At 41.1% G+C, this 56,687-nt stretch carries 56 protein-coding genes and 3 pseudogenes; 42 read left to right on the plus strand and 17 right to left on the minus strand.

Annotated features, from left to right (window positions below; genetic code table 11):
* Nucleotides 1-392: 392 nt before the first annotated feature.
* A pseudogene (locus HMPREF9965_RS0102440) lies at nucleotides 393-1,290 on the plus strand (FtsK/SpoIIIE domain-containing protein); the annotation flags it as partial.
* Between the two features lie 79 nt (nucleotides 1,291-1,369).
* On the opposite strand, the gene HMPREF9965_RS07385 reads toward HMPREF9965_RS0102440, so the two are convergent.
* The 3 genes from HMPREF9965_RS07385 to HMPREF9965_RS07395 form a co-directional block, all read right to left on the minus strand.
* On the minus strand, nucleotides 1,370-2,443 hold the full coding sequence (locus HMPREF9965_RS07385; protein WP_001273852.1) for a DUF2974 domain-containing protein: 1,074 nt from the start codon (nucleotides 2,441-2,443) through the stop codon (nucleotides 1,370-1,372).
* Nucleotides 2,444-2,554: 111 nt separating this feature from the next.
* Entirely contained in the window at nucleotides 2,555-3,331 is a 777-nt protein-coding gene (locus HMPREF9965_RS07390; RefSeq protein WP_000820260.1) for a hypothetical protein, read from the minus strand.
* Between the two features lie 85 nt (nucleotides 3,332-3,416).
* The gene (locus tag HMPREF9965_RS07395; RefSeq protein ID WP_100199094.1) at nucleotides 3,417-3,986 is read right to left on the minus strand and encodes a TetR/AcrR family transcriptional regulator; all 570 of its coding nucleotides are present in this window, start codon (nucleotides 3,984-3,986) and stop codon (nucleotides 3,417-3,419) included.
* Between the two features lie 323 nt (nucleotides 3,987-4,309).
* Here HMPREF9965_RS07395 and HMPREF9965_RS07400 point away from each other — a divergent pair, with 323 nt between their 5' ends.
* Nucleotides 4,310-4,987 carry a response regulator transcription factor gene (locus tag HMPREF9965_RS07400; protein ID WP_000548979.1) on the plus strand — a complete coding sequence of 226 codons (678 nt, stop codon included), beginning with the start codon at nucleotides 4,310-4,312 and terminating at the stop codon, nucleotides 4,985-4,987.
* A complete protein-coding gene (locus tag HMPREF9965_RS07405; protein ID WP_000887986.1) occupies nucleotides 4,980-5,954 on the plus strand; it encodes a sensor histidine kinase in 975 nt (324 codons plus the stop codon). The genes HMPREF9965_RS07400 and HMPREF9965_RS07405 overlap by 8 nt, the downstream gene beginning before the upstream one ends.
* Nucleotides 5,955-6,002: 48 nt before the next feature.
* On the opposite strand, the gene thrS is transcribed toward HMPREF9965_RS07405, so the two are convergent.
* From thrS to HMPREF9965_RS13185, 3 genes are all read right to left on the minus strand, one after another.
* Entirely contained in the window at nucleotides 6,003-7,946 is a 1,944-nt protein-coding gene (gene thrS, locus HMPREF9965_RS07410) for a threonine--tRNA ligase (protein ID WP_000591039.1), read from the minus strand.
* Between the two features lie 10 nt (nucleotides 7,947-7,956).
* Nucleotides 7,957-8,583 carry a hypothetical protein gene (locus HMPREF9965_RS07415; protein WP_000979745.1) on the minus strand — a complete coding sequence of 209 codons (627 nt, stop codon included), beginning with the start codon at nucleotides 8,581-8,583 and terminating at the stop codon, nucleotides 7,957-7,959.
* Between the two features lie 257 nt (nucleotides 8,584-8,840).
* Nucleotides 8,841-9,215 carry a hypothetical protein gene (locus HMPREF9965_RS13185; protein WP_001246983.1) on the minus strand — a complete coding sequence of 125 codons (375 nt, stop codon included), beginning with the start codon at nucleotides 9,213-9,215 and terminating at the stop codon, nucleotides 8,841-8,843.
* A gap of 198 nt (nucleotides 9,216-9,413) precedes the next feature.
* Here HMPREF9965_RS13185 and HMPREF9965_RS07425 point away from each other — a divergent pair, with 198 nt between their 5' ends.
* From HMPREF9965_RS07425 to HMPREF9965_RS07435, 3 genes are all read left to right on the plus strand, one after another.
* Nucleotides 9,414-10,256 (plus strand): metallophosphoesterase family protein, encoded by an 843-nt coding sequence (locus HMPREF9965_RS07425; protein WP_000161096.1) that lies wholly within the window; start codon nucleotides 9,414-9,416, stop codon nucleotides 10,254-10,256.
* A gap of 56 nt (nucleotides 10,257-10,312) precedes the next feature.
* Entirely contained in the window at nucleotides 10,313-10,750 is a 438-nt protein-coding gene (locus HMPREF9965_RS07430) for an Rrf2 family transcriptional regulator (RefSeq protein ID WP_001167385.1), read from the plus strand.
* 67 nt (nucleotides 10,751-10,817) lie between these two features.
* Entirely contained in the window at nucleotides 10,818-11,840 is a 1,023-nt protein-coding gene (locus HMPREF9965_RS07435) for a YdcF family protein (RefSeq protein ID WP_000273629.1), read from the plus strand.
* Nucleotides 11,841-11,908: 68 nt separating this feature from the next.
* Here the strand turns inward: HMPREF9965_RS07435 and HMPREF9965_RS07440 are convergent, their stop codons facing one another.
* The 5 genes from HMPREF9965_RS07440 to HMPREF9965_RS07460 all read right to left on the minus strand — a co-directional run bounded on the left by HMPREF9965_RS07440 (nucleotide 11,909) and on the right by HMPREF9965_RS07460 (nucleotide 15,745).
* Nucleotides 11,909-12,691: a DUF4037 domain-containing protein gene (locus tag HMPREF9965_RS07440; RefSeq protein ID WP_000613846.1), complete on the minus strand. Its 783-nt coding sequence runs from the start codon at nucleotides 12,689-12,691 to the stop codon at nucleotides 11,909-11,911.
* Between the two features lie 131 nt (nucleotides 12,692-12,822).
* Entirely contained in the window at nucleotides 12,823-13,482 is a 660-nt protein-coding gene (locus HMPREF9965_RS07445) for an amino acid ABC transporter permease (RefSeq protein ID WP_000443885.1), read from the minus strand.
* A gap of 9 nt (nucleotides 13,483-13,491) precedes the next feature.
* Nucleotides 13,492-14,169, minus strand: a complete 678-nt coding sequence (locus HMPREF9965_RS07450; protein ID WP_000131149.1) for an amino acid ABC transporter permease — start codon at nucleotides 14,167-14,169, stop codon at nucleotides 13,492-13,494.
* 12 nt (nucleotides 14,170-14,181) lie between these two features.
* The gene (locus HMPREF9965_RS07455; RefSeq protein ID WP_000726194.1) at nucleotides 14,182-14,976 is read right to left on the minus strand and encodes a transporter substrate-binding domain-containing protein; all 795 of its coding nucleotides are present in this window, start codon (nucleotides 14,974-14,976) and stop codon (nucleotides 14,182-14,184) included.
* Nucleotides 14,977-14,986: 10 nt separating this feature from the next.
* A complete protein-coding gene (locus tag HMPREF9965_RS07460; protein WP_000177026.1) occupies nucleotides 14,987-15,745 on the minus strand; it encodes an amino acid ABC transporter ATP-binding protein in 759 nt (252 codons plus the stop codon).
* A gap of 177 nt (nucleotides 15,746-15,922) precedes the next feature.
* On the opposite strand from HMPREF9965_RS07460, the gene recJ reads away from it, so the two are divergent.
* The 17 genes and pseudogenes from recJ (at nucleotide 15,923) to brnQ (ending at nucleotide 33,169) form a co-directional block, all read left to right on the plus strand.
* Nucleotides 15,923-18,145, plus strand: a complete 2,223-nt coding sequence (recJ, locus tag HMPREF9965_RS07465; protein ID WP_004243603.1) for a single-stranded-DNA-specific exonuclease RecJ — start codon at nucleotides 15,923-15,925, stop codon at nucleotides 18,143-18,145.
* A 173-nt stretch (nucleotides 18,146-18,318) separates the two neighbouring features.
* Nucleotides 18,319-19,980, plus strand: a complete 1,662-nt coding sequence (locus HMPREF9965_RS07470) for a ribonuclease J (protein WP_000065618.1) — start codon at nucleotides 18,319-18,321, stop codon at nucleotides 19,978-19,980.
* 68 nt (nucleotides 19,981-20,048) lie between these two features.
* Complete coding sequence (locus tag HMPREF9965_RS07475; RefSeq protein ID WP_000290057.1) at nucleotides 20,049-20,828, plus strand: alpha/beta hydrolase; 780 nt, start codon at nucleotides 20,049-20,051, stop codon at nucleotides 20,826-20,828.
* 104 nt (nucleotides 20,829-20,932) lie between these two features.
* Entirely contained in the window at nucleotides 20,933-21,634 is a 702-nt protein-coding gene (locus HMPREF9965_RS07480; protein WP_000498568.1) for a M57 family metalloprotease, read from the plus strand.
* Nucleotides 21,635-21,737: 103 nt separating this feature from the next.
* Complete coding sequence (gene uvrC, locus HMPREF9965_RS07485) at nucleotides 21,738-23,585, plus strand: excinuclease ABC subunit UvrC (RefSeq protein WP_001061116.1); 1,848 nt, start codon at nucleotides 21,738-21,740, stop codon at nucleotides 23,583-23,585.
* Nucleotides 23,575-23,649, plus strand: a pseudogene (locus HMPREF9965_RS13480) (phosphoesterase); the annotation flags it as partial. The gene uvrC and the pseudogene HMPREF9965_RS13480, both read left to right, overlap by 11 nt.
* A 97-nt stretch (nucleotides 23,650-23,746) precedes the next feature.
* Entirely contained in the window at nucleotides 23,747-24,724 is a 978-nt protein-coding gene (locus HMPREF9965_RS07490) for a hypothetical protein (RefSeq protein WP_000612470.1), read from the plus strand.
* Nucleotides 24,721-25,803 carry a hypothetical protein gene (locus tag HMPREF9965_RS07495; RefSeq protein WP_004243610.1) on the plus strand — a complete coding sequence of 361 codons (1,083 nt, stop codon included), beginning with the start codon at nucleotides 24,721-24,723 and terminating at the stop codon, nucleotides 25,801-25,803. The genes HMPREF9965_RS07490 and HMPREF9965_RS07495 overlap by 4 nt, the downstream gene beginning before the upstream one ends.
* The gene (locus HMPREF9965_RS0102450) at nucleotides 25,770-26,417 is read left to right on the plus strand and encodes an AAA family ATPase (protein WP_025170841.1); all 648 of its coding nucleotides are present in this window, start codon (nucleotides 25,770-25,772) and stop codon (nucleotides 26,415-26,417) included. Before HMPREF9965_RS07495 ends, HMPREF9965_RS0102450 begins: the two co-directional genes overlap by 34 nt.
* Before the next feature lie 66 nt (nucleotides 26,418-26,483).
* A complete protein-coding gene (locus HMPREF9965_RS07500; RefSeq protein ID WP_000682725.1) occupies nucleotides 26,484-27,329 on the plus strand; it encodes a metallophosphoesterase family protein in 846 nt (281 codons plus the stop codon).
* Nucleotides 27,330-27,480: 151 nt separating this feature from the next.
* Entirely contained in the window at nucleotides 27,481-28,005 is a 525-nt protein-coding gene (locus HMPREF9965_RS07505) for a hypothetical protein (protein ID WP_000720917.1), read from the plus strand.
* A 185-nt stretch (nucleotides 28,006-28,190) separates the two neighbouring features.
* Nucleotides 28,191-28,796, plus strand: coding sequence for a nitroreductase family protein (locus HMPREF9965_RS07510; RefSeq protein WP_000670156.1), 606 nt, complete (start codon nucleotides 28,191-28,193; stop codon nucleotides 28,794-28,796).
* A gap of 12 nt (nucleotides 28,797-28,808) precedes the next feature.
* The gene (gene pepV, locus HMPREF9965_RS07515; RefSeq protein ID WP_000125070.1) at nucleotides 28,809-30,209 is read left to right on the plus strand and encodes a dipeptidase PepV; all 1,401 of its coding nucleotides are present in this window, start codon (nucleotides 28,809-28,811) and stop codon (nucleotides 30,207-30,209) included.
* Between the two features lie 53 nt (nucleotides 30,210-30,262).
* On the plus strand, nucleotides 30,263-30,847 hold the full coding sequence (locus HMPREF9965_RS07520) for a uracil-DNA glycosylase family protein (RefSeq protein WP_000078123.1): 585 nt from the start codon (nucleotides 30,263-30,265) through the stop codon (nucleotides 30,845-30,847).
* Between the two features lie 12 nt (nucleotides 30,848-30,859).
* A complete protein-coding gene (locus tag HMPREF9965_RS07525) occupies nucleotides 30,860-31,351 on the plus strand; it encodes a prolyl-tRNA synthetase associated domain-containing protein (protein WP_000340328.1) in 492 nt (163 codons plus the stop codon).
* A 20-nt stretch (nucleotides 31,352-31,371) separates the two neighbouring features.
* On the plus strand, nucleotides 31,372-31,659 hold the full coding sequence (locus HMPREF9965_RS07530) for a rhodanese-like domain-containing protein (RefSeq protein WP_000659062.1): 288 nt from the start codon (nucleotides 31,372-31,374) through the stop codon (nucleotides 31,657-31,659).
* A gap of 184 nt (nucleotides 31,660-31,843) precedes the next feature.
* On the plus strand, nucleotides 31,844-33,169 hold the full coding sequence (gene brnQ / locus HMPREF9965_RS07535) for a branched-chain amino acid transport system II carrier protein (protein WP_001074599.1): 1,326 nt from the start codon (nucleotides 31,844-31,846) through the stop codon (nucleotides 33,167-33,169).
* Nucleotides 33,170-33,220: 51 nt separating this feature from the next.
* On the opposite strand, the gene HMPREF9965_RS07540 is transcribed toward brnQ, so the two are convergent.
* The gene (locus tag HMPREF9965_RS07540; RefSeq protein WP_000844324.1) at nucleotides 33,221-33,772 is read right to left on the minus strand and encodes a DUF1307 domain-containing protein; all 552 of its coding nucleotides are present in this window, start codon (nucleotides 33,770-33,772) and stop codon (nucleotides 33,221-33,223) included.
* 136 nt (nucleotides 33,773-33,908) lie between these two features.
* On the opposite strand from HMPREF9965_RS07540, the gene HMPREF9965_RS07545 reads away from it, so the two are divergent.
* The 19 genes and pseudogenes from HMPREF9965_RS07545 (at nucleotide 33,909) to HMPREF9965_RS07635 (ending at nucleotide 50,260) form a co-directional block, all read left to right on the plus strand.
* Nucleotides 33,909-34,946 carry a M42 family metallopeptidase gene (locus HMPREF9965_RS07545; protein ID WP_025170842.1) on the plus strand — a complete coding sequence of 346 codons (1,038 nt, stop codon included), beginning with the start codon at nucleotides 33,909-33,911 and terminating at the stop codon, nucleotides 34,944-34,946.
* A 1-nt stretch (nucleotide 34,947) separates the two neighbouring features.
* Complete coding sequence (locus HMPREF9965_RS07550; protein WP_000335631.1) at nucleotides 34,948-35,409, plus strand: HIT family protein; 462 nt, start codon at nucleotides 34,948-34,950, stop codon at nucleotides 35,407-35,409.
* Between the two features lie 14 nt (nucleotides 35,410-35,423).
* Nucleotides 35,424-36,140 carry an LD-carboxypeptidase LdcB/DacB gene (ldcB, locus tag HMPREF9965_RS07555; protein ID WP_000747735.1) on the plus strand — a complete coding sequence of 239 codons (717 nt, stop codon included), beginning with the start codon at nucleotides 35,424-35,426 and terminating at the stop codon, nucleotides 36,138-36,140.
* Nucleotides 36,141-36,262: 122 nt separating this feature from the next.
* Nucleotides 36,263-36,688 (plus strand): 50S ribosomal protein L11, encoded by a 426-nt coding sequence (gene rplK / locus HMPREF9965_RS07560; protein ID WP_001085808.1) that lies wholly within the window; start codon nucleotides 36,263-36,265, stop codon nucleotides 36,686-36,688.
* 207 nt (nucleotides 36,689-36,895) lie between these two features.
* Nucleotides 36,896-37,585 carry a 50S ribosomal protein L1 gene (gene rplA, locus HMPREF9965_RS07565; RefSeq protein WP_001085675.1) on the plus strand — a complete coding sequence of 230 codons (690 nt, stop codon included), beginning with the start codon at nucleotides 36,896-36,898 and terminating at the stop codon, nucleotides 37,583-37,585.
* Nucleotides 37,586-37,658: 73 nt separating this feature from the next.
* A pseudogene (locus HMPREF9965_RS07570) lies at nucleotides 37,659-38,096 on the plus strand (GNAT family N-acetyltransferase).
* 118 nt (nucleotides 38,097-38,214) lie between these two features.
* Nucleotides 38,215-38,727, plus strand: coding sequence for an adenine phosphoribosyltransferase (locus HMPREF9965_RS07575; protein WP_001049316.1), 513 nt, complete (start codon nucleotides 38,215-38,217; stop codon nucleotides 38,725-38,727).
* Between the two features lie 186 nt (nucleotides 38,728-38,913).
* A complete protein-coding gene (gene metA / locus HMPREF9965_RS07580; protein WP_001122703.1) occupies nucleotides 38,914-39,858 on the plus strand; it encodes a homoserine O-acetyltransferase MetA in 945 nt (314 codons plus the stop codon).
* Nucleotides 39,859-39,866: 8 nt separating this feature from the next.
* Nucleotides 39,867-40,544: a DnaD domain-containing protein gene (locus tag HMPREF9965_RS07585; protein ID WP_000220738.1), complete on the plus strand. Its 678-nt coding sequence runs from the start codon at nucleotides 39,867-39,869 to the stop codon at nucleotides 40,542-40,544.
* Nucleotides 40,545-40,640: 96 nt separating this feature from the next.
* Nucleotides 40,641-41,399, plus strand: coding sequence for a triose-phosphate isomerase (tpiA, locus tag HMPREF9965_RS07590; RefSeq protein ID WP_000087899.1), 759 nt, complete (start codon nucleotides 40,641-40,643; stop codon nucleotides 41,397-41,399).
* 180 nt (nucleotides 41,400-41,579) lie between these two features.
* Nucleotides 41,580-43,316, plus strand: a complete 1,737-nt coding sequence (locus HMPREF9965_RS07595; protein ID WP_000965825.1) for an ABC transporter ATP-binding protein — start codon at nucleotides 41,580-41,582, stop codon at nucleotides 43,314-43,316.
* Nucleotides 43,317-43,324: 8 nt separating this feature from the next.
* A complete protein-coding gene (locus tag HMPREF9965_RS07600; RefSeq protein WP_000857075.1) occupies nucleotides 43,325-45,106 on the plus strand; it encodes an ABC transporter ATP-binding protein in 1,782 nt (593 codons plus the stop codon).
* A gap of 149 nt (nucleotides 45,107-45,255) precedes the next feature.
* Nucleotides 45,256-45,774, plus strand: coding sequence for a Dps family protein (locus HMPREF9965_RS07605; RefSeq protein ID WP_000229893.1), 519 nt, complete (start codon nucleotides 45,256-45,258; stop codon nucleotides 45,772-45,774).
* Between the two features lie 208 nt (nucleotides 45,775-45,982).
* On the plus strand, nucleotides 45,983-46,321 hold the full coding sequence (locus tag HMPREF9965_RS07610; RefSeq protein ID WP_001061599.1) for a zinc ribbon domain-containing protein YjdM: 339 nt from the start codon (nucleotides 45,983-45,985) through the stop codon (nucleotides 46,319-46,321).
* Nucleotides 46,322-46,323: 2 nt separating this feature from the next.
* The gene (locus HMPREF9965_RS07615) at nucleotides 46,324-46,947 is read left to right on the plus strand and encodes a Pr6Pr family membrane protein (protein WP_000775199.1); all 624 of its coding nucleotides are present in this window, start codon (nucleotides 46,324-46,326) and stop codon (nucleotides 46,945-46,947) included.
* A 112-nt stretch (nucleotides 46,948-47,059) separates the two neighbouring features.
* Entirely contained in the window at nucleotides 47,060-48,211 is a 1,152-nt protein-coding gene (locus HMPREF9965_RS07620) for an MFS transporter (protein WP_000808702.1), read from the plus strand.
* A 97-nt stretch (nucleotides 48,212-48,308) separates the two neighbouring features.
* Entirely contained in the window at nucleotides 48,309-49,058 is a 750-nt protein-coding gene (gene truA, locus HMPREF9965_RS07625; protein ID WP_000199150.1) for a tRNA pseudouridine(38-40) synthase TruA, read from the plus strand.
* On the plus strand, nucleotides 49,048-49,821 hold the full coding sequence (locus tag HMPREF9965_RS07630; RefSeq protein ID WP_000794756.1) for a bifunctional hydroxymethylpyrimidine kinase/phosphomethylpyrimidine kinase: 774 nt from the start codon (nucleotides 49,048-49,050) through the stop codon (nucleotides 49,819-49,821). Before truA ends, HMPREF9965_RS07630 begins: the two co-directional genes overlap by 11 nt.
* Nucleotides 49,799-50,260: an ECF transporter S component gene (locus HMPREF9965_RS07635; RefSeq protein WP_000814967.1), complete on the plus strand. Its 462-nt coding sequence runs from the start codon at nucleotides 49,799-49,801 to the stop codon at nucleotides 50,258-50,260. Before HMPREF9965_RS07630 ends, HMPREF9965_RS07635 begins: the two co-directional genes overlap by 23 nt.
* Nucleotides 50,261-50,362: 102 nt before the next feature.
* Here the strand turns inward: HMPREF9965_RS07635 and HMPREF9965_RS07640 are convergent, their stop codons facing one another.
* The 5 genes from HMPREF9965_RS07640 to HMPREF9965_RS07660 form a co-directional block, all read right to left on the minus strand.
* Nucleotides 50,363-51,445 (minus strand): M24 family metallopeptidase, encoded by a 1,083-nt coding sequence (locus HMPREF9965_RS07640; RefSeq protein WP_000040946.1) that lies wholly within the window; start codon nucleotides 51,443-51,445, stop codon nucleotides 50,363-50,365.
* Nucleotides 51,446-51,573: 128 nt separating this feature from the next.
* The gene (gatD, locus tag HMPREF9965_RS07645) at nucleotides 51,574-52,356 is read right to left on the minus strand and encodes a lipid II isoglutaminyl synthase subunit GatD (RefSeq protein ID WP_000263168.1); all 783 of its coding nucleotides are present in this window, start codon (nucleotides 52,354-52,356) and stop codon (nucleotides 51,574-51,576) included.
* Entirely contained in the window at nucleotides 52,356-53,699 is a 1,344-nt protein-coding gene (gene murT, locus HMPREF9965_RS07650) for a lipid II isoglutaminyl synthase subunit MurT (RefSeq protein WP_000770023.1), read from the minus strand. Before murT ends, gatD begins: the two co-directional genes overlap by 1 nt.
* A 310-nt stretch (nucleotides 53,700-54,009) precedes the next feature.
* The gene (locus HMPREF9965_RS07655; protein ID WP_001043927.1) at nucleotides 54,010-54,765 is read right to left on the minus strand and encodes a hypothetical protein; all 756 of its coding nucleotides are present in this window, start codon (nucleotides 54,763-54,765) and stop codon (nucleotides 54,010-54,012) included.
* Nucleotides 54,766-55,351: 586 nt separating this feature from the next.
* Nucleotides 55,352-56,557, minus strand: a complete 1,206-nt coding sequence (locus HMPREF9965_RS07660; protein WP_000517978.1) for a hypothetical protein — start codon at nucleotides 56,555-56,557, stop codon at nucleotides 55,352-55,354.
* Between the last annotated feature and the right edge of the window lie 130 nt (nucleotides 56,558-56,687).

Raw genomic sequence — 56,687 nt, forward strand, 5'->3', positions numbered from 1 at the left:
GTACGGGATTCGTTCTCTCTTTTTTATACTCTCAACTCTCTATTTAGTGGCTAACTTGAAAGTAGATAAAGTTTTAAAACCATTAAAAAGTGTAACAAAATTCGAATAAGCTATATTTTTAGAGATTGTTGAAAAAATCACTATGCTTTAAATAAAAATCAAAAACGAGGAGCTACTTTATCATTAAAGTAACTTCTCGTTTTTTGTCTGTTCTATGTCGTAAGATGAATTAGCGTGCTCATAAGCCTAAATTCATGATGCAAAAATATAGCTTTGTTCCTATGGGAAGAGGGCTATTTTGATATTGTGGTATAATAGAACAAGAACATTTTCTAGTACCTTGAAAATTCTATATTTTCGCTTGTTTATCTCTTCTGCTATTTTCAAAAAATATCCTGTCCCTTGCCGTCAAGTTCCACCCTCATGATGTGGCTTTCTTGTTGATTGACTACAAGGGTGGTGGAATGGCCAATCTCTTTAAGAACCTGCCCCACCTCTTGGGAACCATTACCAACTTGGATGGAGCCCAATCCATGCGGGCCTTGGCTTCGATCAATGCGGAGATCCATCGCCTCAGCCTGGTCAGGGGCGGATTACCAGCCGGACAAGGACGATATGGGGATTGAGGACCACACGATTTATCTAATCAATGAATTGGGTCAATATGAAATCTTGAATGAAGACCTATCTGGTTTAGAAGAAGCCGAAGAAATCAAGGAAGTTCCGACAGAGTTGGATGCGATTGTGCAGCATATCCAAGTTTTGTGTCAGGAGCAAGAAATTCCTCCAGTACCACAGCCATGGTTGCCTCCGCTCAAAGAGCGCATCGCGTTAGAGGAACTGGAAGAAGTGCAGCCAGCAGTTGCTTGGAAAGAAGAGAAGTCCCTTTCCTTCCTACTTGGGATGGCGGATATCCCGCAGGCCCAGAAGCAGGAAGCCGTCTCTATCAACCTCTCCAAGGATGGGCATGTCCTTCTTTACGGAAGTCCTGGTACAGGGAAGACCACCTTCCTTCAGACAGCCGGTATGGACTTGGCGAGAAAGCACAGTCCCAAGGCTCTTACCATGTACTTGCTGGACTTTGGGACCAATGGATTGGCGCCCTTGTCCAAGCTTCCGCAGGTGGCAGACACCATGCTTTTGGATCAGGCAGAGAAGATTTCTAAGTTTGTGCGGATCATGGAGCGCGAACTCAACCGTCGTAAGAAACTCCTTGCGGACTATGGTGTAGGGACCTTAGAGCTTTACCGAGAGTCTAGTGGTCAGCAAGAGCCGTCTATCGTTATCCTCTCAGTGTACCGCACCAGGCTTCAAGTCAAGCGCGATAGAGAAGCTGGTGTGGTACAGTATCAGAAAGTATTTTTCTACCTTAACGATTTTTCCAAGCTTGGTATCGGGCGTCAATCAAGAGTTGGGTTAGTCGTCCCATGGTTTCTCTTTCTTCGGGAGTGAGGGATTGAGCTTGGACAAAGAGTTGATGAATGTGTTCAATGACCTTGAAGGAAGAAAGGTCGTTGATAGAGGCGATGCCTGCATCAAGAATGATTCCAAAAAAGAGGTCAAAGTAGAGTTGCAGTTCCTCGTCAGGAACTGTTTCAACCCATTCCTTGAAGGTAGTATCGACTTGCTGGCTGTCACTATTGGTCTCGTCCAGTTGGACAAAGTGTTTGTCTTCACCCTGCCAACTAAAGGTGTCATGCTGGGCAAGACCACCTAGGGCAGTGCTTCGAACGACGATTTTTTTATCAGGAATTTCCAGCATCATCCCAATGATAGAACCTTGTGGGATAAATACTTTCGTTCTTTTCATCATGTTTTGATAGCCAGCTGTTTCGGTTAGTTCCTTGTGAAGCCCAGGGGCATCAAAAGTATAGACAGCGACAATGTTTTTTTGTAAGAGTGGATCGAGTTGACTAGCAGCATAGACGGCTAGATTGCCCCCTTTTGAGTGTCCTGCCAGAATAACTTTTTGGTTAGGATGTTGAGCAAAAAAGTCCTGTAAATACTGAAGGGCGTGTTTTTGAGCTGGGATTTCCGTCATATAGGTCATATGGAAATCTTCTTTCCAACCAATGATACTATCATCCGTCCCACGAAAAACAAGCACATAGGTATCGAGACTGATACGATAAGTCATAGCCGCAAACTGTTTTTGCAATTCAGGATCGATATCGTTGATAAAGTCTGAGAGCTTACAATTTTTAAAACGTTTGTGTTGAGAGAGTTGATCCAACAACTGGAGGCGGTTCTTATTGGTCAGCATCGTCGTTTCTCTAGGGATTTGAGGTGCAAGATCTATGAGGCGCTGGGGTTCTTGGGTGACTACACCATCAAAAGTAAGGTAGGTTAATTCGGTCAAGGCAAGAACATCTAACTCGTTCACGGGGAGGTCATAAAAGGAATCGTATGCTACATCATTCAAGTAGTCAAAAATATTGGCCATAAAAGCTCCTTTCTCTATGTTTATCCTATCACATTTACCTAGAATTAGCTAGTAGGCTTGTTTGGATGACCTAGTAGGGATTGATTCAGATATATGGAAGACAGGCTGCTCCTATTTCAAACCTCTAAACGAGCTTACTTGAATGTTTTTGCTATCGACTCCATTTTCCTTTAAAAAATTCTTCATCTCATTTACATCATCAGGCTGACCTGTGATGAGATAGCTGGCTTGATTGCCGTATTCATCAATAGCACGTTTTAAAAATGCTTGACTTTGAGAAAATTCATCGCTCGTTTTATAAGTAAAATTCGATGTCTTTTGAGACAGTTCCTTCATCTCATTATCGAAAATAGTCACTCCTTTGTCAAAATGGTTGAGAATAATCGGACATTTACCAACCCATTCTTTGATAAGGGGGCGTAGAGCAGAAATGCCGACATCAGATGCAAAACAAACTAGTGGCTTATTCGTATCTTTAACAGTCAAAGAGGAATCCAGCCAACTCATCTCAATCTCACTGCCAGCCGGTAAATGTGTCAAGGTGTTCTTAAAGTTGCTACCACTATTATGAGTCAAAATGAGAATTTCATCTTCATCAGGTGTGGAGGCAATGGTTAGCCATCGACTGGTTTGCTCTCCCTTAGCTTCATATTTACTAGCAGTAGATGAGGTATCAGGGAGTGTAAACTTAGCATAAGCCCCAGCTTTCCAGATTTGATGACTCGGTTTTGTGATATGAATTAAATATAGATCTCCGCTGGGGTTTTCGATGGATTTTATCGATAATGTCTGGCTTCGTCCAAGATAAGCGATGGCACCCCAAGTTATAATACATAGCGCTCCAAGTGTTGATAGAATGATAATAAACATTTTTTTACCTCTTTTCATTTTTTATGACTCCTGTTCTTAATTTTATGAATGAACTGTAAAATAATTCATTCATATCTTTTCAAAAAATAAAGAAATCTATTCTTTATTTTAGAACTCCTTTAATGAAGTTGGTTGCAAGTATTTCAACAGTTTTGCCAATATCTGGAAAATCTTTTTCCGTGATATGCATATCCATATAGTAAAACAGATTATAAACCTGTAAAATATCTTGAATCTTTTCTGGCGAATACCCCTCAGCCTGCATACGATTTGTAAAAGTTTTAACTAAAAACTGATGAAATGGATTTGCGACTTTGCCTTCTTCCGAGGAATAGTAGCTGTGTAACTCATCTGCTATGGCAGGATTGTACCATTCTGCAAGGATTTTATTGGAAGAAACGAGAGTTCTGGACTGAGCAAAGAGTTGACTAATGAGGTCGGTCATGTCAATTTCCCAATCCAGTTCTTCGATCATAGCTTGGCGAACACGGTTGTTTTCATCTATATAGATGTCTAGAAAAATGGCTTCTTTACTTTCGTAATAGTTATAAAAAGAGCCAACTGCCACCCCAGCTTGCCTAGCAATTTCTGAAATTCCTGTCGCCTTGTAACCTTTTTTCGAAAAAACTTCATAGGCCGCTGTCTTTAAAGCTTGTTTTTTGTCCAATCTAATTTAACCTCCTTTATTTAATGAATGAATAAATTGATTTATTCATTCACATTCTAACAAATCATGGCTAGCTTGTCAATAAGAAGGCTAAACCTATTAAATAAGTGAAAGAAACGCTAACTAAATGAACACAAAAAGGAAAATATAGGATAAGGCTGGAACTATACTTAAAAATAAGGTATGATATCAGTGGGAATGTTCTCTATATAGCATCTGTTTACTGATCTGGATTTGTGGGGAATAGGCTGCTAAACAGTATGAGACACTGATCCGTAGATCTGATATGAAGGTTTTTGATACTTTGAGAAATAGCAAAGGAGGAGCGCATGCACAAGATTTTACTAGTAGAAGATGACCAAGTTATTCGGCAACAAGTGGGGAAATTGCTCTCTGAGTGGGGGTTTGAGGTCGTTTTGGTAGAAGATTTTATGGAAGTTTTGGCTCTTTTTGTTCAGTCGGAACCTCATTTGGTCCTCATGGATATTGGCCTGCCGCTTTTCAATGGTTACCATTGGTGTCAGGAGATTCGTAAGATTTCTCAGGTACCTATCATGTTTCTGTCTTCGAGAGACCAGGCGATGGATATTGTCATGGCGATCAATATGGGAGCGGATGACTTTGTGACCAAGCCTTTTGACCAGCAGGTGCTTCTTGCAAAGGTTCAGGGCTTGTTGCGCCGTTCTTATGAATTTGGCCGAGATGAAAGTCTGCTGGAGTATGCGGGTGTGATCCTCAATACCAAGTCCATGGACCTGCACTATCAGGGGGAAGTTCTGAGTTTGACCAAGAATGAATTTCAAATTTTGCGAGTGCTGTTTGAACATGCGGGCAATATCGTGGCGCGTGATGACCTGATGCGGGAACTCTGGAATAGCGACTTTTTCATCGATGACAATACCTTGTCTGTCAATGTTGCTCGTTTGCGCAAAAAGTTGGAGGAACAAGGCTTGGCAGGTTTTATCGAAACCAAGAAAGGGATAGGATACGGACTGAAACATGCTTGATTGGAAATCATTTTTTCTAGCCTATCTGCGTTCTCGCAGTCGCGTTTTTACCTATATTTTTTCATTAGGCTTTCTCGTCCTTCTCTTTCAGTTTTTATTTGCTAGTCTAGGAACTTATTTTCTTTATTTCTTTCTGCTCAGTAGTTTTTTGACCTTCCTATTTTTGGCTTGGGACATGTTTGCAGAAGCTCAGGTTTACCGGCAGGAAATACTCTATGCTGAGAGAGACCCCAAGTCTCCTTTGGAATGTGCGCTAGCAGAAAAACTCGAAGAGCGTGAGTCTGAATTGTATCAAAAGAAGTCGGAAGCGCAGAGTAAGCTGACGGATTTGCTGGATTACTACACCTTATGGGTTCACCAGATCAAGACGCCCATTGCGGCTAGTCGCCTTTTGGTAGCAGAAGTCTCTGATCGGGAGGTCAAGCAGCAACTGGAACAGGAAATTTTCAAGATTGACTCCTATACCAACCTGGTTTTGCAGTACCTGCGTTTAGAGAGTTTTCACGATGATTTGGTCTTTGAAAAGGTTCAAGTGGAGGATCTGGTAAAGGAAGTGGTTCGTAAGTACGCACTTTTCTTTATCCAGAAGGGACTAACAGTCAATCTCCATGACCTTGACAAAATCATCGTGACCGATAAGAAGTGGCTGTTGGTCGTCATTGAACAAATCCTTTCAAACAGTCTCAAGTACACCAAGGAAGGTGGGCTAGAGATTTCTATGGAAGGTCAGGAGCTCTGTATAAAGGATACGGGGATTGGGATTAAAAACAGTGATGTGCTCCGAGTCTTTGAACGTGGGTTTTCAGGCTACAATGGTCGTTTGACCCAGCAGTCATCTGGACTTGGACTTTATCTATCTAAGAAAATTTCTGAAGAACTGGGCCACCAGATTCGTATCGAGTCTGAGGTTGGAAAAGGAACGACCGTACGGATTAAATTCACTGAAGTGAAGCTTGTTATTGAGTAAGAATAAATGAGAAAAAGCCTCCGAATGGAGGCTTTTGTTGTTAGTTTCTTATTTCTCAACTCGTGATTTGTTGGCGATATCAGTTAGGATAGCTTGAACAAAGTCATCAACTGAGACAGTTTGTGTTTCTTTTTGTCCATAGCGACGAACGTTGACAGTTCCGTCTTCCATTTCCTTATCCCCAACGATCAATTGGTAAGGAATCTTGCTAGTTTGTGAAGCACGGATCTTGAACTGCATTTTTTCATTGCGTTCATCCACATCGGCACGGACACCGCAGTCACGGAGTTTCTTAGCCACTTCCCATGCGTAGTCCACGTGTTTTTCGTTAGAAACGGGGATGAGGGTTACTTGATGTGGTGCAAGCCATGTTGGGAAGGCCCCCTTGTAGTTTTCAATCAAGATAGCTGTGAAGCGTTCCATAGTTGAGATAACCCCACGGTGGATCATAACTGGACGGTGTTCTTCACCGTCAGCACCGATGTATTTGAGGTCGAAGCGTTCTGGCAACAAGAAGTCCAGCTGGATAGTCGAAAGGGTTTCTTCTTTTCCAAGGGCAGTCTTCACTTGGATATCGAGTTTCGGACCATAGAAGGCTGCTTCACCTTCAGCTTCAAAGTAGTCCAGTTCCATATCATCCATAGCTGCTTTCAACATGCGTTGTGCATTTTCCCACATCTCATCGTTGTCAAAGTATTTGTGTTTATCTTCTGGGTCACGATAAGACAAGCGGAAACGGTAATCTGTCAAATTAAAGTCTTCATACACGTCGATAATCAATTGAAGAATTTTCTTGAATTCTTCCTCAATTTGTTCTGGAGCTACAAAAGTATGACCATCATTTAGGGACATTTCACGTACACGTTGAAGGCCTGTAAGGGCGCCAGATTTTTCATATCGGTGCATCATGCCAATCTCAGCGATACGGATTGGTAATTCACGGTATGAGTGTACATGGTGTTTATAAACTTCGATATGGTGAGGACAGTTCATTGGGCGGAGGACAAACTCTTCACCGTCCCCCATATCCATAGTTGGGAACATATCTTCACGGTAGTGATCCCAGTGACCAGAAGTTTTATAGAGTTCCACTGAGGCAATTGGTGGAGTGTAAACATGTTGGTAGCCTGCAGCGATTTCCTTGTCAACAATGTAGCGTTCCAATTCACGACGGATAGTTGCTCCGTTTGGTAACCAGAATGGTAAACCTTGTCCGACTTCTTGTGAAATCATGAAGAGATCAAGCTCTTTACCGAGTTTACGGTGGTCACGTTCCTTGGCTTCTTCACGCATTTGAAGGTAGTTCTTCAAGTCTTTCTTGTCAAACCAAGCTGTACCGTAGATTCGTTGCATCATCGCGTTGTCGCTATTTCCACGCCAGTAGGCACCAGCTACGTTGAGCAGGTGGAAGATTTGGATACGACCTGTTGATGGGACGTGAGGACCACGGCAGAGGTCCACGTATTCGCCCTGACGGTAGATAGTCAAACCGCCTTCGTCTTCTGAGTGTTCTTCGATCAATTCCAATTTATAAGGGTCGTTCTTGAAGATTTCACGGGCCTCGTCTTTCGTTACTTCCTCACGAATAGAAGGGAAGTTTTCTTTGACGATTTTTTGCATTTCTTCTTCAATACGAGGCAGGTCTTCGTTGGAGATTTGACCATCTTGATTGTCGGTATCGTAGTAGAAACCATCTTCGATAGCTGGACCAACTCCTAGATGAATGTCTGGGAAAAGGCTACGAGCTGCTTGGGCGAACAAATGAGCCGCTGAGTGGCGCAAGATTGGAAGAGCATCTTCGTGATCAGGTGTCACGATTTCGATGCTTCCATCTTCAGTGATAGCACGAGTCGTGTCGATGAGTTTGCCGTTGAATTTACCAGCCAAGGCTTTTTTAGCGAGGGAATTGCTGATAGATTGGGCAATTTCAAAAGTTGTTACGCCAGATTCGAATTCACGAACAGCGCCATCTGGGAAAGTAATCTTAATCATGGTTTTCTCCTTAAATATTTATTCTATTTTTATTGGACAATTTTAAGAGCCGAGCAACTTCTTCCGCAGTCTGATTTTCTGATTGACTACCGTCTGTTACGAGACTAGAATATCCTAATTTCATCGCTTCCTGCCGAACCATTTGAGCAAAAAGAATGTCTCGTTGCATCCAGTTTTCAAAAGCTTGCTTAGGGTTGGTTGTTCCCTCTAAAACATAAGGAACCCATTCTCTCTGTCTATAATGCTTTTTCTGAAAATCAGCTGTCGGAGTCAAGCATAGATAGGAAGACGCTGGGCATTCAAGCTCCTTTACCAAGTGAGGCAAAAGTCCTGCTCCCTCAACCAAGAGAGGTCTATCTTGATTTTTTATCAAGTAAGATTTTACATAAGGAAAAATCTCTTCATAAAAGCGCCATTCTTCATCTGCCATCTCTTCTGGATTTCTCATCCAGATTTGTTCTGGACTTCTATCCTGCCTAAGAAGGCAAATTGGCTGTGAGTCTGCACTTGCTTGACTCATCATCTCTTCTACCAAATCATCCAGTTTGATATGAAGTAGTTGATACTGTCTAGCAAGAAGTGAGGCAATTGTTGACTTTCCACTACAAGGCGATCCGCCAATCATATAAAGCATCATTCTTCCTCCTTCTGACAAAATAAAAACGACATCCTCAAAAGGACGTCGCAACGTGGTTCCACCTTCATTTATGCAGGTCAAAAAGACCTACACCTCTGATTGGCTTTAACGTGGCCACCGTTTTATGTTTTCATAAAAGTCAGTAGAGTAGTATCAGTTTAGGCTCTCTATGCGTTTCCAGCAACCACGCACTCTCTAGTAGAAAGGGACTAAGTGACTTGTCTCTATGCATTATTATAGCATGATTGCGAGATTTTTCAAGGATTTTGTGAAAGTTTTTTATTTTTTCCTCTCTGGAGCATATATTTAATACCTGAACCTGAAGCCATACCAAGTAGGGCAAAGAGTTCATAAGCTAGGAAATAAACGAGAATGAATTCATTGAAAGTGATGATGGTAAAGCAATAGAGAAGAGCAATACCGAGTAGCCACCACAGTGAGAATTGGAAACGGTAGCTATAAAGAAGGGACACGATGAAGGTTGCCAAAGGTGAAAAGAGGATAATGTTATAAATGTAAAGTCCTTTCAGCGTATAAGGGTCAGAAATCAGCAGTAACAGCAACTCATAGAGAGGCCAGTAAAAGAAGAATATGACAAGGTAGTATGGGATATACTTAAGATAGTTCCGCATGGCAATAGTCCTCCAATCTGCAAAAATTGAGAGAGGTTGAATACCATATAATCCTAAATGAAGGGGAGCTCTCTACCTATATTATAGCACGATTTGGAAGCTCTTACAAGTTGATCAGGTAAGTAGTGATAGTGATTTTTTTGCAGTGTTTTCTGCTATAATACTAACAGAAGAAGTAAGAGGAAAAGAGGAGAAAGAATGACTAAAATAGCAGTTCTTTCAGATATACATGGAAATATGACAGCTCTGGAAGCCGTACTGGCTGATGCAAGAGCGGCAGAGGTAGAAGAGTATTGGCTTTTGGGAGATATTCTCATGCCTGGAACAGGACGTAGAAGGATATTGGATCTCTTAGCTAGCTTGCCCATCACTGCAAGAGTGCTGGGAAATTGGGAGAACAGTCTCTGGCGTGGTTTGCATCGCAAGCTAGATCCAACAAAAGCGAGTCATCGCTATCTCCTACGCCAATGCCAGTATATCTTAGAAGAGATTAGCCCTGAAGAAATCGAAGACCTCCACAATCAACCCATGCAAGTTCATCGTCAGTTTGGTGATTTGACAGTAGGAATCACTCACCATCTCCCTGATAAAAACTGGGGTAGAGAGTTGATTCATACGGGAAAACAAGAAGATTTTGATAGATTGGTGACGGAGCCGCATGCTTCTATCGCAGTGTATGGCCATATTCACCAACAGTTACTTCGTTACGGAAGTGACGGACAGTTGATTCTTAATCCAGGTTCGATTGGGCAACCCTTCTTTTTAGATGCGAAGTTACGTAATGACTTGCGTGCCCAGTATATGATTTTGGAATTTGATGAAGCAGGTTTGTCTGATATTGATTTTCGTCGAGTGGATTATGACGTAGAGGCTGAATTGCAGCTGGCTAAGGATTTAAAGCTTCCTTATTTCCAGATTTATTATGAAAGTTTGGTAAATGGGATTCACCACACTCATAACCAGGAACTTCTGTATGAAATTGCCCAAGAACAAGGGCATGATGCCGAGTTGGATGCATGGCTAGATAGTGGTAATAATTGACATTACAACGTAAAAGGGTATAATGAGTATCAGATAGGATGTGAAAGGAGAAGGAGATGCAAATTTCAAGTCGATTTACGATTGCAACGCATATGTTGATTATCATCGCTCTAGAAGGGAAGAAAACAAAAGTTACCAGTGATTTTTTGGCTGCTAGTGTTGGGGTCAATCCAGTTATTATCCGTAAAACCTTGTCCCAACTCAAAAATGCAGAGCTGATATCGGTTGCGCGTGGAACGGGCGGTACCGAGATTCTCAAAGACTTACAAGATATTAGTCTTTTTGATGTTTATCAGGCAGTTGAATGTTTAGGAAAATCTGGTAAACTCTTTAGTTTCCATGATAATCCCAACCCCAACTGTCCAGTAGGGGCCAATATTCATGAAGTTTTGGATCAAAAACTACTAGATATCCAAGAAGCGATGGAAAACCAACTCCGTCAGACGAGTCTGGCTCAGGTTGTGGCAGATGCAGAAGCAAGAATAGCAAAATAAGAGGACTAGGCTCCTCTTTTTCTATTACCATAATTATGGTACAATGTAGTCATCAAAGGAGGAGACTATGTACTTTATTACAGGATTTTTCGTCCTACTTTTTTTGATTTCATTTTTTAGGGACAATCGCAGTCTCTGGAATCCAGCTCTCTTGCTTTTATCTCTGCTCTTTTCTTACCTGTCTATTGCCAATCTTTTTTATGAAGCTGGACAGGAAGAAGTGCACATGATTTTCTTTGCAGTGATTTTTCTCTTGCTCCCTTTTTTAGTTTTTCTAAGTGGCTTTTTCCTGATTTATAATGGATTTGTGTTATTGAGAAAAGAAGGGAAATCCAAGGCAAATTATTTGTCTCTGGGGCTAGGGTGCGTGATTCTGTTCTTTTTTGTGATCATGGCGATTCGAATGAGCGATACCAATGGCTTGTTCTACACCAATCATCTAGTGAATATTTTCTTTTTCTTTCTGATCTACTCGTATTTGATTTTCGGCTTTGCCTTTGCAGGATTTCTACTTTATTCTATTCTGTATCTTTTTATTCCTAAGAAAAAACATTATGATTTTATTATTATTCACGGTGCAGGCTTATTGAATGGAGAAAAAGTAACTCCCTTACTTAAGAACCGTATTGACAAAGCCGTAGAGGCTTATCGTCAGTCGTCCAATCCCAACGTTAAACTCATTGCCAGTGGAGGTCGAGGTGGGGACGAGAAAATTTCTGAAGCTCAGGCAATTTGTAATTATTTGATGGAAGAGACGGATGTTCCGAGAGAAGCGATTCTCCTAGAGGAAGACTCAACGACGACTTATGAGAATCTTCTCTTCTCAAAAGAAATAGGAGAGAAACTGGTAGCAAATCCACGTTTTCTCTTTGTAACCAATGACTATCATGTTTTTCGGACCAGTACCTATGCTAGACAACTCCGTATGAAAGGAGATGGCTTGGCTTGTCGGACAGCTGGTTATTATATTCCCTCAGCCTTTATTCGTGAGTATGTAGCTCTTTGTGTAAAAATGAAATGGCTCTTTGTTGCCTTTTATATTTTATTAATTTTAGCTCTGATTTTCTCTTATAGAGGTGTTCTATGGTAATATGTGAAAAAAATCTCCGTTAGGAGATTTTTCGTAAAATTCATGTAGTCATTATTGTTCGATTTTGCTTATGGCAAAATGGCTTTTAGTTGTTTTAGAATAGTTTGTAAGGTTACGACCGCTTGCTTTTCTTGTTGTGGTTGGTAGAGTAGTTGGAAATACTTGCGAATAGTTTCTTCAAATTGCTTAGGGAGGAGTGTACAATTGGTCTTTGCGTACTCCAACATTCGTTTTTCACCAGGATGGGTTTGCTCATTGAGCGCAAATAACAAGTCAAAGTAGGAAGCAAAAAACTCACTCGTACGATGATTCATACTGAGAAGATCTTGGCGTTTGATAGCTTTTTCTATTTGGTGAGAGAAGGCAGGCATGGCTTGTTCTAGCAAAAGGAGTTGCCTTTCGATGATCTGTTTTTTGAGTTCCTGTGGATAGGGAATCTGGTAGGTTCTTTGGAGCGAAGCATAGTGTCCATTTGGGTCGTATAGAATCTTGCTGTGGAGTAGATTATGCCACATGCAAGTTGTATAGGCATTTTGAGCTTTGTGCTGAAAAACGGTTGAGTTCAATTCCTGTTCAAACGACTCCAGCGAACGATAAATCAACTCGATTTCGATACCGTTGTTTAGTACGCAGTCATCTTCTAATTCCCAAAACTGGTTTCCAATTTCCATATAGGAGCAATAGTTGCTAAGAATGATTTGACGAGTTTTTTCATCAATAGGTGAGTTAAGATAGACATAGACATCATAGTCAGAATTTTGATCATAGTTTTGTCCTGCACGAGAACCACCAAGAGCGATAGCTTCTACTTGTTCCAGTTGAGAGAATTCTTTGTAAAGGTCTTGGATCATTGTTTTTCTCCTTGCTTTATGGTTTTAAAGTCATTTTATCAAAAAGTAAAACGTTTGCATAGCATTAAGTTGCTGCTTTTTCATTTATAGCAAAAAATGTGAACCCTTGTTTTGAGTTCACATTTCTTTTTTTATTCTGCTGCTTGTTGCCAACGTTTGGCTAGCATGCGAGACAGGCTAGAGATTGATAGGTTAAAGCTGAAGTAGATGAGGGCAATCAGGATGTAAAGGCTAAAGACCTGCTCTGGTTCGAAATAACGACCCATGAGAATTTGGCTGGCGCCAAAGAGTTCTTGTAGGGCGATAACAGAGTAGAGAAGACTGGTATCCTTAATCACAGTTACAAATTGAGAAATGATGGCTGGCAGCATTTTGCGGATCGCTTGTGGGAGAATGATGTAGTAGAGGATTTGCGCTGAAGTGAATCCTTGCGACATTCCTGCTTCGTACTGGCCCTTGTCCACGGCATTGAGGCCACCTCGGATAATCTCAGCCAGGGCTGCTGAGGTAAATAGGGTAAAGGCAGTAATACCAGCTGGTGTGGACTTCATCTTAAACACCAAAAAGATGGTGAAAATCCAGAGGAGGTTGGGAACGTTACGTACAAACTCGATATAAATGTTGGAGATGATCCGTAAGACAGGATTTTTCCCATTTCTCATGACGGCTAGCACTGTTCCGATAAGGGTCGAGAGGACGATAGCAATCAGAGAAATGTAGAGGGTCAAGCCAAATCCTTTAAAGATAAAGACTAGGTTATCTGGGGTCAAAACTTCTAAAATAGATTCCATAGTAACCTCCTAAAGTGAATAGGCTTTTTTGTTGGCTTGCTCCATCTTGCGACCAAACTGGGCAACAGGGAAGCATAGGGCAAAGTAGAGAAGAGCAGCGCCTAAAAAGGCTGGGATATAGTTTCCGTTGAGAGCCGACCAAGACTTAGTCACAAACATCAAGTCTACTCCAGAGATGATAGCTACGGTAGAGGTATTCTTGATGAGGTTAACAATTTGGTTGGTCAATGGAGGGAGAATGATACGGAAGGCTTGAGGCAAGATAATCAAGCGCATGGCACTGATATAGGTAAAACCTTGCGACAAGGCGGCCTCCATCTGACCGCTAGGAATAGACTGAATCCCTGAACGAATCACCTCAGCGATATAAGCGCCGTGATAGAGTCCCACGCAGAGAACAGCTGTCCAATAAATCGGAATCATGATGGTGTGTTCACTGATAAGAGGCAAACCATAAAAGACGATGACAAACTGCACCAAGAGGGGAGTGTTTTGATAAAATTCGACAAAGATACGAGCCAAAACGCGCAAGAATGGGCGTTTACTAGTTGACATGGACCCAAAGAAGATGCCCAAAACCATGGCGAGGATAAAGGAACCAATCGCTAGGGCAAGGGTGAAGAGGAAACCATTGAAAAATTGTCCAAAATCCTGAAAATAGGCTGTCCAAGATGATAAATCTGTCATGGGGTGTCCTCCTTAATCTGCAGTATGGCTAGATGGTTTGAGCTTGTATCGGTCATAGAGTTTCTGCAAACTACCATCCTTGCTCCATTTAGTGACCAAGGTATCAAGATAGTCGTTTAGCTCGGTATTTGATTTCTTGGTAACAATACCGTAGTCAGATGGCTTGAAACTATCATCTAGTAGTTCTGTGCGTTTGCTGATGTAGCCAGATAGGATAGAACGGTCTACGGAAAAGGCGTCAATACGGTGAGCGTGAAGGGAAGTAATCAATTCTGGATAGGAACCAAGTTCGACAAATTTAAAGGTTAGACATTTCTTTTTGCCCAGTTCAGTAATCAAGCGCTGGGTGATGGATCCTTGGGCAACCCCAATAGTTTTACCGTTTAGGTCCTCAATACTTTTGATATTGGCAGATTTATTGACCAAAAAGCCAGAAGCGTCCGTATAGTAGGGACTGGTGAAGTTGTAGAGTTTTTTACGTTCTTCTGTGATGGTAAAGGTCGCGATATCCAAATCGACCTGTTCATTGTCAAGAAGGGGGCCACGGGTTTGAGCGGTAACAGGCACGTAGCGAACCTTGACCTTGAGCTCATCCGCAATCATCTTGGCCAAGTCGGTTTCGATACCAGAATAGGTCCCTGTCTTGGGATCCTTGTAACCGAAATTGGGAACGTCTTGTTTGACACCGACAACTAGTTCGCCTCTTTTTTGAATGTCTGCGACGCTGGTATCAGCCTGAACTGGTTTGGTAGCAGCAAGGCTGAAAAGGCTAATCAATAATGCGGATAAAAAGAATTTCTTTTTCATAGGCGCCTCCTTATTTGACTTTGTCACTTTCGTGGTTGATAATTTTGCTGAGGAATTGTTGGGCACGAGGTTCGCTTGGATTGTCAAAAAAGTCATCGACATCTGTCGTATCTACTAAAACTTCTCCGTCAGCCATAAAGATAATGCGATCCGCAACCTCTCGAGCAAATCCCATTTCGTGGGTAACGATGATCATGTTCATCCCGTCATGTGCCAGTTTTTGCATAACTGCTAGAACATCGCCGATGGTCTCAGGATCAAGGGCAGATGTTGGCTCATCGAAGAGGAGGAGCTCCGGATGCATGGCGAGTCCACGTGCGATGGCAATCCGTTGTTTTTGTCCACCAGAAAGCATGGCTGGATAGGAATCTTTCTTGTCCCACATATTTACAAATTCCAGATATTTTTGGGCTGTTTTTTCAGCTTCTTTTTTATCAATTCCTAGAACTTTAACGGGTGCAAGTGTCACATTTTCTAACACTGTTTTGTGTGGATAAAGGTTAAAATGTTGGAAAACCATGCCGACTTCCTTACGAAGAGGAACTAAATCTTTCTGACTAGCACCTGCTACTTGGTGTCCATTGACTAGGAGACTTCCTTTGTCAACAGCCTCTAAACCATTTATAGTACGGATAAGAGTGGACTTTCCAGAACCAGAAGGTCCAAGCAGGACAACAACTTGTCCTTTTTCAAAACGGAGATTGATGTCGCGGAGTGCGTGGTAGTCTCCGTAATATTTTTCGACGTGTTTAAATTCTACTAAAGTCATGAGAGATCTCCTTTGTGTTATATTTTATAACATGATTCTACAACAAAAGAATGTTCTTGTCAAATCATATCTGAAAAAAATTCACTAAAATTTTATAAAAAAGCAATCTGAATAGAGAAAAAGCCTAAATCATGTTATAATGAAACGATAGAATTCTTAGAAAGAGTGGATGTTTTTTTGATAACTCCTACTTATGAATGGCAGTTTGCCCCGCAGGTAGAAGATGCGGATTTTACAAAGATAGCCAAGAAGGCTGGACTGGGTCCTGAGGTAGCTCGGTTATTATTTGAAAGAGGGATTCAGGATGAAGAAAGTCTAAAGAAGTTTTTAGAACCTTCTTTAGAGGATTTACATGACCCCTATCTGCTCCATGATATGGACAAGGCAGTGGAACGGATTCGTCAGGCCATTGAAGAAGGGGAGAATATCCTCGTTTACGGTGACTATGATGCGGATGGTATGACTTCAGCGTCGATTGTTAAGGAAAGTTTGGAACAGCTTGGCGCTGAATGCCGTGTTTATTTGCCAAATCGTTTTACCGATGGCTATGGTCCCAATGCCAGTGTCTATAAATACTTTATCGAGCAAGAGGGAATTTCCTTGATTGTGACAGTGGACAATGGGGTTGCAGGTCACGAAGCCATTGAATTGGCCCAATCTATGGGAGTGGATGTCATTGTGACTGACCACCATTCCATGCCAGAAACCCTTCCTGATGCCTATGCGATTGTTCACCCTGAGCATCCAGATGCGGACTATCCTTTCAAATATCTAGCTGGATGTGGAGTGGCTTTCAAGCTGGCTTGTGCTCTTTTAGAAGAAGTGCAAGTAGAATTGCTTGATTTGGTCGCTATCGGTACCATTGCGGATATGGTGAGTTTGACGGATGAAAACCGTATTTTGGTTCAATATGGTCTGGAAATGTTGGGACATACTCAGCGCATCGGTCTACAAGAAATGCTGGATATGGCTGGGATTGCTGCCAATGAAGTGACAGAAGAAACAGTTGGTTTTCAGATTGCTCCTCGTTTAAATGCCTTGGGGCGATTGGATGATCCCAATCCAGCCATTGATTTGTTAACTGGATTTGACGACGAGGAAGCTCATGAGATTGCCCTCATGATTCATCAGAAAAACGAAGAGCGCAAGGAAATCGTTCAGTCCATCTATGAAGAAGCTAAGACCATGGTGGATCCTGAGAAGAAGGTCCAGGTTTTGGCCAAGGAAGGCTGGAATCCTGGCGTTCTGGGTATCGTAGCTGGGCGCTTGCTAGAGGAATTGGGGCAGACAGTCATCGTTCTTAATATAGAAGATGGTCGTGCCAAGGGTAGTGCTCGTAGTGTGGAAGCGGTCGATATTTTTGAAGCTCTGGATCCCCATCGAGACCTCTTCATCGCATTCGGTGGCCATGCTGGTGCAGCGGGTATGACGCTGGAAATGGAGAGACTTTCAGATTTATCTCAGGTCTTGGAAGACTATATCCGTGAAAAAGGTGCAGATGCTAGCGGTAAGAACAAGTTAAATCTAGATGAAGAGCTAGACTTGGAGACTCTTAGTTTAGAAACGGTTAAAAGCTTTGAACGCTTGGCGCCTTTTGGAATGGATAATCAGAAACCGGTCTTTTATATCAAGGATTTTCAGGTCGAAAGTGCTAGAACCATGGGAGCAGGCAACGCCCACCTCAAACTAAAGATCTCCAAGGGTGAGGCGAGTTTTGAAGTAGTAGCCTTCGGACAAGGTAGATGGGCGACAGAGTTTGCTCAAACAAAAAACTTAGAATTGGCAGTCACCCTTTCTGTCAATCAATGGAATGGCCAAACTGCCCTCCAGTTGATGATGGTAGATGCGCGTGTGGAAGGCGTTCAACTCTTTAACATTCGTGGGAAGAATGCAGTCTTGCCAGAAGGGGTTCCAGTCTTGGACTTTGCTGGAGAATTACCAGAATTAGCGACTAGTGAAGCGGTTATTGTGAAAACCATTCCTGAGGATATTAGCTTGCTGAAGACCATTTTTCAAGAACAGCATTTCTCTGCTGTCTATTTCAAAAATGATATTGATAAGGCCTACTATCTGACAGGTTATGGGACTAGAGAACAGTTTGCAAAATTGTACAAGACTATTTACCAGTTCCCAGAGTTTGATATTCGCTACAAGCTGAAAGATTTAGCAGCTTATCTCAATATCCAACAAATCTTGCTGGTCAAGATGATTCAAGTATTTGAGGAGCTGGACTTTGTGACGATCAAAGATGGTGTCATGACAGTCAATAAGGAAGCGCCAAAGCGAGAGATAGGAGAAAGTCGGATTTACCAAAATCTCAAACAAACTGTAAAAAATCAGGAAATGATGGCGCTGGGTACGGTGCAGGAAATGTATGATTTTTTAATGGCAGAAAACTAGAAGGTAGGAAAGAGTTGGGCAACCAGCTCTTTTTTGGAAACAAATCTTCATTTTGAAAATCATCAAAAAAATGGTATAATGGTAGGAAAAGATTCGGCTGAAAGTTTTAGAACTTTTAGAATAAGAGGGTAAACCTACCCTATAATCAAGATAGATTAAGTTTCGGAGGGAAAATGAGTAATATCAGTTTAACAACACTAGGTGGTGTACGTGAAAACGGGAAAAATATGTACATCGCCGAAATCGATGGTTCTATTTTTGTTTTGGATGCGGGGCTTAAATACCCTGAAAATGAACAGCTAGGGGTTGATGTCGTCATTCCAAATATGGAATACCTTTTTGAAAATAGTGATCGTATCGCTGGGGTCTTCTTGACCCATGGGCATGCGGATGCCATTGGAGCTCTGCCTTACCTTTTGGCAGAGGCTAAGGTGCCTGTGTTTGGTTCGGAGTTGACCATCGAGTTGGCAAAACTCTTTGTCAAAGGAAATGATGCTGTTAAGAAATTCAATGACTTCCATGTGATTGATGAGGATACGGAGATTGATTTTGGAGGGACTGTGGTTTCCTTCTTCCGTACAACTCACTCCATCCCAGAAAGTTTGGGAGTCGTCTTGAAAACTCCAAAGGGCAGCATTGTTTATACAGGTGACTTCAAGTTTGACCAAACGGCTAGTAAATCCTATGCGACTGATTTTGCTCGTTTGGCGGAGATTGGTCGTGAGGGAGTCCTAGCTCTTCTCAGTGACTCGGCGAATGCGGACAGCAATATCCAGGTAGCGAGCGAGAGTGAAGTTGGAGAGGAAATTACCCAGACCATTGCGGACTGGGAAGGTCGTATCATCGTTGCAGCTGTTGCCAGCAACCTTTCTCGTATCCAGCAGGTCTTTGATGCTGCAGCGGACACAGGTCGTCGAGTTGTTTTGACCGGATTTGATGTTGAAAATATTGTCCGAACAGCGATTCGTCTCAAAAAATTGTCTTTGGCCAATGAAAGTCTGTTAATCAAACCCAAAGAAATGTCTCGTTTTGAAGACCATGAGTTGATTATCCTTGAGACAGGTCGTATGGGTGAGCCTATTAATGGACTTCGTAAGATGTCTATTGGACGCCACCGTTATGTGGAAATCAAAGATGGGGATTTGGTCTATATCGTAACGACTCCATCTATCGCCAAAGAAGCTGTCATGGCGCGTGTTGAAAACATGATCTACCAAGCTGGTGGTGTGGTGAAACTCATTACCCAAAGCTTGCGAGTGTCCGGACACGGGAATGCGCGTGATTTGCAGTTGATGATCAATCTCTTGCAACCAAAATACCTCTTCCCTATCCAAGGGGAATATCGTGAGTTGGATGCGCATGCCAAGGCTGCCATGGCAGTTGGGATGTTGCCAGAGTGCATTTTCATCCCTAAAAAGGGAACGACCATGTCTTATGAACATGGAGACTTTGTTCCAGCTGGAGCAGTTTCTGCAGGTGATGTCTTGATTGATGGAAATGCCATCGGGGACGTTGGAAATGTGGTCCTTCGTGACCGTAAGGTCTTGTCAGAGGATGGAATCTTTATCGTGGCGATCACTGTCAACCGTCGTGAGAAGAAGATTGTGGCTAAGGCTCGCGTCCATACGCGTGGATTTGTTTATCTCAAGAAGAGCCGCGATATTCTCCGTGAAAGCTCAGAATTGATTAACCAAACGGTAGAAGAGTATCTTCAAGGTGATGACTTTGACTGGGCAGATCTCAAAGGAAAGGTTCGCGACAATCTAACCAAGTACCTCTTTGATCAAACCAAGCGTCGTCCAGCAATCTTGCCAGTCGTAATGGAAGCAAAATAATAAGCAGGATACCTACAGAAAAAGTCGAAATTCGGCTTTTTCTTATAGAATAGTAAAAGGAGACAACCATGGCAGTTATGAATATTGAGTATTACTCAAAAGTTTTGGATATGGAGTGGGGCGTTACCGTACTCTATCCAGATGCTAGTCGGGTGACTGAACCAGATTGCACAGATATTCCTGTCCTTTATCTTTTACACGGGATGTCAGGAAACCAAAATAGCTGGCTCAAGCGAACCAATGTCGAGCGTTTGTTGCGCGGGACCAATCTCATTGTTATCATGCCCAATACTAGCAATGGCTGGTATACAGATACTCAGTATGGCTATAACTACTATACAGCTCTAGCAGAAGAACTCCCCCAAGTCATGAAACGTTTCTTCCCAAATATGACCAGCAAGCGAGAAAAGACCTTCATTGCAGGCCTCTCTATGGGAGGTTATGGTTCCTTTAAGCTGGCTCTCGCAACCAATCGTTTTTCTCATGCGGCTAGTTTTTCTGGTGCGCTCAGTTTTCAAGAATTTTCTCCTGAAAGTCAGGATCTGGGATCACTTGCCTACTGGAGAGGAGTTTTTGGAGAGATTAAAGACTGGACAGCTAGTCCTCATTCGCTTGAAAGCATGGCTGCAAAATCCGATAAAAAGACTAAACTATGGGCTTGGTGTGGAGAGCAAGACTATCTCTACTCTGCCAATAATCTCGCAGTGAAAAACCTCAAAAAGCTTGGTTTTGAGGTGACCTATAGTCACAGTCCAGGTAAGCACGAGTGGTACTACTGGGAAAAACAATTGGAACGTTTTTTAGCTACTCTACCAATTGACTTTGTCTTGGAAGAACGTTTATCTTAGTTTTAGGTTTCTTTCAGCTTTCTTCAGTAAAATGGAGAATCTATCTTGATCAAGGAGAATGTGATTTTAAGATAGATTCTTATTTTTATGAAAGGTGGAGTGTCATGTTCTGGATTATTCGATTATTGTTCCGATTTCTTTTGGGAATTTGGCGTTTCTTCTGGCGTCTGGTTTGGACTGTGGTCATTCTACTGCTCATTGCTTTTGGAGTGGTTTGGTATCTGACAGGTGATTTTCATTCTGCGGTCAATCAGGTTGAAAAAATGAGCCAGATTGGTCAAGGTGGCTGGAATCAGTGGCAGGAGACGGGAACGCTGGAAGTCTTATCTAAAACAGACAGTCACCAACATGCAGAAGGCAAGTGGGCTCAGGCCTCAGCTCGCATCTATATTGAGCCTCAAATGGATGAGACCTTCCAAGCTGCCTATGCAGAAGCCATAAAAAACTGGAATAAAACGGGAGCCTTTACCTTTGAGGTGGTTGCGGATCCTAGCCAAGCAGATATTGTGGCAAGTGAGATGAATGATGGATCGACAGCTGTAGCTGGTCAAGCCGAGAGTCAAACCAATCTATTGACCAATCAATTTATATCTGTAACGGTTCGCCTGAATCACTATTATCTATCCAATCCAAACTATGGATATTCTTACGAACGGATCGTGCACACGGCAGAACATGAGCTGGGGCATGCCATCGGATTGGATCATACCAACGAGACTTCTGTCATGCAGCCAGCAGGTTCCTACTATGGAATTCAGCCTCGGGATGTGACAGCTGTTCAAGAACTCTATACCAGTAGCGACTAACTGAAGTCGGGACAATCCGAAATGAAATCAAAGCTCCCTCCATCAAGCGATTGGTGGGGGCTTTTTGTTCGTCCTGTTACAGCCTTTTTGCTATAATGGAACTATGAATAACTTGATCAAATCAAAACTAGAGCTCCTGCCAACCAGCCCTGGTTGTTACATTCACAAGGATAAAAATGGCACCATTATCTATGTAGGAAAGGCTAAAAATCTGCGCAATCGCGTGCGGTCCTATTTCCGTGGGAGTCACGATACCAAGACGGAGGCTCTGGTGTCTGAAATTGTGGATTTTGAATTTATCGTCACTGAGTCCAATATTGAGGCACTTCTCCTAGAAATCAACCTTATCAAGGAAAATAAGCCCAAGTACAATATCATGCTCAAGGATGACAAGTCCTATCCCTTCATCAAAATCACCAATGAGCGTTATCCTCGTTTGATTATCACCCGTCAGGTCAAAAAGGACGGTGGTCTCTACTTTGGTCCCTATCCAGATGTGGGGGCAGCCAATGAAATCAAGCGGCTTTTAGATCGGATTTTCCCTTTTCGTAAGTGTACCAACCCGCCCTCTAAAGTCTGTTTTTATTACCATATTGGGCAATGTATGGCTCACGCCATCTGTCAGAAAGATGAGGCTTATTTCAAGTCCATGTCTCAGGAGGTTTCTGATTTCCTAAAAGGACAGGATGACAAAATCATCGATGACCTCAAGGGGAAGATGGCAAAGGCAGCTCAAAGTATGGAGTTTGAACGTGCGGCGGAATACCGTGACCTGATTCAGGCCATTGGAACGCTTCGGACCAAGCAACGGGTTATGGCAAAGGATCTCCAAAATCGGGATGTCTTTGGCTACTATGTGGACAAGGGTTGGATGTGTGTTCAGGTTTTCTTTGTTCGTCAAGGCAAGCTCATTGAGCGGGACGTCAATCTCTTCCCCTACTACAATGATCCGGATGAGGACTTCTTGACCTATGTGGGACAATTCTATCAAGAAAAATCTCACCTGGTTCCTAATGAGGTATTGATTCCGCAAGATATCGATGAAGAAGCAGTCAAGGCCTTGGTGGATACCAAAATTCTCAAACCTCAACGTGGAGAGAAAAAACAACTGGTCAATCTAGCCATAAAAAATGCCCGTGTTAGTCTGGAGCAGAAGTTCAATCTGCTAGAGAAATCTGTTGAAAAGACCCAAGGAGCTATTGAAAATCTGGGACGCTTGCTTCAAATTCCGACCCCAGTCCGCATCGAATCCTTCGATAACTCTAATATCATGGGAACAAGTCCTGTTTCAGCTATGGTGGTCTTTGTCAATGGCAAACCAAGTAAAAAAGACTACCGAAAGTACAAGATAAAAACGGTTGTCGGTCCAGATGATTATGCCAGTATGCGTGAAGTCATTCGCAGGCGTTATGGTCGAGTTCAACGAGAAGATTTAACTCCGCCAGATTTGATTGTGATTGATGGGGGACAAGGTCAAGTCAATATCGCAAAGCAAGTCATCCAAGAAGAGCTAGGTTTGGATATCCCAATTGCAGGTCTGCAAAAGAATGATAAGCACCAAACCCATGAACTGCTCTTCGGAGATCCACTGGAAGTGGTAGAGTTATCTCGCAATTCTCAGGAATTTTTCCTGCTCCAACGCATCCAAGATGAGGTACACCGCTTTGCTATCACCTTCCACCGCCAACTGCGCTCAAAAAATTCTTTTTCTTCACAACTGGATGGGATTGAAGGATTGGGGCCTAAACGCAAGCAGAATCTCATGAAGCATTTCAAGTCTCTCACTAAAATCAAGGAAGCCAGTGTGGATGAGATTGTCGAAGTTGGGGTACCAAGGGCAGTCGCAGAAGCTGTTCAGAGAAAGTTGAACCCGCAGGAAGAAGTGGAGTTGGCTCAAGTAGCGGAAGAGAGAGTAGATTACCAAACGGAAGGAAATCATCATGAACCATAAAATCGCAATTTTATCAGATATTCATGGCAATGTGACTGCATTAGAAGCGGTGATTGCAGAATCTTCGGCGGATTTAGATGATTAATATATAAATAAAAGGCCGTAAAAACGGTCTTTTGTGGTATAATGGGAAAGAAGTGAACCAGAATGGAGTGTCAATTATGATACCTTTAGAAAAATCAAATCCGTCTGAAGTTGAGAAAATTTGCTTGGAATTATATAAAAAAATGAGTTTTCAAGGTTATCCTGAATTTAAAAATGATTTAAATAGTTGGGTAGCCAGTAATGTACTAGAGCTAGCAAGTGAAAGGGATGCTTTTCTAAAGATAATGATAGGTGAGTATTCATTTTTAGAGAATCTTAAAGAATTGTTGGATAATTTCGTAGATGAAGAACCTAGATTAGCAGAGTATCTAAAAAAATCTTATGGAAAGATAGATTCGAGATTAAGGAAGAAATTAATTGATTTAAAGAACGTTTCGGTATGCCCGTATTGCAATCGTAATTATATAAACTCAACATATAAAATACTTCATTGTAATAATTGTAATCAAGACTTATTTATAATTGATGAGGTTGAAAAAGAATGTCCGGGTTGCAAGCAAGAAATTAGTGGTCAGACTAAAGTAGTAAACACTGCTCAACTAGACCACTTTTTTCCAAAAGACAGCTATCCACTATTTGCGGTTTCATTTTATAATTTAATTCCTAGTTGTTATAGTTGTAATCATGTGAAATCAAATAAGGATTTAGAATATAATCCTTATGATACTAGTTTTCCATTCGATGATGTAAAGTTTACATACATTCCAAAGTCTGTCGATGAGATTAAAATCAAAATTGTTTCTTGTGATATTAACTTTGAAAATGGAATTCGTGATTTGGGTATAGAGGAGCTATATCAAAGCCACATTGATGTGGTCAATGAATTGATTTGGAAAAAAGAAGTATATACAGATAGTTATAGAGAGGGTTTGTCAGAAATCTTAAATCAAACAAACCTTGAATTGAGCAAGGCTGAGGTGAATCGCTTTATAACAGGTCACTACACAGACAAAGAAAATTATGGGAAAAGACCACTTTCAAAAATGGTTACAGATATTAGCAAAGAAATTGGACTAGTAGGAGAAGAAGAATGAAATTAATTGCTTTGGTGATTAAACAGTATGATGAGCTTTTTAAGAATCAGATTTTTAATTTTTCAGATGAATATAAAGTAAATTTTGATTTTGAAACGAATGAATTAAAAATTGATAAAAATCCAGATTATATTGAAAATTTTTATGGAAGATCAGTTAATAATATTAGTTTAATATCAGGGATAAATGGTAGAGGGAAGTCTAGTATATTAAATATGCTTGTACATTATGATGTATTTCAAAATAAGGAAGCTTTTATTGAAGATAAAATATATTGTTTAGTTTTAAAAAGTGAAACAGAATTATATTTTGAGTACGTTTATAATTTCTTTGATAGTAGTAAATATAGTCTTTATTTTGATGGTGAGCTGATGACTGGATTTTCTACTTTTATGGAGGGAAAAAACAAAGGGAGTATTAAGAGTTTTATATATAATTTAGAAAGTAGAGATAGTAGAAAAAATCCAAACATTTCAAGTATTATACTTGGCTTCTTACAAAGTCGTTTTAAAGAAAAACTTAAGAGGTACAGTGTATATAATAAAAATAAAAATCATCAAACTATTATTAACAGACATTTCACAGAAGCATATCCTAGCGATATTTTTGGAACTTATCAAAATTTGTATAAGGATGGACTAATTAAATCGGACCTGAAATTAAAATTGGAAATACAACTTGAAAACATAGAAGAGATATTTCCTTATATGAAATATGAGGAATATAAAAATAAGACAAAAGCCGAACGGTTTGGAGAGTTTGCCGAATTTAAAGAAGACTTTCTCGAGGGACTAGATTTAATAGAAGATGAATCAGTACGTGAAGTTTGGAGAACTATATATGACTTAAAAAAAGAGCAAAAACTAACAACTGAGTTGGATATTAACAGACAACAAAATTTTTTAATAGCCAATATAGTTTATAGATATCAAGAGGAGTTACCTAGATTATTTTTAGAATTTAATAAAAGTTTTAACAAATATTTAGATGATAAAAATCTAAGTCTTAAAAGAAAAAAAGATTATTTTCTGAGATTGCAATTACCATGTCTACTGGAGAAACTAATCTTTTACTTTTAATTAGTGAGATTAAAAGAGTTTTATCTAATAATATTTCCCGTGATCACTACATAATTTTAATTGATGAAATAGAGACAGGTATGCACCTCGAATGGTCTAGAAGCTTAATAAACTTTTTAGTCAACTATATAAATGAAATCAACAAAATAGGGAGAATGAGCTTCCAACTCATCTTCACAACCCACTCTCCCTATATGTTATCTGATATTAAACCAGGAAATGTGATTATGCTTGAAAAGAATCAAGAAACTGTATATTCAGAAGGTAAAGTTCTTCAAAACACTTTCGCTAAGAATATACAAGAAATCATGAAGGAAAATTTGATTGATAATATTTATGGTGATTTTGCCTTAGCGAAGATTAATTCTATGATTGAAAGACTTAATGAAAAAGAGGAGCATGAAGGAAATGAAGAAGAACTATTAAAAGAAATTCATTTGATCAGCGAGCCTATTCTTCGTAATAAATTATTAGATATGTATGATAAGAAATACAATACCTCAGAATTTAGTATTGAAAAACAACTACAGAAGTTGAATCTAAATGAGGAACAACGCCAGCAGGTCAGAGCAATGATTGAAGCAAATATAAGTAGTGCCAATGCGGATAAATAAGGTTGTAATTAAATAGTTTGAATTATCAATACAATCATTTGAAAATGAACAATAGAAAGTAATAATATGAAACACAGAATCGCGATTTTATCTGATATACACGGGGATACCACGGCCTTGAAGGCAGTTCTGTCAGATGCTAAAACTCAAGGAGCCAATGAATACTGGCTTCTGGGAGATATTTTTCTTCCTGGTCCAGGTGCAAATGACTTGGTCGCTCTTTTAAAGGAACTTCCTATTGCAGCAAGTGTTCGAGGCAATTGGGATGATTGTGTCCTAGAGGCCTTAGATGGTCAATATGGCTTAGAAGATCCACAGGAAGTCCAGCTCTTGCGTATGACCCAGTTTTTAATGGAGCGAATGGCTCCCGATCAGATTGCTTGGCTGCGGAATCTGCCGATGGTTGTGAAGAAAGAAATTGATGGGTTGCATTTTTCACTCTCGCATAACCTGCCTGACAAAAACTATGGGAGTGACTTGCTGGTTGACAATGATACGGAGAAATTTGACCAGCTACTTGATGAGGAGACAGATGTAGCAATTTACGGTCATGTCCACAAGCAGTTGCTTCGTTATGGAAGCCAAGGGCAACAAATCATCAATCCAGGTACCATTGGTATGCCTTATTTTAATTGGGAAAAGTTAAAAAATCACCGTGCCCAGTATGCCGTGATAGAGGTTGAGGATGGGGAATTGGCAAATATCCAATTTCGTAAGGTTGCTTATGACTATGAAGCGGAGTTAGAATTGGCCAAGTCCAAGGGCCTTCCTTTTATCGAAATGTATGAAGAGCTACGCCGAGATGACAATTATCAGGGGCACAATCTAGAACTCTTAGCTAGATTAATTGAAAAGCATGGGTATGTAGAGGATGTAAAGAATTATTTTGATTTTTTGCAAAGTGAGAAATAAAATGGACACCCTTAATTTGAAGTGAGGTTTGTAGTCGAATCGCTTAGAAAAGAGTCATACAATAAGGAAGAAAAGATGGCTTAGCTAAAATTTGACATTGAAATTATTTTGTTATACAATGAACTTAATTCTTAATATAAAGGAGAACATTATGAAGAAAATTATTACAGCCAGTATGGCTCTTTTATCTGTTGTTGTTTTAGCAGCATGTTCAGGGAAAACAACGTCTGATTCTTCGACTAAGACTTCAAGCTCTGTAGAACAAACTTCTTCTTCAGAGACTTCATCAACAACGTCTAGTTCAAAGACAGAAAATAATGAGGTTGTTTTGATCACCGATGAAGAAATTGACAATGCTAAAACTGTTGGAGATGTGAAGAAAGTCTTTGGTAAACTAGTCGACAATTATAAAAAGCATGCAGTTGAAATTGGGGAAAAAATTCCAGAGAGTGGAAAAGAAGCATATAACGCCCAAGTTGAACCAGCGCTTAAATCTATGGAGACTGTAAGAGAGTCATTTAACGAAAGCCTTTCAAGTATTGGTTCTGATGATACAGTAGTGCCAGAACAAACTCGTACTCTATTTGTTCAACAGTTGAAAACTGGACGTGACACAATGAAGAAAGCGCTGGAAGCGGCTTATAAAGCAATTGCTCCATACACATCTGGTCAATAATATAAGAAAGTAGGTGTTCGATCACCTGCTTTTTGATTGCTTCAAATCTAAAGCGATACCTACTTAAATAGCTTCAAATTAATAGCAGAGAGTTTGAAAGAAGTACTAATTCTATGAAAAATTCCTGCAAGCTCTTTCAAAATATGGTAGAATGGAAGCAGTAGAATTAGAAAAGGAAATCGATTATGAAATTTCTTGAATTAAATAAAAAACGTCATGCGACCAAGCATTTCACTGATAAACCGGTGGATCCCAAAGATGTTCGCACAGCTATTGAAATCGCAACCTTGGCCCCAAGTGCCCACAACAGCCAGCCATGGAAGTTTGTGGTCGTTCGTGAGAAAAATGCTGAATTGGCAAAATTGGCTTATGGTTCGAACTTTGAGCAGGTGTCATCAGCACCTGTAACCATTGCCTTGTTTACAGATACAGACCTTGCCAAACGTGCCCGCAAGATTGCCCGCGTTGGTGGTGCAAAGAACTTCTCAGAAGAGCAACTTCAATATTATATGAAGAATTTGCCTGCTGAATTTGCACGTTACAGTGAACAACAAGTCAGCGACTACCTAGCCCTCAATGCTGGTTTGGTTGCCATGAACTTGGTTCTGGCTCTTACAGACCAAGGAATCGGTTCTAACATTATTCTTGGATTTGACAAATCAAAAACCAATGAGGTTTTGGAAATTGAAGACCGTTTCCGCCCAGAACTCTTGATTACGGTAGGTTACACTGACGAAAAATTGGAACCAAGCTACCGCTTGCCAGTAGATGAAATCATCGAGAAAAGATAGAAAGAAGAAAAAATGACAGCAATTGATTTTACAGCAGAAGTAGAAAAACGCAAAGAAGACCTCTTAGATGACTTGTTTAGCCTTTTGGAAATCAACTCAGAACGTGACGACAGCAAGGCGGACGCTCAGCATCCATTTGGACCTGGCCCAGTAAAAGCCTTGGAAAAATTCCTTGAAATCGCAGACCGTGATGGCTATCCAACAAAAAATGTTGATAACTATGCCGGACATTTTGAGTTTGGTGATGGAGAAGAAGTTCTCGGAATCTTTGCTCACATGGATGTGGTGCCAGCTGGTAGCGGTTGGGACACAGACCCATATACACCAACTATCAAAGACGGTCGCCTTTATGCGCGTGGAGCTTCAGACGACAAGGGTCCTACAACAGCTTGTTACTATGGTTTGAAAATCATCAAAGAATTGGGCCTTCCAACTTCTAAGAAAGTTCGCTTCATCGTCGGAACAGACGAAGAATCAGGCTGGGCAGACATGGACTACTACTTCGAGCACGTAGGACTTGCAAAACCAGACTTCGGTTTCTCTCCAGACGCTGAATTCCCTATCATCAATGGTGAAAAAGGAAATATCACTGAATACCTTCACTTTGCAGGTGAAAATGCAGGTGCTGCCCGTCTTCATAGCTTGACAGGTGGTTTGCGTGAAAACATGGTGCCTGAATCAGCAATGGCAGTTGTTTCGGGCGACCTGGTTGACTTGCAAGCTAAACTAGATTCCTTTGTTGCTGAGCACAAACTCAGAGGAGAAATTCAAGAAGAAAACGGTCAGTACAAGGTGACGATTATTGGTAAATCAGCCCACGGTGCTATGCCTGCTTCTGGTGTCAATGGTGCAACCTACCTTGCCCTTTTCCTCAGTCAGTTTGACTTTGCTGGACCTGCTAAAGACTACCTTGACATCGCTGGTAAGATTCTTTTGAACGACCATGAGGGTGAAAATCTCAAGGTTGCTCATGTGGATGAAAAGATGGGTGCCCTTTCTATGAATGCGGGGGTTTTCCGCTTTGACGAAGCAAGTGCAGACAATACCATTGCCCTTAACTTCCGTTATCCAAAAGGAACAAGTCCTGAGCATATCCAGTCAATTCTTGAAAACCTGCCAGTTGCTTCTGTTAGCTTGTCAGAGCATGGTCATACGCCCCATTATGTACCGATGGAAGATCCACTTGTTCAAACCTTGTTGAATGTCTATGAAAAACAAACTGGACTTCAAGGTCATGAGCAGGTCATCGGTGGTGGTACCTTTGGTCGTTTGCTGGAGCGTGGTGTAGCCTACGGTGCCATGTTCCCAGACTCAATTGACACCATGCATCAAGCCAATGAATTTATCGCCTTGGACGATCTCTTCCGAGCAGCAGCAATCTATGCTGAAGCTATCTATGAATTGATCAAATAAGCCTTTAGAAGTCTGAGATTCTAATCTTAGACTTCTTTTTGGAGGGAAAACAGATGTCTCAAATTGAAAGAATCAAGCAAGCCATTATGGCAGATCCGCAGAATGCCAGCTATACAGAACGTGGAATCGAACCGCTCTTTGCGGCGCCAAAAACTGCTCGCATCAATATTGTCGGACAAGCTCCTGGATTTAAAACGCAAGAAGCTGGGATTTATTGGAAGGATAAGAGTGGCGATCGCTTGCGGGACTGGCTAGGTGTGGATGTAGATACCTTTTACAATTCGGGTTATTTTGCAGTTCTGCCAATGGATTTTTACTTTCCAGGGCATGGGAAGTCTGGAGATTTACCGCCTCGAGCTGGTTTTGCAGAAAAATGGCATCTCCAACTCTTGCAAGAATTACCCGATATCCAATTAACTCTTTTAATCGGCCGGTATGCCCAAGCCTACTATTTACATGAGAAAGTTAGTGGCAAGGTAACAGAGAGAGTTCGACGTTATCAGGATTATCTGCCCACTTATTTTCCCTTGGTGCACCCATCACCACGAAACCAAATTTGGATGGCCAAAAATCCTTGGTTTGAGTCAGAAGTGGTGCCAGATTTGAAAGCATTGGTACAAAAGATTATTCATCAATAAAGGAGAAAAACTATGGATGCTTATCAACAAGTAGCTAATACCTTGCAAGAGTTGGGGATTACCTTTGATGTGGTGGAGCACCCACCTGTATTTACGACAGAGCAGGCAGATAGCTATATTGAAGGAATGGAAGGAGTCCGGACTAAGTCCATGTTTTTGACCAATAGAAAGAAAACTCAGTACTATCTGCTTATAATGGATGACAAGAAACGATTGGATATGTATGACTTTAAAGTTCAAGTGGGAGCCGATCGGATTCGAATGGCCTCATTGGACTCCTTGGCTGAGAAAATGACCCTACCAGCAGGAACGGTATCACCTTTTGGTTTGTTAAATAATGAAGAAAAAGACATTCTAGTTTATTTTGATAAGGACATTGTATCGGAGGATATCATGACTTTCCATCCCAATACTAATGAAAAGACCATCTTTATTAAAACCCAAGACTTGTTCCGATTTTTAGAGGCTATTGACTTTAGCTATGAAATTTTAAAACTTCGATAACAAATTCTATAGGAGAAATCATGAAAGAAATTCCATTTTCGAGCTTTTACCAAGCTTATCAGAAAGAAAACTTACACGTTCTAGATGTTCGTGAGCAGGAGGAGTATGATGCCCTTCACTTAGAAGGAGTCCAGCTTCTTCCTCTTTCTGAGTTAGCGGATCGCTACCAAGAATTGGAACTTGACCAACTCTATTATGTCATCTGTAAGTCGGGCATTCGTTCAGCTCGTGCTTGTCAATTCTTAGAGGAGCATGGATACAAGGTCATCAATGTTCAAGGTGGAATGACGGCCTTTGAAAATCTTTAAACCTATATGGCGATAGATCCTAATCTTCCCTTGCTCGGTTTCAACTGAGTGAGGGATTTTGTTTTTAGATAATTCTTATTTTTAAAAATATTGAAAACATTCAATGATTAATTTTGGATACTTTTTTCAGACTCTTAATCGTGGTATACTAGGTCAGTATTTTAGAAATATGAAGGAGATTTTTATGGCTAAAAAAGGTGCCCTAACAGGCTTGCTCCTGTTTGGAATATTTTTTGGTGCGGGGAACTTGATTTTTCCGCCTTCTCTAGGTGCCCTATCTGGAGAACAGTTTCTTCCTGCCATCGCAGGTTTTGTCTTTTCGGGTGTCGGGATTGCCGTCCTAACGCTCATCATCGGAACGCTCAATCCTAAAGGATACATTTATGAGATTTCTAAGAAAATCTCACCTTGGTTTGCGACTCTTTATCTTGCAGTCCTCTATCTATCGATTGGCCCATTCTTTGCCATTCCACGTACAGCCACAACGGCTTACGAAGTTGGGATTAGCCCTCTCTTATCTGAAGCAAACAAAGGTCTAGGATTGATTATCTTTACGGTGCTGTATTTTGCAGCGGCCTATTTGATTTCACTCAATCCATCAAAAATCTTGGACCGCATTGGACGTATCTTAACACCAGTCTTTGCTTTGTTGATCGTTATCTTGGTTGTACTAGGTGCCTTCAAATATGGTGGAACCAGCCCTCAAGCGGCTTCGGCTGCTTATCAAGCTTCTGCCTTTGGTACAGGATTCCTAGAAGGTTATAATACCTTGGATGCCCTTGCTTCAGTTGCCTTTAGTGTGATTGCAGTTCAAACCTTGAAACAACTTGGATTCTCCAGTAAGAAAGAGTACATTTCAACTATTTGGGTTGTTGGTATCGTTGTAGCTCTTGCCTTTAGCGCTCTTTACATTGGTTTAGGTTTCCTTGGAAATCATTTCCCAGTACCAGCAGAAGCGATGAAGGGTGGAACACCAGGTGTTTATATCTTGTCACAAGCAACTCAGGAAATCTTTGGTTCAACAGCTCAACTCTTCCTTGCTGTTATGGTAACTGTAACCTGCTTCACAACGACAGTTGGCTTGATTGTGTCGACAGCCGAGTTCTTTAACGGTCGTTTCCCACAAATCAGCTACAAGGTCTATGCCACTGCCTTTACCTTGATTGGATTTGCTATTGCAAATCTTGGTCTTGATGCAATCATTAAGTATTCAGTGCCAGTACTGGTAATCTTGTACCCAATCACCATCGCCATTGTGATGATCGTGATTGTTAATAAGTTTGTTGCCCTATCAAAACCGGGTATGCAGTTGACAATAGGAGTAGTTACAGCAATCGCTCTTGCAAGTGTTCTTGGAAGTTCCTTTAAGATTGAGTTTCTAGCAAATCTCGTCAATGCTCTTCCGTTTGCAGCTGCCTCTCTACCATGGTTAGTGCCAGCTATTATCGGAATCTTGCTTTCCTTGGTTTTACCAAACAAGCAAGAAAGCGATGTTTTTGAAATGGAATAAAAAAATCCTTGGCTTGAGCCAAGGATTTTTGCCTATATTCACTTTGGAGGATTAGTTAGTTTCTTCAGTAAATCCCATTGTCTCTAGTCCATTTTTAGAGATTGAGAAACTGACACGATTTCCAATACCAGGATATTCTTCAGGGAGTGCTTTTCTAAGTTCGTCAAGGCTTGCAGTTGAGAAATCAACTTCGAGATCTTGAACAACTTTTCCATCTTTGATTTCAATGGTTTGTTTAACACCTTTTAGCCCGTAATAACCTTTATAGGTATCCTCGAGTGTACTCTTGACCTCTTCTGGAGTTGCACCAAGGATTTCAGGATCTGCAACATTCTGAGCGGTTTGCTTGGTAACATTGTCGCCTTCTACAGTATAAACCAAGGTAGAAGTGATTCCAGGATTGCTTTTGTTGACAAAAGTATGTGTCTTGGCTGTTTCTTTCTTCTCAGAAGATTGCTCAGTGCTTTGTTTGCTCTCACTTGACTGAGTTGTTGTGTCTTCTTTAGAACTGCTGTTTGCAGGTGTTGATGCTTGTTTGGAACATCCGAGTAGGAGGACAAGTGAAGTCACAAGGGCTAGCGAGGCTTTAAAGTATGATTTCATATCTATTACTTTCCTTTCATAATCAAAGTATTTGTATTATAACACGGATCCATAGTGAAATCAACTAGATACTTAAGTTCCTTTTAAGAAGGGATCTAGCTGGAAAAGTGATATAATGGAAGGAAGAGGTGAAGAAATGAATCAAACTGTAAACTATATCAAAGAACTAACCGCAATTGCATCTCCAACGGGCTTTACTCGTGAGATTTCAGACCACCTAGTCCGTACTTTAGAAGAGCTTGGTTACCAGCCGGTTCGTACAGCCAAGGGCGGTGTCAATGTGACCATTAGAGGTCAAAATGATGAGCAACAACGCTATGTGACTGCCCATGTGGATACGCTGGGTGCTATTGTTCGTGCTATCAAACCTGACGGTCGTCTCAAATTGGATCGTATCGGTGGTTTCCCTTGGAACATGATTGAAGGGGAGAACTGTACGATTCATGTGGCTAGCACAGGTAAAAAGGTATCTGGAACCATCCTCATCCACCAGACTTCTTGTCATGTCTACAAGGATGCAGGAACTGCAGAACGCACACAGGACAATATGGAAGTGCGTTTGGATGCAAAAGTAAGCAATGAAAAAGAAACGCGCGCCTTGGGCATCGAGGTCGGTGATTTTATCAGTTTTGACCCGCGAACTGTCGTGACAGAGACTGGTTTTATCAAATCCCGTCATTTGGATGACAAGGTCAGCGCAGCCATTTTGCTCAATCTCCTTCGAGTTTATAAAGAAGAAGGAATCGACTTGCCAGTAACAACCCATTTTGCCTTTTCAGTCTTTGAAGAGGTGGGCCACGGTGCTAACTCCAATATTCCAGCTCAGGTAGTAGAATATCTGGCTGTGGATATGGGAGCTATGGGCGATGACCAACAGACAGACGAATATACAGTGTCTATCTGTGTCAAGGACGCTTCAGGTCCCTATCACTATGACTTCCGTCAACATTTAGTGGTTTTGGCAAAGGAGCAAGATATTCCATTTAAGCTCGATATTTATCCATTTTACGGTTCGGATGCTTCCGCAGCTATGTCAGCAGGAGCAGAGGTCAAACATGCCCTCCTTGGAGCTGGTATTGAATCAAGTCACTCCTACGAACGAACACACATTGATTCGGTCGTGGCGACCGAGCGTATGGTAGACGCCTATCTCAAGAGCACATTGGTAGACTAATATGTGTTTGATTTGTCAAAGAATTGAATGGATCAAGGCAGGGGAAAATCCTTACTTTGTAAAAGAACTAGAAACAGGCTATGTTGTTATTGGAGACCACCAATACTTTAAGGGCTATACCTTATTTCTGGCAAAAGAGCATGTCACAGAACTCCACCATATGGAGACTTCTGTAAAACTTCGTTTTCTAGAGGAAATGAGTTTGGTTCAAGAAGCTGTTGCCAAAGCGTTTAAAGCTGAAAAGATGAACATCGAACTTCTAGGAAATGGAGATGCCCACGCTCACTGGCACCTCTTTCCAAGACGGTCAGGTGATATGAGGGGGCATGGATTGAATGGCCGTGGTCCAGTCTGGTGGGTGCCATGGGAAGAAATGGCGTCAGAAGATTGCCAGGTGCAATCGCCTGAACTGGAAGAGATGATTAAAACCTTATCTGATGAATTAGAGAAGCACGTGGTCTAAGAGAGGAAGAAAAAATGAAAAAAAGATACATCGTTTTATCTGGTTTGCTAGCAGTAACCCTAGCAGCATGTTCTCAAGAAAAACCTAAAAATGAAGAAAACACTCAAAAAACGGAACAAACTAGTCAACCTGAAGGGACTATAGGGAGCAAATCTCAAGCTTCTAGTCAGAAAAAGGCAGAAGTTGTGAATAAGGGAGATCACTATAGTATACAAGGAAAATATGATGAGATCGTCATAGCTAATAAGCACTATCCTTTGTCAAAAGACTACAATCCAGGAGAAAATCCAACAGCTAAGGCAGAGTTGGTCAAACTCATTGCAGCCATGCAAGCAGCTGGCTACCCAATCAGCGATCATTACAGTGGTTTTAGAAGTTATGAAACCCAAATCAAACTTTATCAAGACTATGTGAATCAAGACGGTAAGGAAGCAGCAGATCGCTACTCGGCTCGACCAGGTTATAGTGAACACCAAACAGGTCTTGCTTTTGATTTGATTGGGACTAATGGAGAATTGGTGACAGAGGAGAAGGCAGCCCAGTGGCTCTTAGATCATGCGGCTGACTATGGCTTTGTTGTTCGCTATCTCAAAGGCAAGGAAAAAGAGACTGGCTACATGGCAGAAGAATGGCATCTCCGCTACGTTGGAAAAGAAGCCAAAGAAATTGCTGCAAGTGGCCTCAGTTTGGAAGAATACTATGGCTTTGAAGGCGGAGATTACGTCGATTAAAAATGAAAGTTTTCTCTTGCATTTTTAGATAAATAGTGTATAATAGATGGGTATGTGTAAAGCATACTTGTGGGAGGTAAAAATCTTACATTACCGCCAAAACCACAAAGGAGGATTTAAAAATGGCTAAAAAAGTCGAAAAACTTGTAAAATTGCAAATCCCTGCTGGTAAAGCTACACCAGCTCCACCGGTCGGACCTGCTCTTGGTCAAGCTGGTATCAACATCATGGGATTCACAAAAGAGTTCAACGCTCGTACAGCTGACCAAGCTGGTATGATCATTCCAGTTGTTATCTCAGTATACGAAGACAAATCATTTACTTTCGTTACAAAAACACCACCAGCTGCTGTTCTTTTGAAAAAAGCTGCAGGTGTTGAAAAAGGATCAGGTACACCTAACAAAACTAAAGTTGCTACAGTTACTCGTGCACAAGTACAAGAAATTGCAGAAACTAAGATGCCAGATTTGAACGCAGCAAACATTGAGTCTGCAATGCGTATGATCGAAGGTACTGCTCGTTCTATGGGATTCACTGTTGTTGACTAATCAATAACACAGTAGAAAATCTCACAGCAGTCTATTAGTTGCTTTTCATACTAGGCAAGTGACTGATGCTTGTACTTGGGTACAGCAAAGGAACTTAACGAAGTAGGAAAAGGAAAATAATAGACTGAAAACCCGCAAGACTTCATCATTTCGAGGAGTGACGTGGGAGATGAAAATCGATTGAACCACTTACAAGGAGAATAGAAAATGGCTAAAAAAAGCAAACAACTTCGTGCTGCTCTTGAGAAAATCGACAGCACAAAAGCATACAGTGTAGAAGAAGCTGTAGCACTTGCAAAAGAAACTAACTTTGCAAAATTTGACGCAACTGTAGAAGTTGCTTACAACTTGAACATCGACGTTAAAAAAGCTGACCAACAAATCCGTGGCGCAATGGTATTGCCAAACGGTACTGGTAAAACTTCACGCGTTCTTGTTTTCGCACGTGGTGCAAAAGCTGAAGAAGCAAAAGCTGCTGGTGCAGACTTTGTTGGTGAAGATGACCTTGTTGCGAAAATCAACGACGGTTGGTTGGACTTCGACGTAGTTATTGCTACACCTGACATGATGGCTCTTGTTGGACGTCTTGGACGTGTCCTTGGACCACGTAACTTGATGCCAAACCCTAAAACTGGTACAGTAACAATGGATGTTGCTAAAGCAGTTGAAGAGTCTAAAGGTGGTAAGATCACTTACCGTGCTGACCGTGCAGGTAACGTTCAAGCAATCATCGGTAAAGTATCATTTGAAGCTGAAAAATTGGTTGAAAACTTTAAAGCTTTCAACGAAACAATCCAAAAAGCAAAACCAGCTACAGCTAAAGGAACTTACGTAACAAACTTGACAATCACAACTACTCAAGGTGTTGGTATCAAGGTTGACGTGAACTCACTTTAATCAACTAGAATCTCTGGCTTCGGTCAGAGTTTTTTTATTCAAATCTATTAACAAAGGATTAGAGGAAATAAAATTGTTGAGAGAAGCTGTACAGGAGGATTTATTTGAGTTATTAAATCTCTACATGTCCTTACATGAGAAATAGATTCCAGAAGATAGTCTTCATTTGCAGCAAGTATGGAATGAGATGATTTCTGACCAGCGCCATCATGTTATCGTGAAGGAGGTGGAAGGAAGAATAGTCTCATCCTGTATTTGTGTCATTATTCCCAATTTAACAAGAGGTGTGAGACCCTATGCTTTGATCGAAAATGTGGTGACTAGAGAAGAAGATAGAGGGAAGGGCTATGCAAGCGCATGTCTTCAATATGCTAAAAAGATAGCTAAAGAGGAAAATTGTTATAAAATGATGCTCCTGACAGGTTCTAAAAATGCAAGTACTCAGAATTTTTATAAAGGAGCTGGTTATAATAGTGAAGATAAAACAGCCTATATTCAATGGTTGGATTAAAGCTTGAATCTCAAATAGTCAGGATGAAATCATGGAGTGGCAAATAAAAATCTTCTATTTCTTCTTTCACAGAAAATGTGGTATAATAGAGAGTAAAAACTTTGAAAGAAAGAAAAAGATGAATTTAAAAGATTATATCGCAACGATTGAAAATTATCCTAAGGAAGGCATCACCTTCCGTGATATCAGCCCTTTGATGGCAGATGGAAATGCTTATAGCTATGCTGTTCGTGAAATTGTTCAGTATGCAACGGACAAAAAAATTGACATGATCGTGGGCCCAGAGGCTCGTGGATTTATTGTAGGCTGTCCAGTTGCTTTCGAGTTGGGAATTGGCTTTGCACCTGTTCGTAAACCAGGGAAATTGCCACGTGAAGTCATTTCTGCTGACTATGAGAAAGAATATGGTATTGATACCTTGACTATGCATGCTGATGCCATCAAGCCAGGCCAACGCGTTCTCATCGTAGATGATCTCTTGGCAACAGGTGGAACTGTCAAGGCAACGATTGAGATGATTGAAAGACTTGGTGGAGTTGTAGCCGGTTGTGCTTTCTTGATTGAGTTGGATGAGCTTAAAGGCCGTGAAAAAATCGGAGATTACGATTACAAGGTACTTATGCATTATTAATGAAAAACAGTCCTTGGGGCTGTTTTCTCTTCATCTGCTATATAAACAAACTATAGCTAGTTAGAGAAAAACTATAATTGAAAACTATACCTTCATACAGTATAATAAAGGGAAGAAGTATTTGGAGGTTTTTACTTTCAAACAGACAACATCATTCCCGAAATAGAGAACTGTTAGGAGGGTATTATGCCGATTCGAATTGATAAAAAATTACCAGCTGTTGAGATTTTAAGGACAGAAAATATCTTTGTCATGGACGACCAACGAGCTGCTCACCAAGATATTCGACCTTTGAAGATTTTGATTCTAAATCTGATGCCTCAAAAAATTGTGACAGAAACACAACTCTTGCGGCATTTGGCTAATACCCCTTTGCAATTAGATATTGATTTCTTATATATGGAAACACATCGTTCCAAGACAACTCGTGCCGAACATATGGAAACCTTCTATAAGACCTTTCCAGAGGTCAAGGATGACTTTTTTGATGGAATGATTATCACAGGAGCACCAGTGGAGCATTTGCCTTTTGATGAGGTGGATTACTGGGAAGAATTCAAACAGGTCATTGAATGGTCCAAGACACATGTTTTTTCTACCCTGCATATCTGTTGGGGTGCCCAAGCAGCTCTTTATGCTCGCTATGGGGTTGAAAAGCATCAGATGGCTCAGAAATTGTCAGGCATTTACCCGCAGGACACCTTGAAAGAGGGCCATCTTCTCTTTCGTGGTTTTGATGATAGCTATGTAGCTCCCCATTCTCGTCATACAGAAATCTATAAGGAGGAAATTTTAGGAAAAACCAATCTGGAAATCCTCTCTGAGGGAGAACAAGTCGGCGTTTCTATTTTAGCCAGTCGGGATCTTCGTGAGATTTATAGTTTTGGTCATTTAGAATATGACCGTGATACTCTAGCAAAAGAGTATTTTCGTGATTGTGAGGCAGGACTTAATCCTCACATTCCAGAAAATTACTTCAAAAATGATGATGTGAATGAGAAACCCTGTCTCTGTTGGTCTTCATCAGCTGCCCTCTTTTTCAGTAATTGGGTTAACTATGCTGTTTATCAGGAAACCCCCTTTGACTGGAAAAAGGTAGAGGATGACGCAGCTTCATTTGGATATTTATAAGAGGAATTATGACATATTTTGACGCTTTTAAATCAGGGAACTTGGTTTTGCCAAGTGCCCTGCTCTTGCATTTTAAGGAACTCTTTCCTTCTAGTGATGATTTTCTCGTCTGGCAATTTTTTTATCTGCAAAATACATCTGCTTTGGATGAGCTATCGCCAAGCCAAATTGCAGAAACTATTGGAAAAGAACTTGCAGATGTCAACCAATCCATTTCAAACTTGACTGAAAATGGGCTACTACAATATCGAACGATTGAACTAAATGGGGAAATTGAGCTTATTTTTGATGCTAGTTTGGCCTTTGAACGCTTGGATAACTTGTTGGACAGCCAGACTCCAGCTGCAACTACCCCAAATCCACAAAATCAATTGAAGGATCTGGTTGAAACTTTTCAGCAGGAATTGGGACGCTTGCTAACACCGTTTGAAATCGAGGATCTTTCCAAGACTGTCAAAGAAGACGGAGTTAAGGCGGATTTGATCAAGGAGGCTCTCCGAGAGGCCGTCCTCAATGGCAAGCCAAACTGGAAATATATTCAGGCAATCTTACGAAACTGGCGCCATGAAGGTATTCAATCTGTGGCTCAGGTAGAGGCCAAACGAGCAGAGCGAGAAGCGAACAATCCTAAACAAGTTCAAGCTTCGGCTGATTTCCTTGATGCCATGAATTTGTGGCAAGAGTAGCCATTTGAAAAATCTTGTAAATTAGAGTAAGATTTGCAAGCTCCTTATAAATATGATAAAATAATAGAAAATAAAATGAAAAAAGAGGTATGTGAAATGTCACGTAAACCATTTATCGCTGGTAACTGGAAAATGAACAAAAATCCAGAAGAAGCAAAAGCATTCGTTGAAGCCGTTGCCTCAAAACTTCCTTCATCAGACCTTGTTGAAGCAGGTATCGCAGCTCCTGCAGTTGATTTGACAGCTGTTCTTGCTGCTGCTAAAGGTTCAAACCTTAAAGTTGCTGCTCAAAACTGCTACTTTGAAAATGCAGGTGCTTTCACTGGTGAAACTAGCCCACAAGTTTTGAAAGAAATCGGTACAGACTACGTTGTTATCGGTCACTCAGAACGTCGTGACTACTTCCATGAAACTGACGAAGATATCAACAAAAAAGCAAAAGCAATCTTTGCAAACGGTATGCTTCCAATCATCTGTTGTGGTGAGTCACTTGAAACTTACGAAGCTGGTAAAGCGGCTGAATTCGTAGGTGCTCAAGTATCTGCTGCATTGGCTGGATTGACAGCTGAACAAGTTGCTGCATCAGTTATCGCTTATGAGCCAATCTGGGCTATCGGTACTGGTAAATCAGCTTCACAAGACGATGCACAAAAAATGTGTAAAGTTGTTCGTGACGTTGTAGCTGCTGACTTTGGTCAAGAAGTTGCGGACAAAGTTCGTGTTCAATACGGTGGTTCAGTTAAACCTGAAAACGTTGCTTCATACATGGCTTGCCCAGACGTTGACGGTGCCCTTGTTGGTGGTGCGTCACTTGAAGCAGAAAGCTTCTTGGCTTTGCTTGACTTTGTAAAATAATCTAGGTTTTTCCAGACAGACAGTCAAAAGTACTAGGTGACTTTGACTGCCTGTCTTGTTTTTACTTGGAGTACTCTTGTGAAAGAGGAATTTTTTCTAGTTTAGTAAAGTTCCTTAGGGAAAGAAAGGCGTGCGGATGCGCGCTCTTTTCTGTATTAAAAAGTTATGAAAGGAGGAGTTATGCTCTATATTTGGTCTTATTTGAAAAAATATCCCAAGTGGTTATTCCTGGATTTCTTTGGCGCGGTTTTCTTTGTTATCGTCAATCTTGGACTGCCAACTGTTCTGGCTCGGATGATTGATGAAGGTGTGAATAAAGGAAATGAACATCAATTGTATGTTTGGGCCACTATCATGCTGGTGATTATCCTATGTGGAACCTTGGGGCGTATAGTCTTGTCCTACGCAGCTAGTAAGCTGACGACCAATATGGTCAAGGATATGAGGGATGATCTCTATGCCAAATTACAAGAGTATTCTCATCATGAATATGAAAAGATAGGAGTATCTTCACTGGTTACTCGTATTACCAGTGATGCCTTTGTTCTCATGCAATTTGCAGAACAGACCTTAAAACTGGGTGTCATCACTCCCATGATGATGTTGTCTAGTATTTTAATGATCTTTTTGACCAGCCCGTCATTGGCTTGGATAGTAGCTTTTGCAGTACCTTTCTTGGCTGTGGTGGTTATTTATGTGGCTGTCAAGACTCGCCCTTTGTCAGAGAAACAGCAGGCTACCTTAGATAAGATCAATCAATACGTTAGAGAAAATCTGATGGGGCTCCGTGTCATTCGTGCTTTTGCTCGTGAAGAGTTTCAAGAGGAACGCTTTGCAGGACAAAATGCGGTCTATGCAGATAATTCTAATCGTCTGTTTAAACTAACTGGTCTGACAGAACCCTTGTTTGTTCAGATTATCATTGCCATGATTGTGGCTATTGTCTGGTTCGCTCTGGACCCTATCAAACAAGGAAGCTTGCAAATTGGGGATCTGGTGGCCTTTATCGAATATAGTTTCCACGCCCTCTTGTCCTTCCTTTTCCTATCCAATCTCTTCACCATGTATCCTCGTACAGCCGTTTCGAGTGAACGGTTGAAAGAAGTCATGGACATGCCGATTTCCATTGATCCCAATGAAGGAGGTGTTAGAGAGACAGCAACCCATGGCTATTTGAAATTTGAAAATGTCACCTTTGCCTATCCTGGTGAGACGGAGAATCCTGTTTTGCACAACATTTCGTTCTGCGCCAAACCAGGTGAAACCATTGCTTTTATCGGATCGACCGGATCGGGCAAGTCCTCTCTTGTGCAATTGATTCCTCGTTTTTACGATGTCACGCTTGGGAAAATCAAGGTTGATGGTGTCGATGTGAGGGATTACCGCCTCAAGTCTCTTCGTCAAAAGATTGGTTTTATCCCGCAGAAGGCCTTGCTCTTTACAGGAACTATCGCTGAAAATATCCGCTATGGGAAGGAAGATGCTAGTCACAAAGACCTACATCAGGCAGCGGATGTGGCGCAAGCCAAAGATTTTATCGAAAGCCGAGAAGAAGGCTTTGCGACCCATCTAGCTGAAGGTGGAAGCAACCTTTCTGGAGGACAGAAACAACGTCTATCAATTGCCCGAGCGGTTATAAAGAATCCTGATATCTATATTTTTGATGATTCCTTCTCAGCCTTGGATTATCGTACGGATGCCATTTTGCGCCGTCGTCTCAAGGAAGTAACGCAGCATGCTACAGTTTTAATTGTTGCTCAACGTGTCGGAACCATCATGGATGCGAACCAGATCATCGTTCTTGATAAAGGGGAAATCGTGGGTCGCGGTCGACATGAGGAATTGATGGAAACCAATGACATCTATCGTGAAATTGCTGAGTCGCAGTTGAAAAATGCATCGCTAACAGAAGAATAGGAGGAAATATGAAAACACAATCTAGTTTGGCTCGTTTGTGGAGCTATTTGAAAGCCTACCGTTTTTCTGTCTTCTTTGCAGTCTTTCTAAAAATTTTGAGTGTGGTCATGAGTGTCTTGGAGCCTTTTGTCTTGGGGCTAGCCATTACGGAGTTGACAAAAAATCTCTTAGATATGGCTAATGGTCTTGCAGGTGCTCGTATCAATACTGGCTACATCGGAACTGTTTTAATCATTTACCTTTTTAGAGGTCTATTGTATGAACTTGGGTCTTATTATTCCAACTATTTCATGACCAATGCAGTCCAGTCCATGACTCAGGATCTGCGAAATGAAATGACCGAGAAAATCAATCGTATCCCAGTATCTTTCTTTGACAAACACCAATTTGGTGATTTGTTGGGGCGCTTTACCAGTGACGTTGAGACAGTGTCTAATGCTCTTCAACAGTCTTTTCTCCAAATTGTCAATGCCGTTTTGACGATTGTTCTCGTGATGGGAATGGTTTTATACTTGAACTTTCAACTGGCTATAGTGGTGATTCTATCCATTCCAGTGACCTATTTTGGTGCCAGAAGCATCCTGAAACGTTCTCAGCCTTATTTTAAAGAACAGGCAGCTATTTTAGGACGGATGAATGGCTATGTGCAGGAAAATCTCACAGGTTTTAATGTTTTGAAACTCTATGGTCGTGAGGAAACTTCTCATAAAGAGTTTTCTGAGATTACGGACGACCTCCAACGTGTTGGCTTTAAAGCCAGCTTTATCTCTGGGCTTATGATGCCAGCCCTTCATGTCGTATCAGACTTGACCTATCTGATCGTTGCAGTTCTTGGTGGTTTGCAGGTTATTGCGGGCCGTTTGACAGTGGGGAATATGCAGGCCTTTGTTCAGTATGTTTGGCAGGTTAGCCAGCCTATCCAAAACATTACACAACTTGCGGGTCAAATGCAAAGTGCCAAGTCTTCGTTAGACCGCATCTTTGACATCTTGGATGAGACTGAGGAAGTCAAGGGAGAAGAACTCGAAATCCTTGAACCTTTAACGGGTCAGGTAACCTTCAAGCAGGTTGATTTCCAGTATGTCGAAAACAAACCATTGATTCGAGACTTTAATCTAGAAGTTCAACCAGGAGAGATGGTAGCGATCGTTGGTCCAACTGGTGCAGGTAAGACAACCTTAATCAATCTGCTCATGCGTTTTTACGATGTCACAGCAGGTGCAATCTTGGTTGACGGGCAAGATATTCGTCAGTTGTCACGACAAGACTACCGCCGTCAGTTTGGGATGGTCTTGCAGGATGCTTGGCTCTACGAAGGTACTATCAAAGAAAACCTACGTTTTGGAAATCTTGACGCCAGTGACGAAGAAATAATAGAAGCTGCCAAAGCGGCAAATGTAGACCACTTTATCCGAACGCTTCCTGGTGGTTACAACATGGAGATGAACCAAGAGTCGAGCAATATTTCCCTCGGGCAAAAACAACTTTTGACCATCGCGCGTGCTCTCCTAGCCAATCCTAAAATTCTCATTCTGGATGAAGCGACTTCCTCAGTTGATACCCGTTTGGAACTCTTGATTCAAAAAGCTATGAAACGGTTGATGAAGGGAAGAACCAGCTTTGTCATCGCTCACCGTCTCTCTACCATTCAAGAAGCGGATAAGATTCTCGTTCTTAAGGATGGACAGATTATTGAGCAGGGAAATCATGAAAGCTTGCTCCAAGAAAAAGGCTTTTATTATGATCTGTACCAAAGCCAATTTTCGAACAAATCTGATCAAGTCAGCTAATAAACTAAAGATAGATTTTTCTTAAATTATCAGTCTATTAAAACTTTTCTCAGATAGTACACTTTCCTTGCTATCGTTTTCTGGTAGTAGTATACTTATATTGTAACCACTAAGAAGATGGTTACAAAAAAATGAAAGAGGTAAGAAATATGGTTGAATTGAAAAAAGAAGCAGTAAAAGACGTAACAACATTATCTAAAACAGCGCCTGTAGCATTGGCAAAAACAAAGGAAGTATTGAACCAAGCAGTAGCAGACTTGTATGTGGCTCACATTGCCCTTCACCAAGTTCACTGGTATATGCGTGGCCGTGGCTTCCTCGTTTGGCATCCAAAAATGGATGAATACATGGACAGTCTTGATGGCTATCTTGACGAAATTAGCGAACGCTTGATTACTCTTGGTGGCAAACCTTACTCAACTTTGACAGAATTCCTTCAACACAGTGAAATCGAAGAAGAAGAAGGAGAATTCCGTAACGTCGAAGAAAGCTTGGAACGTGTTCTAGCGATTTACCGCTACCTGATCACTCTTTTCCAAAAGGCTTTGGATGTGACTGACGAAGAAGGTGACGATGTTACAAACGATATCTTTGTTGGGGCTAAGGCTGAACTTGAGAAAACAGTTTGGATGCTTGCGGCAGAACTTGGACAAGCTCCTGGTTTGTAAGATATAGTTGCTACCCCTTTTATCATTAGGTGCTTGATAAGTGCCCATGACCAATATCTTTTAAAAGTCATGTAACTGTAAAAAGTTGCATGATTTTTTTGTTTACTGGACTTAGGACACATTGTCAAAAGTAGGATTTTACGGTATAATAGTTGCTGTTCAATAATATATGAATTTCAAAGAATAATTGACAGTTTAAGGAGGATTTATGAACAACTTACCAAATTGCCCAAAATGTAATTCAGAATATGTCTACGAAGACGGAAGTCTTTTGGTCTGCCCAGAGTGTGCCTATGAATGGAACCCTGCTGAAGTTGCAGAAGTAGAAGAAGGTCTTGTTGCTATCGATGCCAATGGAAATAAATTGGCTGATGGTGATACTGTAACCCTCATCAAGGACTTGAAAGTAAAAGGTGCGCCAAAGGATTTGAAACAAGGAACTCGTGTTAAAAATATCCGTATCGTAGAAGGTGACCACAACATCGACTGTAAGATTGATGGTTTTGGAGCTATGAAACTCAAGTCAGAGTTTGTTAAGAAAATCTAGCCATGAAACTGAATTACAAATTTATCTTTTATAGTCGTGTGCTCTTGTTCTTAGCGGCATTTACAGGAGTTTATTTAGAGATTACCAAGCACGGTGGCTTTGGAATGCTCCTTTACTACACAGTATTGTCCAATCTTTTGGTAACGATTTTCACTGGCTATCTACTCCGTGTGATGAGTCGTTCAGCTGAAAATTGGCAAAGTCCAACCCTACTTCGTCTCAAGGGTGGCGTTACCATGAGTATCATGATTACTTGTGTAATTTATCACTTTATGCTTGCTCCGATTGCGACAGACTTTTACCGTGTGGAGAATTTCCTTTGTCACTATATCGTTCCACTCTGGTTTTTAGTCGATACCATCTTCTTTGATAAACAGGGTCAATACAAGATCTGGGATCCAATCTTGTGGACCATCTTGCCCTTGGTTTATATGATTTTTGCCTTGTTTAACGGTCTGGTTTTAAAACTCAATATTCCAAATTCCAAGGACAATCCCTTCCCTTATTTCTTCTTAAATGTGGCTAAGGGTTGGGACGTGGTCATAAAATGGTGTTTGATCATTTTTGCGGCGTATATGGTTGCAGGCTTTATCTTCTATCTGATCAAGCAAATCAAGCGAAAATAGTCTTCCTATAAGGGAAATTAGGACGGAGTCTCTAGTTCAATCGGGCTCCTTCTTTTCTTGTCATCTTCCTTTTAAAAGGATCAACAGTGAGAAATATACAGAAAGAAAATCCATGAAACAATTTTTAGAACGGGCTAGTATTTTGGCCCTCTCCCTCGTTTTGATTACCTCCTTTTCCATCTCGAGTGCTTTACCAGCCATGTTTGACTACTATCAAGGCTACCCCAAAGAACAAATCGAGCTCCTGGTCAGTCTCCCTTCTTTTGGAATTATGATTATGCTAGTCTTAAATGGGGTGCTAGAGCGTTTGTTTCCTGAACGTCTTCAGATTAGTCTGGGCCTTCTCATCCTTTCTATCGGTGGAACAGCCCCTTTCTGGTATCAGGAGTACAACTTTGTCTTTGCTATGCGGATTTTATTTGGCTTGGGTGTTGGGATGATCAATGCCAAGGCCATTTCCATCATCAGCGAACGCTATCATGGAAAGACACGGATCCAGATGTTGGGTCTTCGCGGATCAGCAGAAGTTGTCGGGGCGTCGATTTTGACTCTAGTGGTAGGTCAACTCTTATCCTTGGGATGGACAGTGACCTTCTTGGCCTACAGTGCGGGATTTTTAGTATTGATTCTTTATCTGTTCTTTGTCCCTTATGGCAAAGAAAAGAAAGAAACAAAGAAAAAAGAGGCCGAAACGACTCGTTTGACAGGACAGATGAAAGGCTTGATTTTTCTATTGGCTGTCGAAGCAGCAGTTGTTGTCTGCACCAACACAGCTATCACCATTCGTATTCCTAGTCTGATGGTGGAAAGAGGTCTAGGGGATGCCCAGTTATCGAGTTTGGTTTTAAGTATCATGCAGTTGATTGGTATCTTGGCAGGTGTGAGTTTTTCTTTCTTTATATCTCTGTTTAAAGAAAGGTTGCTCCTTTGGTCAGGTATCACCTTTGGATTGGGACAGATTGTGATAGCTTTGTCTCCGTCATTGGGTGTGATGGTAGTTGGAAGTATTGTGGCAGGTTTTGCCTACAGCGTAGCCTTGACCACTGTCTTTCAGCTTCTTTCTGAAAGAATTCCAGCTAACCTCCTTAATCAGGCGACATCTTTCGCAGTGCTAGGATGTAGCTTTGGAGCCTTTACGACACCTTTCATTCTTGGGGCGATTGGCTTGGTGACTCAAAACGGTATGTTGATCTTCACCATTCTAGGATGCTGGTTAATAGTGACTTCCGTATTTGTCATGGTTTCTCTTCGAAAGAAAGCTTAGGATTGATTTCCTAGCTTTTTCTTTATTATTTCTGTACCCAGACAATTATTGTTTTTTAAACTTGTTTGCAGTCTTATTTCTTGATAAAATAAGACTTATGACAAGATATAAAGCAATCATTTCTTATGACGGTTACGCTTTTGCTGGTTTTCAGCGTCAGCCCCATGCGCGGAGCGTTCAGGAGGAAATCGAAAAAACCTTAACGAGACTCAATAAAGGACAAGCGATTACTGTTCACGGTGCTGGTAGGACGGATAGTGGAGTTCATGCCCTGGGGCAGGTCATTCATTTTGATCTTCCTCATCAGATGGATGAGGAGAAGCTTCGTTTTGCCTTGGATACCCAGTCTCCTGAAGATATCGATGTGATTTTTATTGAGATTGTGGCGGATGATTTTCATTGCCGTTATGCCAAGCACAGCAAGACCTATGAGTTTATCGTGGATAGGGGGCGTCCCAAAAATCCTATGCGTCGTCACTATACCACTCATTTTCCCTATCCACTCGATGTGGAACGCATGCAGATGGCAATCAAAAAGCTAGAGGGAACCCACGATTTCACCGGTTTTACGGCCTCTGGTACCAGTGTAGAGGACAAGGTTCGCACCATCACAGAAGCGAGTTTAACAGTCGATGAGACAGGGCAGTTTTTGACCTTTACCTTTTCTGGAAATGGTTTCTTGTATAAGCAGATTCGTAATATGGTGGGGACGCTGCTCAAAATTGGAAATAACCGAATGCCAGTTGAGCAGATTGACCTGATCTTGGAGAAGAAGGATAGGCAACTTGCTGGTCCAACAGCAGCACCAAATGGCTTGTATTTAAAGGAGATTCGTTATGAAGAATAATCGTATTTTAGCACTTTCTGGAAATGATATTTTTAGTGGTGGCGGTTTGTCAGCTGATTTGGCTACCTATACTTTAAATGGTTTGCATGGCTTTGTAGCAGTGACTTGTTTGACAGCCTTGACCGAAAAAGGCTTTGAAGTTTTCCCTACGGATGATACTATTTTCCAACATGAGTTGGATAGTTTGCGTGACGTGGATTTTGCGGGAATCAAGATTGGTCTTCTCCCTACTGTCAGTGTGGCTGAGAAAGCCTTGGATTTTATCAAACAACGCCCAGGAGTACCTGTGGTGTTAGACCCTGTCTTGGTCTGCAAGGAAACGCACGACGTGGCAGTCAGTGAACTCTGCCAAGAATTGATCCGCTTTTTTCCTCATGTCAGTGTGATTACGCCAAATCTTCCAGAGGCAGAATTGTTAGCCGGTCAAGAGATTAAAACCTTGGAAGATATGAAAACTGCAGCGCAGAAATTGCATGAATTAGGAGCGCCAGCAGTCATTATCAAGGGGGGCAATCGCCTTAGTCAGGACAAAGCTGTGGATGTCTTTTATGATGGACAAGCTTTCACTATCCTAGAAAATCCCGTCATCCAAGGCCAAAATGCTGGTGCAGGTTGTACCTTTGCATCAAGCATTGCCAGTCACTTGGTTAAAGGGGATGAACTTTTACCAGCGGTAGAGAGCTCTAAGGCTTTCGTTTACCGTGCCATTGCACAAGCAGATCAATATGGAGTAAGACAATATGAAGCAAACAAAAACAACTAAAATCGCCCTTGTATCTCTATTAACCGCCCTTTCTGTGGTTCTAGGTTATTTCTTAAAAATTCCAACGCCAACAGGCATTCTAACACTCTTAGATGCGGGTGTCTTCTTTGCAGCCTTTTATTTTGGCAGTAAAGAGGGGGCTGTCGTTGGAGGACTAGCAGGTTTCTTGATTGACCTCTTATCAGGCTATCCACAGTGGATGTTCTTTAGCTTGGTAAACCATGGCTTGCAGGGATTTTTCGCAGGATTTAAAGGAAAAACTCAGTGGCTAGGCCTTATCTTAGCAACGATTGTTATGGTGGGGGGCTACGCCTTGGGTTCAACTTTGATGAATGGCTGGGCAGCAGCCCTACCAGAAATCCTACCAAACTTCCTGCAAAATACCTTGGGTATGGTTGTGGGGTTTGTGCTTAGTCAGAGTATTAAGAAAATTAAGTAAAGCGGCTGGAGAAAAGTTCTAAAAATCAGAAAAACGCATAATATCAAGTGTTGAAAAACCTTGATATTATGCGTTTTATTGTGGGAAGATTTTCGAAGAATATTAATCAAAATAAAGCAAGTCTTTGCTGGTGCTTGTAAAGAGGTCAAAGCCATCCTTGGTAACAACACCACAGTCTTCGATACGAACGCCGACTTTACCAGGGATATAGATACCTGGTTCAACAGAGAAGCACATGCCTTCTTCGATGACCATGTCGTTTCCTTCCATGATAGATGGGAATTCGTGGACATCCATACCGATACCGTGACCGAGACGGTGGTTGAAGTACTCACCGTAACCAGCTTTTTCGATGACTTCACGGGCAGCGCGGTCTACTTCATGAGCAGTCACACCAGGTTTGATAAAGTCAAGGGCAGCTTGTTGGGCTTCAAGGGTCAAGTTGTAAATATCTTTCTTGAATTGGTCTGGTTTTCCGACAGCGACTGTACGAGTCATATCTGATGCGTAGCCATTGACCATAACACCCAGGTCAAAGAGGAGAAGGGCATCTTTTTCGACCTTGTTTGCACCAGGAATTCCGTGTGGATTTGCAGCATTGTCACCAGTCAAGACCATGGTATCAAAACTCATTTCATAGCCTTCACGTTTTAAGGAGAAGTCGATTTGGGCGATGATATCTGTCTCTGTTTTATCAAGAGAGATATTATCAAAACCAACTTTTACAGCTTTATCAGCATAGAGACCTGCAACCATCATTTTTTGGACTTCATCAGCTGATTTGATGAGGCGCATGCGTTGGATACGAGGAGTGAGGTTTTCAAACTCAGCAGTTTCAAAGACCGTTTTCAAACCATGATACTTGGTTAAGATGAGGTTGTCAAACTCAACAGCGACACGTTTGAAGTCGTGCTGAGGCAAAGCGTTTTTGATTTTTTGCCAAGGATTTTCAGAATCCACATAGCCCACAACTGGGAAGGAAACGGTGCTACTTGCACGTTCTACTTCAAGGGCTGGAACAAAGAGGAGAGGCTCCTGATCCGCTAGGACAAAAAGGAACATTTGGCGTTCATGAGGCTCACTGTAAAAGCCAGTGAGGTAATTGATAGTGACGGGGTCAGATACGACAGCGACGTCTAGTTTTTCTGATTCAAGATATGTTACGATTTGTTGTAATTTAGACATATGCTACCTTCTTTCTACCCCTCTATTTTGGCAAAAAATGAGAGAAAATGCAAGGGAGAAGGGTAAAAGAGCAAGCAAAAAAGAACTCCGACAAGATAGCGGAGTTCTTTGATATGATTTTCCTTGGTTTAAGAAAAGTCAGCCTTGCTTTTCACATCACTATATTCTTCAGCGATTTCTTGGCTGAGAATATCCTCATAGGCAGGGAGTTGGATATCCTGACCGTATTTCTTCTTGAGCGCAGTAGTGACCAGGCGATAAGCTAGATTGGCATTACGAGAGAGGATAGGTCCGTGGAAGTAGGAACCAAAGACATTCTTATAGTGAACCCCTTCGCCGACCTTTTCTTCGTTGTTTCCATTTCCGTAAATAACTTGGCCGAGTGGCTTTTGATCATCCGAGAGGAAGGTGCGCCCTTGGTGATTTTCAAATCCATAGTAGGTTTCATCGAAATCTTCATTGTGAATCTTGATGTCACCGATAAAGCGATTATTGGTCTGGTTGAGGGTATAGTGGCCCATGACCCCTAGACCTTCGATGCGCTTGCCTGAAGCTTCAACATAATATTGACCCAATAGTTGGAAACCACCACAGATAGCTAGAACAACACCATCGTTTTGGATGTAGTTGTCAATGCTCTCTTTTTTAGCAGGAAGATCGCCAGCGATAATACTTTGTTCAAAGTCTTGACCCCCACCGAAAAAGGCGATATCGTAGTGGTTTTCATCAAAGTCATCATGGAGAGAAACGATGTCAACTGTTACATGTGCCCCAAGTTTTTCAGCCACATACTTGAGCATAAGGATGTTTCCATTGTCCCCGTAGGTATTCATGAGGTTTCCATAGAGGTGGGCGATATTGAGCTGATAAGGGTAGTTGCCAGCTTTTGAGGAAAGTGAAGTATAAACCATTAGTTCATCTCCTTTCTAACAATCTGACGACTAGCCAGCAGTTCGCGGAATTCCAGCATAGCAGTATAAGTAGCCAGGATATAGGCATGCTTGCAATTTTGGTTCTCAATGGTTTTGAGAACTTGCTCCAGATTGCTTGTTTCAGTGATTTTATCAGCTGGGTATCCTGTCACCCGTAGACGACGCGCGATTTCAGAATGACGAACACCGCCTGCGTTGATTTCAGGAATGTCCATGTCAGTGATTTGTTCAAAGTCCGCATCCCAGATCCAGCTGGTATCTATTCCATCTGCATAGTTGGCGTTGAGAAGGACAGAAAGGCTAAATGGATAAGGCGCTAGTTTAATCATCTCGATAGCCTGAGTTGCACCAACAGGATTCTTGATGAGGACAAGGGTACATTCCTTATCACCGATATGGAAGGTTTCCTGACGACCAAAGACAGCACGGCTCTTATCAAATCCTTGCTTGATCCGTTGCGAATCTGCGCCGAGGAATCGAGCAATGGCAACCGCAGCTAGGGCATTGTAGATGTTGTAGAGTCCACCGATTTGAATACCGTATTCTTGTCCGTCAATGACAAAGCGGGAGCGATTGTTGGTCAACTCAACCAGTTTTGTCAATCGATAGTCGAGATTAGGACGTTTACATCCGCAATTTTCACAGATATAGGCACCCAAGTTGGCATAGGTATTGAGCTCGTATTTGAGGATGCCTTGGCAGTCAGGACAGAGGATTCCTTCGGTATTGTAGTGAGCCAGTTTGGCAGGTCCTTTTTCCAAGTCAAAACCAAAATACTGTACAGGATTTGGAATAGCTGGCTTGTAGAATAGGGGGCTATCACCATTAAGGAGAACAGTGGCTGTAGGCACCTTACGGATGGCATCCAAAATCATGTTATAAGTTGTGTAAATCTCACCATAGCGGTCCATCTGGTCACGGAAAATGTTAGTGATGACAAAAAGGCTAGGATGGATGTAGTCACAGATACGAGATAGACTGGCCTCATCGATTTCGAGGACGGCAATATTTTTCCCAGTTTTAGAAGATTTGGCTGTTAAGAAGGTTGTCGCAATTCCTGTAATCATGTTGGCACCGCTTGGGTTGGTCAGAACTTGACCATAAACCTCTTTTAAAATGCCGACAGTGAGGGCAGTTGTCAAGGTTTTTCCGTTGGTTCCAGTGATCACGACAATCTCGTAGTTCTTCGCTAGATTTTGTAAAATATCTTTATCAAATTGAAGGGCGACTTTTCCTGGGAGCGTACTTCCACGGCCAAGACGGCTCAAGATGAAGTGGGAAGAACGCCCAGCAAGAAGGCCCAAAGTAGTTTTTAATTTCATGTTTCTATTATATCATACTACACCCAGCAGTCCAATAACTAAAGTAACTTCTAAGATCAACTAAAAAAGTAACCTTAGAGGTGCTTTTTAGGTTCTGATTAAACCAATCAAATACAATATCTTTGAATTTGATAACTTTGGCAACTTTAAGAAATAAATCTTTCTCACTCTGAACATAAGAAAGGAGAGGACATCGATTATCCTCTACAGGTTTTAAAATTTCATTAATCTACTATAGCTGACAAAGATACCTATAGCTGATAAAGATACCTAGCTTTTGGAATTTAGATTATTTTTTGGAAAGTCTCTTTTATAATAAATTACGAATTTTTTCTTTTATAAATGCGTTAAGAGGATAGTGTTTATCAAGATATTCTAGGAGTGCCTGAGCAGATTCAGAAATTCGTTCGTAACCTTGCAAAAAGTAGGGTAATTGTTTGGCTTCATTTGGATAACCTTTTTCAAATCGTCTGTTGCTGTTAAAAATATCTATAAAATTAGATTTAGAAGTTTTTTCCAAATTGATTAGTTCAGTCCAGAGCTTGACAGATCTGTTTTGGATGAAATCATAAGCAGCCAATTTTTCGCCTCGTTGATAGCGACTTAGTCCTATATATAGGTTGCATAAAATTTCTCCCAACAGCCATTCACGGTCTCTATTTTCTTTTGATGGCAATCTTTGTGGCTGGCAGATTGTTCCATCAAAACCGACCTCCTTCCAGATAATCTTGCCTTCAGCGAAGGGAATGTTTACTAGTTCATGAGCTTCAAAGATAGCAAATTCACAAAAGACATCATCTTCAAATAGAACTTTATGTCCGTCCACTGTATTTTGGTAGTGAAATGCAATTGGTTCTAGATTACTTAACCAAGTTAGATCCTGGATATAGGCCTGCTTGTAGCCATCTTTTACAATAACAAAGAAATCTAAATCGGAGTACTGATCCAATCGTTCTCTTTCTGCTCCGCAAGAACCAAGTGCCAGCAAAGCTAGTGCTTGTTTAGAATCTTTTAGAGACTGACTAATATCATCTAGTCTTTGTAATAGTAATTCTGTTTTATTCATATCGTTACCTCATTATTTCTTGTTTACAGACATTATATAGTTAATATTTTCGAAAGTCAATTTCATCCCATACCAAATATATACTAATGTAATATGGGATTTCTTTCGATATTTTTTACAATGATAAAGTTTAAACATTTTGCGGAGTATTGCTCATATTATCAAGAACGAAGAAATTTGAAGTATCCTTTGATTGATTAGAAAGTGATTCTTATCTTTAAAAAGATCAAATAATTTGTAAAATATTTAAGAAGAAAAAATATATCGACTTAGCCATCAATTTGCAAACAGTAAAATCTTCTCACAAATGATGAAAATACACACATGACCGCGCGAAGAGTGCCTAATTTACCTAATTAGGCACGAAACAATCATTGCAAAATATCTTTTTAAATTACTCATAAAACGATGAGTTGAAGCAAGTTATTTAAAGTCATATGTATTGCTGATATTTAAAAGAGCGAGCTGAGACTCAATATATAATTAGGACTGCTAAGTAAAGTGTGGACATTATATCATAAAAGAAAGAAAAGACAGATTTGAGATTTCGCAGAAACAAAAACAGCCCGATGAGGGCTGTGAGTGATTAGTTCTGAAACCAAGTTGCGATTGGGAAGTCGTTTTGTTTCAGTTCCAGTTTTGTTTTGGTTAGAAGTTGGCCATTTTCTAGAGAATACAATAACAAATGTTGATTGGTTACAATCAATACCTTGTTTGTCAAACTTGCATCGATGTGTATTATCTCTTCTGTAGAGTCAGGCAAATCTTTTCTGACATTGATTAGATAGCTAGATTCATCAGAGAGATTGACAATGGATAAGGCACAGCGATCATTTCCATCCGCCTCATGTTTTACAATCAATCGATCCTCTTTTGGAGTTTTATAGAGAAGATTGGGGTTGTCCTCTGGTAGCGTGATGAAGTGCTTTTCCTTACTAGACAAGTTCATGACAAGTATGCGATTGTCTGAATCCTTGGAGAAAGTTTCTGTATTTCGAGTATAGGCAACGCTACTGTAATAATTGTCACCGATTAATTCAGAAGAAGTTAGCATTTCAACGATCTTGCCTTCGCTTGTCAGAGGCGTACGAGACAATTCTTTTAGTTGATCATTTTCGTCTAATTCTACTAAATATCCATCAAACACTAAAGCGGGTCGTTGACGGGACTCATCGTGAAACCCCAGACCGAGGTAGAGGCGATTCCCTCTTCCATGAAACTGGATCGGAAAGGAAGTGGATTCGGAGAATGTTTTCTGAGTAATCAGCTTTCCTGAGATGTCAAACATACTGAGCACCCCATCCTCAGTTGTAGTTTGGCCTGTGTAGAAGAACTTGTCTGATACTCCAGCTCCCGAATAAGCATAGAAGGGAGTTGAAGTTTTCCGGATGTCCCCTGTCTGAAAGTCAAGAGATACGATGTTCTGAGTGGATGCCTTCCCTCTGGTATTTCCAGATGAAAAGACGAGATAGCGATTGTCAAACCGTCCCTGAGGAAACCAGAAATTGACATCTTCTGCAATGGAGACGTCCTCAGTCTTCGTGAGCTGAAACTGATCGTTTTGCAACTGATAACTTTGGATTGATTTCGAATTGACAAGGTAAAAATCAGCAGTCTGATTGACCGTGAATTGCTGTTTTTGAGGTAAAATCAAGCGAAAAAGCATCCAGCAAAGCAGGAGAAAAATAAAGACTATACTGACACAGAAAACCAGTGTTTTCATAGCCATACTTTTTTCTTTGGATAGAAAGGAAAAAGGAGTGTGTTTTGACAGTTTAACTTGCTTCCCCATGTGACTAGCCTCCTTTTTGAACAGAAAATGAAGACAACATCCTACACCTATATTATAAGCTTTTACAGCTAAAAGCACAAATAATCTTGCAAGGAAACTATAGACTGGATAGAAAAAGACAAACATCGAA

Origin of the sequence: Streptococcus mitis bv. 2 str. SK95 (genome assembly GCF_000222705.1) — a bacterium.
Classification (GTDB): domain Bacteria; phylum Bacillota; class Bacilli; order Lactobacillales; family Streptococcaceae; genus Streptococcus; species Streptococcus mitis_AY.

What these genes read in the sequence shown, in the direction of transcription:
- HMPREF9965_RS07520 (WP_000078123.1), top strand. Translation starts at nt 30,263, where the DNA reads ATGTCTCAAATTGAAAGAATCAAGCAAGCCATTATGGCAGATCCGCAG.
- HMPREF9965_RS07450 (WP_000131149.1), bottom strand. Translation starts at nt 14,169, where the DNA reads ATGACAGATTTATCATCTTGGACAGCCTATTTTCAGGATTTTGGACAA.
- HMPREF9965_RS07385 (WP_001273852.1), bottom strand. Translation starts at nt 2,443, where the DNA reads ATGGCCAATATTTTTGACTACTTGAATGATGTAGCATACGATTCCTTT.
- HMPREF9965_RS07550 (WP_000335631.1), top strand. Translation starts at nt 34,948, where the DNA reads ATGTGTTTGATTTGTCAAAGAATTGAATGGATCAAGGCAGGGGAAAAT.
- HMPREF9965_RS07430 (WP_001167385.1), top strand. Translation starts at nt 10,313, where the DNA reads ATGCAAATTTCAAGTCGATTTACGATTGCAACGCATATGTTGATTATC.
- HMPREF9965_RS07640 (WP_000040946.1), bottom strand. Translation starts at nt 51,445, where the DNA reads ATGTCTAAATTACAACAAATCGTAACATATCTTGAATCAGAAAAACTA.
- HMPREF9965_RS07545 (WP_025170842.1), top strand. Translation starts at nt 33,909, where the DNA reads ATGAATCAAACTGTAAACTATATCAAAGAACTAACCGCAATTGCATCT.
- HMPREF9965_RS07525 (WP_000340328.1), top strand. Translation starts at nt 30,860, where the DNA reads ATGGATGCTTATCAACAAGTAGCTAATACCTTGCAAGAGTTGGGGATT.
- HMPREF9965_RS07615 (WP_000775199.1), top strand. Translation starts at nt 46,324, where the DNA reads ATGAAACTGAATTACAAATTTATCTTTTATAGTCGTGTGCTCTTGTTC.
- HMPREF9965_RS07470 (WP_000065618.1), top strand. Translation starts at nt 18,319, where the DNA reads ATGAGTAATATCAGTTTAACAACACTAGGTGGTGTACGTGAAAACGGG.
- HMPREF9965_RS07425 (WP_000161096.1), top strand. Translation starts at nt 9,414, where the DNA reads ATGACTAAAATAGCAGTTCTTTCAGATATACATGGAAATATGACAGCT.
- rplA (WP_001085675.1), top strand. Translation starts at nt 36,896, where the DNA reads ATGGCTAAAAAAAGCAAACAACTTCGTGCTGCTCTTGAGAAAATCGAC.
- murT (WP_000770023.1), bottom strand. Translation starts at nt 53,699, where the DNA reads ATGAAATTAAAAACTACTTTGGGCCTTCTTGCTGGGCGTTCTTCCCAC.
- HMPREF9965_RS07605 (WP_000229893.1), top strand. Translation starts at nt 45,256, where the DNA reads ATGGTTGAATTGAAAAAAGAAGCAGTAAAAGACGTAACAACATTATCT.
- HMPREF9965_RS07575 (WP_001049316.1), top strand. Translation starts at nt 38,215, where the DNA reads ATGAATTTAAAAGATTATATCGCAACGATTGAAAATTATCCTAAGGAA.
- HMPREF9965_RS07595 (WP_000965825.1), top strand. Translation starts at nt 41,580, where the DNA reads ATGCTCTATATTTGGTCTTATTTGAAAAAATATCCCAAGTGGTTATTC.
- pepV (WP_000125070.1), top strand. Translation starts at nt 28,809, where the DNA reads ATGACAGCAATTGATTTTACAGCAGAAGTAGAAAAACGCAAAGAAGAC.
- HMPREF9965_RS07635 (WP_000814967.1), top strand. Translation starts at nt 49,799, where the DNA reads ATGAAGCAAACAAAAACAACTAAAATCGCCCTTGTATCTCTATTAACC.
- HMPREF9965_RS07475 (WP_000290057.1), top strand. Translation starts at nt 20,049, where the DNA reads ATGGCAGTTATGAATATTGAGTATTACTCAAAAGTTTTGGATATGGAG.
- rplK (WP_001085808.1), top strand. Translation starts at nt 36,263, where the DNA reads ATGGCTAAAAAAGTCGAAAAACTTGTAAAATTGCAAATCCCTGCTGGT.
- HMPREF9965_RS07540 (WP_000844324.1), bottom strand. Translation starts at nt 33,772, where the DNA reads ATGAAATCATACTTTAAAGCCTCGCTAGCCCTTGTGACTTCACTTGTC.
- metA (WP_001122703.1), top strand. Translation starts at nt 38,914, where the DNA reads ATGCCGATTCGAATTGATAAAAAATTACCAGCTGTTGAGATTTTAAGG.
- HMPREF9965_RS07460 (WP_000177026.1), bottom strand. Translation starts at nt 15,745, where the DNA reads ATGACTTTAGTAGAATTTAAACACGTCGAAAAATATTACGGAGACTAC.
- truA (WP_000199150.1), top strand. Translation starts at nt 48,309, where the DNA reads ATGACAAGATATAAAGCAATCATTTCTTATGACGGTTACGCTTTTGCT.
- HMPREF9965_RS07655 (WP_001043927.1), bottom strand. Translation starts at nt 54,765, where the DNA reads ATGAATAAAACAGAATTACTATTACAAAGACTAGATGATATTAGTCAG.
- HMPREF9965_RS07660 (WP_000517978.1), bottom strand. Translation starts at nt 56,557, where the DNA reads ATGGGGAAGCAAGTTAAACTGTCAAAACACACTCCTTTTTCCTTTCTA.
- brnQ (WP_001074599.1), top strand. Translation starts at nt 31,844, where the DNA reads ATGGCTAAAAAAGGTGCCCTAACAGGCTTGCTCCTGTTTGGAATATTT.
- HMPREF9965_RS0102450 (WP_025170841.1), top strand. Translation starts at nt 25,770, where the DNA reads ATGTCTACTGGAGAAACTAATCTTTTACTTTTAATTAGTGAGATTAAA.
- HMPREF9965_RS07495 (WP_004243610.1), top strand. Translation starts at nt 24,721, where the DNA reads ATGAAATTAATTGCTTTGGTGATTAAACAGTATGATGAGCTTTTTAAG.
- HMPREF9965_RS07490 (WP_000612470.1), top strand. Translation starts at nt 23,747, where the DNA reads ATGATACCTTTAGAAAAATCAAATCCGTCTGAAGTTGAGAAAATTTGC.
- tpiA (WP_000087899.1), top strand. Translation starts at nt 40,641, where the DNA reads ATGTCACGTAAACCATTTATCGCTGGTAACTGGAAAATGAACAAAAAT.
- thrS (WP_000591039.1), bottom strand. Translation starts at nt 7,946, where the DNA reads ATGATTAAGATTACTTTCCCAGATGGCGCTGTTCGTGAATTCGAATCT.
- HMPREF9965_RS07600 (WP_000857075.1), top strand. Translation starts at nt 43,325, where the DNA reads ATGAAAACACAATCTAGTTTGGCTCGTTTGTGGAGCTATTTGAAAGCC.
- HMPREF9965_RS07435 (WP_000273629.1), top strand. Translation starts at nt 10,818, where the DNA reads ATGTACTTTATTACAGGATTTTTCGTCCTACTTTTTTTGATTTCATTT.
- HMPREF9965_RS07610 (WP_001061599.1), top strand. Translation starts at nt 45,983, where the DNA reads ATGAACAACTTACCAAATTGCCCAAAATGTAATTCAGAATATGTCTAC.
- HMPREF9965_RS07390 (WP_000820260.1), bottom strand. Translation starts at nt 3,331, where the DNA reads ATGAAAAGAGGTAAAAAAATGTTTATTATCATTCTATCAACACTTGGA.
- HMPREF9965_RS07630 (WP_000794756.1), top strand. Translation starts at nt 49,048, where the DNA reads ATGAAGAATAATCGTATTTTAGCACTTTCTGGAAATGATATTTTTAGT.
- HMPREF9965_RS07500 (WP_000682725.1), top strand. Translation starts at nt 26,484, where the DNA reads ATGAAACACAGAATCGCGATTTTATCTGATATACACGGGGATACCACG.
- ldcB (WP_000747735.1), top strand. Translation starts at nt 35,424, where the DNA reads ATGAAAAAAAGATACATCGTTTTATCTGGTTTGCTAGCAGTAACCCTA.
- HMPREF9965_RS07415 (WP_000979745.1), bottom strand. Translation starts at nt 8,583, where the DNA reads ATGATGCTTTATATGATTGGCGGATCGCCTTGTAGTGGAAAGTCAACA.
- HMPREF9965_RS07440 (WP_000613846.1), bottom strand. Translation starts at nt 12,691, where the DNA reads ATGATCCAAGACCTTTACAAAGAATTCTCTCAACTGGAACAAGTAGAA.
- HMPREF9965_RS07405 (WP_000887986.1), top strand. Translation starts at nt 4,980, where the DNA reads ATGCTTGATTGGAAATCATTTTTTCTAGCCTATCTGCGTTCTCGCAGT.
- HMPREF9965_RS13185 (WP_001246983.1), bottom strand. Translation starts at nt 9,215, where the DNA reads ATGCGGAACTATCTTAAGTATATCCCATACTACCTTGTCATATTCTTC.
- HMPREF9965_RS07510 (WP_000670156.1), top strand. Translation starts at nt 28,191, where the DNA reads ATGAAATTTCTTGAATTAAATAAAAAACGTCATGCGACCAAGCATTTC.
- HMPREF9965_RS07620 (WP_000808702.1), top strand. Translation starts at nt 47,060, where the DNA reads ATGAAACAATTTTTAGAACGGGCTAGTATTTTGGCCCTCTCCCTCGTT.
- HMPREF9965_RS07585 (WP_000220738.1), top strand. Translation starts at nt 39,867, where the DNA reads ATGACATATTTTGACGCTTTTAAATCAGGGAACTTGGTTTTGCCAAGT.
- HMPREF9965_RS07480 (WP_000498568.1), top strand. Translation starts at nt 20,933, where the DNA reads ATGTTCTGGATTATTCGATTATTGTTCCGATTTCTTTTGGGAATTTGG.
- uvrC (WP_001061116.1), top strand. Translation starts at nt 21,738, where the DNA reads ATGAATAACTTGATCAAATCAAAACTAGAGCTCCTGCCAACCAGCCCT.
- HMPREF9965_RS07445 (WP_000443885.1), bottom strand. Translation starts at nt 13,482, where the DNA reads ATGGAATCTATTTTAGAAGTTTTGACCCCAGATAACCTAGTCTTTATC.
- HMPREF9965_RS07530 (WP_000659062.1), top strand. Translation starts at nt 31,372, where the DNA reads ATGAAAGAAATTCCATTTTCGAGCTTTTACCAAGCTTATCAGAAAGAA.
- HMPREF9965_RS07455 (WP_000726194.1), bottom strand. Translation starts at nt 14,976, where the DNA reads ATGAAAAAGAAATTCTTTTTATCCGCATTATTGATTAGCCTTTTCAGC.
- gatD (WP_000263168.1), bottom strand. Translation starts at nt 52,356, where the DNA reads ATGGTTTATACTTCACTTTCCTCAAAAGCTGGCAACTACCCTTATCAG.
- HMPREF9965_RS07505 (WP_000720917.1), top strand. Translation starts at nt 27,481, where the DNA reads ATGAAGAAAATTATTACAGCCAGTATGGCTCTTTTATCTGTTGTTGTT.
- HMPREF9965_RS07400 (WP_000548979.1), top strand. Translation starts at nt 4,310, where the DNA reads ATGCACAAGATTTTACTAGTAGAAGATGACCAAGTTATTCGGCAACAA.